Below are 56664 nucleotides of genomic sequence, written 5' to 3'. Positions count from 1 at the left end.
GTACATGGCGCGATGGAAAGGGTGATGAATATGGTAAAAAGCGCCTTTCACCCGCAACGCTTTTTCAAAACTGTCTCGACTCAGGACGGTGCTGACTTTAGCGTTCATAGCAGGCCTCACAACTCAATCTGCATACCGTCCCACGATACTTCGATTCCGTGCGCCGCCAATTTGGCACGCTCCGGCGAGTCTTCGTTCAGGATCGGATTGGTATTGTTGATATGGATAAGGATCTTGCGGCTGGCGGGCAGGCTGTCGAGCAATTCGATCATGCCGCCTTCACCCGACTGGGCTAAATGCCCCATTTGCTGACCGGTTCGGGTACCCACTTCCTGACGAATCATTTCATCGTCGTGCCAGACTGTGCCGTCTACCAATAAAACATCGGCTTGCTGCATCCAGGCCCGGATGCGTTCGTCCGGCTGACCAAGGCCCGGTGCGTAGAGCAGAGATTTATTCGCAACACGATCCCGAATGAAAAGGCCAATGTTGTCGCCCGGGTGCGGGTTATCACGGCGGGGCGAGTATGGCGGCGCATTACTGAGCAACGGAATTGCCGTCAGCTCCAGTGAGGGTGCGCAAGGAATAGTGAAGGGATCTTGTTCCGAAGCATGGACTTCACACCAGTTGAGCCCGCCGTTCCAATGCTGAAGCATCTCGAACAACGGGAAACCGCTGCTCAGATCATCACGAACCTGCGGCGTGCACCATACATCGAGGGGCAGCCCCTCACGAAGAGATAACAAGCCGGTGGTGTGGTCGACCTGGCTGTCCATCAACACGATGGCAGAAATGCCGGTATCGCGTAGAGCTCGGGCCGGCTGCATGGCCGGGAAATCGGCCAATTGCGCTCGAATATCAGGTGAGGCGTTAAACAGTATCCAGTGTTCACCATCGTCACTGATGGCTATGGATGATTGGGTGCGAGCACTGGCATTGAGGCTGCCGTCACGGAACCCGGAACAGTTAGAGCAATTACAGTTCCACTGGGGAAACCCGCCGCCCGCTCCAGAACCCAGAATACGAATGTGCATACGAAACCTCCTGAGCCGGGATCAAACAGCCAGCCAAAGGCTGGCCATCTGTTACTCAGCGGTTAGCAAAGTACATGGTGACTTCGAAACCGATGCGCAGGTCTTCATAAGCTGGTTTGGTCCACATGATGATCACCTCTTGTCATGATTATTAGTGCGTTGCATGTATGTATCCGCACCCTTGGAAAGCCGAAGGGTACGATTTCATGCTAATGACAGAGGACCACTATCCATATGGTACTTTGGAACTGTTTTAGACCGCCTTAAAGTAGCAGCGCTTTGGCCCGCAGGTTCAATTGAGACTCCCCCGCAGGCACCTAACATGAGACAGATACAATAATAATGTCAGGAGAAGTCTTATGGCCGGGCGCTTGTTGCTCATCATCTTGATGGCATTCCCTTTATCAGGGCATACCGCGGAGGTACCTCAGGAAACCAAAGAGGTTATACAGGCGCTGTTTCCTTCGGCAACCGTCATTGAAGACAAGCTGCCCGACTTTCCCGTTTACCCGGTGTACCAATTGCAGGAGCTATTGGGCTACGCCTACGTCTCCACGGACTTCACCAAACTTCAGGGCTTTGCCGGAAAGCCGATCACCATGATGATCGGACTGGACACCAAAGGCCGCTTCACCGGGGTGAAAGTTCTGCACCATCACGAGCCGGTCTTCCTCCACGGCCTGGGCGAAGCGCCACTGACCGAGTTTGTGAACCAATACGAAGGCAGCGCCCTGACCGAACAGATCATCGTGCAGGCTTCCAGCCGTTCGGCGCGCAGCAACACCGGCGATCAGGTGTACTTCGACGGGGTCAGCAAAGCGACTGTTTCGGTGCTGATTATCAACGACACCATTCTTTCCTCTGCGCTTCAGGTGGCTCGAAACAAGCTCGAAGGCTTTACCCAAGCAGCCCCCACACAAGCCCGGCAAGATTTCTATGAGCCACTGAACTGGCAGCAGATGCTGGAGCGGGGTTACATCAACAAAGTCATCATTTCTTCGGACGAGGTCGAAGCGAATCTCGGGCGCCCATTGTCGGACTACCCCATGGATCTCGAACCGGAGCCCGGCGAACCTTTTACCGAACTGTACTATGCCTACATGAACTCACCGATGGTGGGTCGCAACCTACTGGGCGATCAGGCCTACGCATCATTCCTTGAGCGCCTGAACGACCAGGGCAAGGTGATGTTGCTTATGTCCCGAGGGGTTTTCCAGCATGTGAGCCCGGACTTTGTCCCCGGCAGTACCCCCAGCCGGACGGGGCTGAATCAGGGCCAGCTGGCCATCGAGCTACGGGATCTGAACTGGCTGGAAACCGGGCAAACTCTTGCCGCACCCGGAGCCCCCGTCATGGACGCGATGAATCTGTTTCGAGTGGGCGGAAACGCCGGCTTCAACCCCGGCTCCGAGGCCAGCTTTCACTTGGACGTTGCTCTACCACGCAATCACCTGATCACTGATAACGCCCGTTTCACCATGCCCGTTGCGTTTGCCGATGAGCTGTTTGAAACGGTGGAGGTGCAAGCGGATCCGCGCCAAAATCGCGAGCCGGTTTGGGTTGGTCTTTGGAAAGAACGCTGGTGGCAGATCGCTTTGTTAGTGGCCGCTTTGTCGGTACTCACGGTATTTTTTGCCCGCCAGAAAACCCTGACCCGCCACCCGAAACTGGTGCACCGGTTCCGCTGGGGATTCCTGTTCTTCACGGTATTCTTTATTGGCTTTTACGCTCAAGGCCAGCTGTCTGTGGTTAACATTTATACTCTGTTCCTGGCGCTGTGGGACGGTTTTTCCCTAAACGTGTTCCTGCTGGACCCGGTCATTTTCATTCTCTGGATTTACACCTTCGCCACTCTGTTTATCTGGGGGCGCGGTTTGTTTTGCGGCTGGCTATGCCCTTTCGGAGCGCTGCAAGAAATGGCGTCCTGGCTCGGACAAAAACTCGGTTTGCGCCAGGTTAAAATTCCGGAACACTGGCATCGCCGGCTCATCCTGCTGAAATACCCGATTCTGCTGACGCTGGTCGGTACCGCTTTCTATTCATTAACACTCGCAGAACAGTTGGCCGAGGTCGAGCCGTTCAAAACCAGCATTACCCTGCACTTTGTACGGCATTGGCCCTTCGTAGCGTATGCCGTCGCTCTGCTGGTCATCGGCATGTTTGTCCATAAATTCTACTGCCGATACCTGTGCCCGCTAGGCGCCGGGCTTGCTGTATTGGGGCGTTTCCGTCTGTTCAGCTGGCTGGATCGGGTCAAACGATGCGGACAACCGTGCCAGCACTGCAAGAACGAGTGTGGCATCAATGCCATCCGCAAAGACGGTCGGGTGGATTACGATGAGTGTATTCAGTGTCTGGAGTGCGTGGTGATATTACGTGACCAAAACCAGTGCGTGGATGCCATTGTTCGCAATAAACAACAGCAAAAACAGGCAAGGATTCTGGCCACGGATGCTACAACACGCCAGACCTCAGCAGCGCATTGAAACGGCTGCCGGGGTTATTCGGCTACTGGGATGACGATGCGCCCACGAATGGTTCCGTCCATAAACTGGCCAGCAGCCTCGATGGCCTCATCAAGCGGCACTTCGGTGATCATGCTGTCCAGCAGTTCCGGGGAAAGGTCTTGCGCCAGCCGCTCCCAGGCCTCCAGGCGGTCTTTTTTAGGTGCCATGACACTGTCGACACCGCACAAGGTAACGCTCCGGAGAATAAAAGGCGCGACCGTAGCGGGGAAGTCCATGCCAGCAGCCAGCCCGCAAGCCGCGACAACGCCCCGATACTTCATGCCAGCACACACGTTGGCCAGAACCTGACCGCCAGCGACATCAATCGCGCCGGCCCAGGTTTCCCGAGTCAGCGGCTTACCCGGCCCGCTCAATTCCGCCCGGTCCAGAATCTGTTTGGCGCCCAGGGACCTCAGATAGCTTTCCTCTTCCGGCTTGCCGGTTACGGCCGTCACCGAATAGCCCAGTTTGGCCAGAATCGCAACGGCAACGCTGCCGACACCACCGGTTGCGCCGGTCACCAGAATGTCGCCGGAATCCGGTGTGACGCCGTGTTTTTCCAGCGCCAACACGCACAACATCGCGGTATAACCTGCGGTGCCGATGGCCATGGCCTGGCGCGCTGTAAACGATTCCGGCAGTGGAATCAGCCAATCACCTGACAAGCGCGCTTTCTGAGCAAGGCCACCCCAATGTTTCTCACCTACGCCCCAGCCGTTGAGCACTACTTCATCACCGGCTTTAAACTCCGGGTTGGATGATTCGGTGACCACACCGGCCAAATCAATGCCCGGAACCATCGGGTAGGATTTCGCAATCGGAGCAGTGCCAGTAATCGCCAGTGCATCCTTGTAGTTCAGTGTGCTGTAGGCAACATCGACGGTGACGTCACCTTCCGGCAACCAAGCCTCGTCAATGGATTTCAGGGACACTTGCTGGTCGCCCCGGCTGCCTTCCATCAAAATACCTTTGAACATATTGCCTCCAACGATTCTGCATTGTGATTTGAATCAGACTGCTTGCTTTAGCAACCACGCACCAACGCCATAAAACCGTTGGCAAACTGCTCTAGCGGTTGCGAGGACTGCTCGAGCTTGGCGCGCAACACCGCGCCCTCCCAACCAATCCAGAAAAACTGTGCCATCTGCTCCGGTACCAAGTGCTCGGGAACCTCCCCCGCCTGCCGGGCTTCTTCAAGTACCCGGGCTATCCGGGCTTCCCAATCCCGGAATACGTCACTTAGCAGGCCACGAAAACCTTCCGGCAGCGCCGCCATTTCCTGCCCCATATTTCCGATAAGGCAACCGCGCCTGTAATCGAACTTTTCCATGCCAACCTTGGCGTCCTCCACAAAAGCCTGAATTCTGGCTAGTGGTGCCAGGGAGCTGTCCGCTAACGAACGCTCCAGCTTGTTGGCGAAAAACAGACCGTAGGCCTCAATCAGCGCTTTACCAAAGGCTTCTTTGTTGTCGAAGTAATGGTAGAAAGAGCCTTTGGGCACCTTGGCCTGGCGCAGAATTTCATCAAGCCCGGTGTAGGAATAGCCCTTTTCTGTTAACGCCGCCAGCCCCACCCCGATCAACGCCTGCCGGGTGTCCTGATAACCCTCACTCTGGCTTTTAGGGGGGCGCCCACGTTTACGCTTAACTGGAACAGTGTCCACATACCCTCCGACATTTTAGACCGATCGTCTAATTAATATCAGAAATATTACGACCGATCGTCTATTAAATCAACAAAAAAAGGCCCTGGGATGGGGCCGAAAGAGAGGCAAATCTAATCCCGCGCTCCTAAGAGCAACCCGGCAAGCTCCGGGTTAAACAAAGGCACAATCCCTGTGCGGTCACACGAAAACGAGGCCTGTATGAACAGGCCCCCACTGCCGCTTACAGATCAGAAAAATCCGAGAGGGTTAATGTCGTAGCTGGTCAACATGCACTTGGTCTGCTGATAGTGTTCCAGCGCCATCTTATGGGTTTCACGGCCGATACCAGACTTCTTGTAACCACCGAAGGCCGCATGAGCCGGATACGCGTGGTAGCAGTTCATCCACACCCGACCGGCCTGAATGTTGCGCCCCATTCGGTAAGCCAGGTTGGTGTCACGAGTCCAGACGCCAGCACCCAGGCCGAACTCGGTATCGTTGGCAATTGCCAGCGCCTCTTCCTCAGTCTTGAAAGTGGTAACTCCCACCACCGGCCCGAAGATTTCCTCCTGGAACACTCGCATCTTGTTGTCGCCGTGGAACAGAGTCGGCTGAATGTAAAAGCCGTTGTTGAACTCACCTTCAAGATGCTCTCGGTCGCCACCGGTGAGCACCACCGCGCCCTCCTGACGACCAATTTCCATGTACGACATGATCTTGTCGAATTGCTCCTTGGAGGCCTGAGCCCCCACCTGCACATCGGTATCCAGCGGGTTGCCACGCTTGATGGACTTGGTACGTTCAACCACCTTTTGCATAAACTCTTCGAACATATCTTCCTGGACCAAGGCGCGGGACGGACAGGTACAAATCTCACCTTGGTTAAAGAACGCAAGGACCAGGCCTTCGACACATTTGTCGACGAACTCCGGCTCCGCTTTCATTACGTCGGAGAAGTAAATATTCGGGGACTTGCCGCCCAATTCAACGGTCGAAGGAATGATATTTTCCGCCGCGCACTTAAGAATATGGGAGCCCACGGGCGTCGACCCGGTAAACGCAATCTTGGCAATGCGCTTACTGGTAGCCAGCGCCTGACCGGCTTCAATGCCGTAGCCATTCACAATGTTGATCACGCCTGGCGGCAGTAAATCGCCAATAAGTTCCATCAGTACCAGAATACTGGCCGGTGTTTGCTCGGCTGGTTTAAGCACCGTGCAGTTGCCTGCAGCCAAGCACGGGCCCAGCTTCCAGGCGGCCATCAGCAGCGGGAAGTTCCAGGGAATGATTTGGCCGACCACGCCAAGCGGCTCGTGAAAATGGTACGCAACAGTGTTGTGGTCGATCTCCCCCATGTGCCCTTCCTGAGCTCGCAGACACCCGGCAAAGTAACGGAAGTGGTCCGCTGCCAGAGGAATATCAGCGTTCAAGGTTTCACGAATCGCCTTACCATTATCCCAGGTTTCTGCGACCGCGAGCGTTTCAAGATTGGCTTCAATACGGTCAGCGATTTTCAGCAGAATATTGGAGCGCTCGGTGGGTGAGGTCTTACCCCAGGCTGGCGCAGCTTTGTGCGCAGCATCCAGCGCCAATTCAATGTCCTCAGCGCCGGAACGCGCTACTTCGCAGAATACTTCGCCAGTGACAGGGGTGATGTTCTCAAAGTACTGCCCCTTCACCGGCGCTACCCATTCACCACCAATATAATTTTCATAGCGGGATTTGAATGAAACAACTGAGCCTTCTTTACCGGGTTGTGCGTAGATCATGACGTTGACCTCTTTTGTTGTGTTTGTCGCGAAGTAGCAAAGCCGTTCACGCTTACCTGTACAATGTAATAGTGACACTCTGATCCGGGAATGATTCGTTAGAGGGGAACGGCTGGTACCTTGGTAGTAGATGTTCTGAAGCAGTTGGTTTTGGAGGGTAAAAAAAGGGCCGCACGAAGGCAGCCCAAAGAGACACGGAAACTCAGATCAATTGGCCGCAACGCGATCTTTCGGCAGCTTGAAGGTCCAGACCATACCGCCTTGGTTGAAGTTCTTGACCACCTTGGCGACCTCGCCACCCCATAACGGCACAGCACCACCCCAGCCGGAGAGAACAGAGACGTACTGTTCGCCATCCATAGTCCAAGTCACCGGGGTTCCAACAACACCGGAACCGGTATTGAATTTGTAAAGCTCCTCACCGGTTTTGGCGTCAAAAGCTTTCAGGTAGCCTTCCGGGGTACCGGTGAATACCAGATTACCGGCAGTGGTCATGACGCCACCCCATAGAGGTGCAGGGTTCTCATAACGCCAAACTTCTTCTCCGGTCTTCGGGTTCATGGCCCGAAGCACGCCAATATAGTCCTCGTTAGCAGGCTTGATGGTAAAACCTGCCCCCAGGAATGCCGCGCCTTTCTTATAAGAAACCGGCTCGTTCCAGATGTCCATAGACCACTCGTTCGACGGTACGTAGAACAGTTCGGTTTCAGGACTGTAAGCCATGGGCATCCAATTCTTTCCGCCCAGGAAAGCAGGCTGAGCGACGACTGTTTCGCCCTTACCGGCCTCAGCCCCGGATGGATCACCGGGCCGACCATTCTCCGCATAAATTGGTCGGCCTGTATCTGGGTCCAGCCCCTCCGCCCAGGTAATCTTGTCCACAAACGGAAATCCACGGATAAAACCGCCATTCTCGCGATTGAGCACGTAGAAAAAACCATTACGGTCTGCGGTCGCAGCGGCCTTGATGGTCTTCCCGTTTTCTTTCAGGTCAAACGAGATCAGCTCGTTTACGCCATCGTAATCCCAGCCATCGTGGGGCGTGGTCTGGAAGTGCCATTTGATGCTTCCATCGTCAGGATCGATGGCCAAACGAGAGGATGAGAACAGGTTATCTCCCGGACGCAGGTGAGAGTTCCAGGGAGCAGGGTTACCGGTACCAAAGAACAGCGAATCCGTTTCTTCATCGTAGGTGCCACCCAGCCAGGTTGCTGCGCCGCCATTTTTCCACATATCGCCCGGCCAGGTTTGCCCTGCCTTCCCACCGGAAATGCCATTCTCTATTTTTTTGCCATCCCGGTAGACATACCCCATATGACCCTCGACAGTGGGGCGAGTCCACACCAAATCACCGGTATTGGCATCGTAGGCTTCGACCTTGCCGACAATCCCGAATTCACCACCCGACACACCCGTGATCACCTTGCCCTTAACAATCAAAGGCGCCGCGGTAATCGCGTAACCGGCCTGGTAATCTGCCACTTTTTTTATCCACATCGGCTTGCCGGTGTCTTTGTTCAAGGCCACGAGCTTTGCATCCAGTGTGCCGAAGATCACCTTGTCGCCATACAGTGCCACGCCCCGGTTCACCACATCGCAGCAAGGCATGATGCCGTCTGGCAAACGGGCATCGTACTGCCAGATTTCCTCGCCGGTTTTCACATCAATCGCATAAACCCGAGAATAGGAGGCGGTTACATACATTACGCCGTCTTTGATCATGGGCTGAGCTTCCTGCCCCCTCATTTTCTCCCCGCCAAAAGCAAAACCCCACACTGGCTGCAGGTGCTTCACGGTGTCTGTATTCAGGTCAGTCAGCGGGCTGAATCGTTGACCTTGCAATCCCATACCGTAGCTAACGATATCATCGGTGGTCTCGGCATCTCTCAAAATGTCTGCATCAGTGACCGCGTGGGCGCCGCAGGACACGGCCAACGCCAATGCGCTGATCGCAATGCGAATCCCGAATTTGTTCGATCTCATGGTTGCGCTCTCCTAGTCTGTTGTTGTCAGTTGCGAGCCGAACCGGGAAGTTTTCCCGACCCTGAACTGATTTTTCGCAAAGACCGCAAGATCAACAATTACCCCCACGGACAGGTTTTCTCATCACTTGGTAGTACGACCGCCTCTATTCCTGCCCCTCGGCGCGAGCGACCGCTTCCTCGCTCAGAAAACTCCGGTAGTAACCCGGAACGCTGTACGCCAAGTCCATGCCACCGAACAGTTCGTTCAGAGCTCCCTCGGTTACCAATCGGTTCACTATGGCCTCGATCGCATAACCAAGCTGCCGATGGGTATGCTTGATCGCCATTCCCACGTCCCAAACCTGCTTCACAAGACCGGGAAAGCCATTCTGCGCCGCCACAAACCCTTCGTTCTCAGGCTTTGCCAGCTCATGGTCAATCTCCGCCCGCATCCCCATGACCGCACGGACTTCGCCCTGACGCATAGCTTCAAAGGCGGCCCTGACGTTGGGGTAGTGGCGCACCTTGTTACGCATGCGACCTCCCAGAGCCGAACTGAGATAAAAGTCCGGCAGGGTATCAATCTCGACACCGATAGCGTGGTACTGGAACACCGCAACTGTATCCACGACATCGAGCGTTTCCGGGTCATATGCTATCTGCCAGGTTTCCTGCTGATAGGGGCCAAACAGCACCACCTGCTCGTTAATATATTCTCCGGTGGAATCCTGCATGTAGGCATATTGTTTGTCGTAGGGCACGCGCATCATCACATCGGCCAGGCGCTGCTTATCCAGATAATGCCCCTTCCATACGTTGTTCCGAAGATCATCCCCCAGCTCTTCGTCCGGGATGATCCAGTGCACACGAAACTCCACCCCCATTTCCCTGGCGATCAGTTTGCCGAGCTCAACATCAATACCGCGGGGCTCGCCCTCCTCCTCATAGGAGTAGGGCGGAAAATCCCGATACACCCCAACTTTCAGGTAACCAGACTCCAGAATAATGTCGTAAGTACGATCGGACGGCCGGTTCAGCAGTTCATCGCCATCGTCGACCTCCTGCCCCGAAGCGGTCAGCGACAACATAAAAGTGATCACAAACGTAAGGATTATTTTCATTATTGGTTTCCCCCAACGACCAAGAGCCGGCGCAGGGCCGGCTCTGTTCAGAGCGATTCGATAGTCATGGTGTTACTCAGGCTTAGGCAGAGACTCAACATAGGTCCGAATGGCCCACATTGCGCTCTGATCCATACTTTTCTTCCAGGACGGCATGCCCCGATCCGTGCCGTTACGCACTCGGGTGATGTAATACTCATCGTCCCACTCAGTGAGCTCCCGCAAATCAGGGGTCAACCCGCCGGACATGGCACGAATACCGTGGCAACTGGCACAGTTACCTGCGTAAGCACTCTCACCGATCTTCACGGCTTCGTCCTGAAACTCGCCCAGCTCGTTGCCTTCACGGAAGGGATTTTCCATATAAATTTCGTCACCGAGAGCCGGCAGGTTGCCAGTATTTACCGGCTGCGGTGTCACGTTGCCATGAGCCATGGCCAAACCAGCAGCACCTGCCAGCACGGCGGCAATAAACGATGTGATTAAACGCGGCATTGTCATTGTTACTACCTCTGTTTGGTTGCCCCTACGTTGGCTATTGGATTTGTCGTTTACCAACTCGCTGCCAAACAGTTTATGAACCTGCGCCGTTATTACGTATGCCACTTTGGGATTTTCGAGCTAGTTCCTTGGTAGTAAGCGATCCGAGCAAGAGCGAGATCAAAAGACCCCATATTTCCGGACATAAGCCCGCCTGCTGATTTGATCGAAAGATAATCGAGGCCTCCATTTACTCACAAACGTGAAATTTCCCGGCAGACCGTCGTATTTTTTCCACTTGGAGGCACTGAATAGACTGACTCGTTGCTTAAGCTGGTTCCATTTCACAGGAATAGTCCTTTAGTACCGGCATATTCCTACTTTATGAATATTTCCGGGACGATTTCCCTCTCATAAGCTGGGAACAAAACAAGATCCGGGAGAAACCCATGAACGGCTTAAACCGACACAGCCTGATAAAAGCCTTCTCAATCGGCACTCTGGCGGGTGCACTGGCAGTCGCTACCCCTGCCTCTGCTCTGGACATTCGCATCGGTTATATCCAGTTCGTTCCGGATCAAGGACCGGTGCTTTCCAATGTCATACCGGAACCGGAAAATGCCGGCGCCATCGGCGCGGAACTGGCAGTAAAAGACAACAATACAACCGGAAAATTTCTGGGCCATAACTACACTCTGGAGACCCGTGTGGTTGACTCCGAAGAGTCTGCCCTGCTCGCCTTTACCGAACTTCAGAACACCGACATAGATCTGTTCGTTACCCGCGTTCCTCGAACGGTTCTTGGCAACATCAGCGAACACGCTGACGACGACACGCTGCTGTTCAATGCGGGAGCAAAGGACGACAGCCTCAGAACCCACGCCTGCCATGCCAATCTGTTACACACTATGCCCAGCCACGCCATGCTGGCCGATGCCCTCGGCCAGTGGTTAAGGCAACGACGCTGGCAAGAGGTCTTCCTCATTACCGGCCCAACAGAAGGAGATCAGGCCTGGGCCGCTGCCTTTCGCCGTGCCAGCCTGCGCTATGGCCTGGACATTGTGAAAGACAAACCCTGGACCTTCGATGCCGACCTGCGCCGGACCGCGTCAAAGGAGCTGCCTTTATTCACGCAAGCTAGCGACTACGATGCCGTCGTCGTGGCCGATGTCCGGGGCGACTTTGGCGAATACATTCCCTTCAACACTTGGCTGCCACGCCCGGTTGTCGGCACTCAGGGCATGATGCCAGTTGCGTGGCACAGGGTGGTTGAAAGCTGGGGCGCGGCCCAATTACAGAGCCGCTTTACCGAACTCTCCGGACGTGACATGACCAACGAAGACTACGCGGCCTGGGCCGCTGTTCGCGCCATTGGCACCGCAGTGACCGCCATCAGCAGTTCAGAAGTCCAAGCCATCAGAACCCTACTGTTCAGCGATAACTTCGATCTTGCCGGCTTCAAAGGCCGAAAACTCAGCTTCCGGGACTGGAACGGACAGCTGCGCCAGCCCATCCCTCTGGTACACCCACGGGGGTTAGTAGCCCAAGCGCCATTCGAGGGTTACCTGCACCCCACCAGCGAACTGGACACCCTTGGTTACGACAGACCAGAAAGCAAATGCCGGATCAACAACTGACCGCACCGGCGGCAGCGATCACAACAACAAGGAGTTACCCATGAGAACCGCGTTTACTCAAACAATACTGGCAGCCATGATCGGACTATCAACACCCGCTCTGGCCAGTCTGGCTTACGTTTCCAACGAGAAAGACAACACCCTTTCAATCATTGATACCGAAACTCTTGAGGTCGTAGACACTATCGATGTCGGGCAGCGGCCCCGCGGCATACTGTTGTCCAAGGACTCCAGCAAACTCTATATCTGCGCCAGTGATGATGACACGGTGCAAGTCTTCGATCTGGCTACCCGTAAGATCATCGATACCTTGCCCTCCGGAGAAGACCCTGAGCAATTCTCATTGCACCCCAACAACAAGCATCTTTACATCGCCAATGAAGATGATGCCATCGTGACGGTCGTGGATGTTGAGACCAAAGATGTTCTAGCGCAGATTGATGTTGGCATCGAACCCGAAGGCATGGCGGTTAGCCCAAATGGCAAATGGGCCGTAAACACCTCCGAGACCTCCAGCATGCTGCACTGGATCAACACCAAAACCTTTGAGATTGAGAAAAACATCGTCATTGGCCAGCGCCCGCGTCATGTGGAATTCAGCAAAGACAGCAAGATCGCCTGGGCCTCGGCTGAAATCGGCGGGACGGTTCACATCATAGATGTGGATAAACTGGAACAAACCCATGAGTTGTCGTTCAAGGTTCCCGGGGTCAGCCCGGATCGCGTTCAGCCGGTTGGCATTGAGCTCACGTCCAACGGCCAGTACGCCTTCGTCGCTCTGGGGCCTTCGAATCACGTTGCGGTAGTGGATGCCCAAACCTACGAGGTTCTGGATTATCTGCTGGTCGGCAGCCGAGTATGGCAACTGGATCTGGACAAGGATGAGAAACGCCTCTACACCACCAACGGTGTCTCAGGTGATGTTTCAGTCATCGATGTCGATGCACTGAAAGTCATCAAATCCATCAAAGTAGGCCGCTACCCCTGGGGTGTGGTGGTCGATCCGAACTCATGACTGTCGAGGCCATTAACCTTAGCTTTCGCTACGGCGACAAGACGGTGCTCGATGAGGTCAGTTTCACACTGACCTCTGGCCGCTTTCACGCCCTGTTAGGCCCCAATGGCGCAGGAAAATCGACACTTTTTGGACTGCTCACCCGGCTTTTGGCTCTGCACCAAGGGGATATACGACTGGCCGGGCAATCCCTGCAGAAACAGCCGGCCGAGGCCATGCGCCAGATTGGCGTCGTGTTCCAGCAGAATGCTCTGGACTTAGACCTGACCGTGAGCCAGAACCTGCACTATCATGCCGCGCTGCACGGCCTGTCCCGCAAGGAAGCACGTACGCAAGCAGCGCTTGAACTGGAACGTGTCGGCCTGCAAGACCGGGCCAACGACACCGTGCGCACACTCAATGGCGGCCATCGCCGGCGGGTGGAAATTGCCCGCGCACTGCTGCACCAGCCTTCTTTGCTGTTACTCGACGAGCCCACCGTCGGTCTGGATGTCGCCAGCCGCAAAGCCATTAATAACCATGTCCGAACCCTCTGTGAACAGGATGGCCTGACGATACTCTGGGCCACTCATCTAATAGAAGAGGTCCGCGAGGAAGATCAGGTGCTGATCTTGCATCAGGGCCGACTGCTGGCCAATGGCCTTGGCCAAACCATCTGCAAAGCCGAGGGTACCTCGAATCTGGCTGAAACCTTCCACGCCCTGACAGGAGCCGGATAATCATGAAAGCTGCTCATTATTGGCACTGCTTTATCGGCATTCAGACCCGAGAATGGCTGCGGTTCTGGCAACAACGCACTCGTTTCACCAGTGCTCTGGTGCGACCGTTGCTATGGCTGGTTGTGTTCGCCGCCGGCTTCCGAGCGGTGCTGGGCATTTCCATCATTCCGCCCTACCAGACCTACATTACCTACGAAACCTATATCGCCCCTGGTCTCTGCGGCATGATCATTCTGTTCAATAGCATGCAAGGGGCCTTGTCCATGGTCTACGACCGGGAGTTGGGCAGCATGCGGGTATTGTTGATGAGCCCTATGCCACGGCCTTTCCTGCTGGTCACCAAGCTACTGGCCATGGGAGTCGTGTCGATCGGACAGGTTTATGTGTTCCTGTTGCTGGCACTTCTGGTGGATGTCGAGCCTCCGCCGTGGGGCTATCTGACCGTGTTACCCGCACTGATTCTCAGCAGCCTGATGCTCGGTGCCTTTGGATTGCTGATCGCCACTTGGGTTAAGCAGCTGGAGAACTTCGCCGGGGTAATGAACTTTGTCATTTTCCCGATGTTCTTTATGTCCTCGGCATTATATCCGCTGTGGCGTATGAGCGAAGCCAGCCCTTGGCTTTACTGGGTCTGCCAGTTCAATCCGTTTACCCACGCCGTAGAAGCCATCCGGTTCTCGCTCTATTTGGAATGGAACCCCATGGCTTTCGGTATCACAACCGGTGTCACTGTCGTTCTGACGTTACTGGCGACCGCAGGTTTCCGGCCCCATCGCACCAAAATACTGGGCACCAAATCAACTTGATCGGACAATGACCCAAACTTGTTCAACTCTGGGCTATCGGAGACAGCCTCCTACCTGCGCAACGCCAAAGCCGAAGGCCTCAAAAGCATAGTACTTTAGTGCCAGTTTTTTGGTGCGATGGTCGCATTCAACCCGAGACGCGGATGGCGTGTAATGACACCATCACAATAATAAACAGTGAATCGAAACCCTCTCCGGTGATTCTCTGTAACGGAGGCCGCCATGCTGAACAAGCTCGATGCCGCACTCTCTTCCGAAAACCGTTATCATAATTCGGAAGCCATCCCTCATAATGAAAACAAACAGGTAGAACCGCCCATGGAGCCGGCTTACAAGATTCTGATTGCCGACGACCACCCGCTCTTCCGGGAAGCCATCAGCAGTGTGATCGCGTCTGGCTTTGAAGGCAGCGATATCCTTGAAACCGCGGATCTGGACAGCGCTCTCGAAATCACCCGAGAGAATGACGATCTGGACTTGATCCTGCTAGACCTGAACATGCCAGGCATGCACGGGTTGAATGGGCTGATCACACTGCGCAACGAGGCGCCCACCATTCCGGTGGTGATTGTCTCTGCGGAAGAAGACAAGCAAGTGGTGCTTCAGGCGATCACTTATGGCGCGGTCGGTTTTATTACCAAATCGTCTCCCCGTCCCCAGATGACGGAAGCCATCCAACAGATATTGAATGGCAATGTCTATCTACCCTCAGACATCATTCGTACCGGCAAGGAAAGCACGCAGCGGCGCACCCGCAGCGAGGAGAACTTGATTTCGCCGGAACTGCTGAACTCCCTCACTCGCCGCCAACTGCTAGTCCTGGAGCGCATGGCCAAGGGCGAATCCAACAAGCAGATTGCCTACAACCTCAACATCGCAGAAACCACCGTAAAAGCACATGTATCTGCAATTCTGAGAAAGCTCGGCGTTCATAACCGGGTACAGGCCATTCTGTCGGCAGGCGATGTGGACTTCAGCCAGTACCTCAAACGCTGAAGACGGCCAGCCGTACCCGCCGGCGTTTGACCTCAACGGCGAATAACATGGTTGAGTACACTCCGCAGCTTCAAGGGCTTTACCGGTTTGTTCATCAACAGATAACCCAGCTCACGAATGTGCTGTTTCAGTTCATTGCTGTAGTTCGCAGTTATCATCAACACCGGCGCAGGTTGTGAGCGCTGGCCATTAATCACGGCAACGGCATCCACGCCGTTATCATCGTTATCCAAATGATAATCCGCCAGCACCAAGTCTACCGGAGCACTGGCGACATCCACCTGTGTTTCCAGATCGTCGGCGGATACCGCGGTAATGACCTGGCAGCCCCAGCCTTCGAGCAGGGTTTTCATGCCTTGGCAGATAGCCAGATCGTTATCGATCACCCAAACTCTGGCGCCGACCAGGCCACTGTCGTGCACCACTGGCTGAGGCCTTGGCGAAGCTGGCAGCCTGTGCCGGCGTTCACCAACAGGCACCCGAACCGTGAACACCGAGCCCTTGCCTTCCACCGACGACACCGAGACCTCGTGGCCTAGCATACGGGCAATCTTGTCCACGATAGCCAAGCCAAGCCCCAAGCCTTTGTCGGCTGTGGCGCCATTGGGACGAATCCGTTTGAACTCCTGAAAGATCTCGGTGAGTTTGTCGGCTGGAATGCCCGGGCCAGAGTCCCACACCTGCAGCAGCACATGGTCAACCTGACGACGACAACCCAACAGAATCCTGCCTTGCCCGGTATAACGAATGGCATTGGTCAGGAAATTCCGGAGGATGCGTGCCAGCAATTGAGAATCGGATCGCACCACCGCGGAGCTGGGCACAAAATCCAGCTGCAGCTTCTCAGCTGAAGCCATTTGCCGGAATTCGCGGGCGATATTATTGAGCAGATCACGAAGATCAAAAGCGGTGACATCCGGTGTAATCACCCCGGCATCCAACTTCGAGATATCCACCAGCGTGCCCAACAGATTCTCGACATCGTCCAGAGAGGTGCTGACCGAGCGCACCAGTCCTTCGGCCTTCGGCCCGAAACTGTGCTCCAATAAAGCACTGGTGAACAACCGGGCGGCATTCAGCGGTTGCAGCAGATCATGGCTAACCGCAGCCAGAAATTTGGTTTTGGACAGATTCGCCTGTTCGGCTTCTTGCTTGGCTTCCCGCAGCCGTGCTTCCACCGCGGAACGCTCGGCAATTTCCTCTCGAAGTTGCTGGTTCAAGCCGGTCAGTGCCGCAGTGCGCTCTCGAACCCGGTGATCCAGATCATCGTAAGCCTGCTCCAAAGCAATCGCTGTCTTACGCCGATCAGTAATATCTCGAATCAAGACAAAGAAACCGGTCACCGCTCCGGTATCATCACGATTTGGCACATAAGATCGCAACATAAAGCGTTGCTCACCGTGCTCGCCCGCTTCCTCAAATTCAAAGTTCACGCTGCGCCCGTCCAGCACTTCCAGAATCTGAGGCAGCAGACGCTGGTAAAACTCGTCAGAATGCACTTCCTCTAGGCGCTTACCCAAAGGCGACACGCCATTGCGACCGTACCAGGCCAGATAGACCTTGTTGCAAAATTGAACCCTGAGATCTGCACCGACATAGGCAATCAACGCCGGCACATGGTCGGTGACCACCCGTATCCAGCGTTCGCTTTCCTCCAGAGCCTTGATGCGTCGGGTCATTTCACTATTCTTAACATCGGTGATGTCAGAATACAGCACCACCAACCCACCTTCCCGGGTGGCCCGTTCGGTCATCTGCACCCAGCGGCCGTTCGAGAGCAGGAAGAGCACGCCTTCAGCATCCTCCTGACGATGCTCCTCCACAACCAAACCGGAACTCTCAGCCAGAGCCTTCACCGCGTCTATATGAGTGCCCGCTTTCGGCACCGGCACACCGGCATGGCGCCAGTAACTCCGGAAACGGCTGTTGGTCTGAATCAGGCGGTGATCACAATCAAACAGTACGAAGCCATCTGCAATATTTTCAATGGCATCGCTCAAGCGCTGCCTTGATGTCTCATCCTCTTCCCGAGCACGGCTAAGTGCTTTATTGCTCGCCTTAAGTTCATCCATGGCTAGATTCAGGGCTTCCGTGCGCTCTCGCACCTGCTCCGCAAGAATCACCGAGTGTTCGAAGGCCGCATAGGGCGCTGGCTTATGCCCCGCACCAGATTCCACACGAACAATCAGAGCATCTCGGATACTTCGAAGCCGCTGATTCTCCGCTTCCAGCTCGGCAATCCGGCGGTCTTTATCATCCGAGAGGGACTCCCCGCTCGCACTAGCCAGAGAATTCAGGCTGACCAATGACCACCCCCGTAAACGTCTGGTTTATATGCATTCCGTTGAATTGTTCTCCGTAGGAGTTAAAACCGACCACTTTATGTTCCCGGAGAAACGCTGAAACGGCATCCAACTGCCCGGTCAGTTCGGCCTCCAGACGCCGCAAAAAGCAGTCACAGGCTAGCGTCACCAAGGGCTTACCAACTACTCGCTCGGAGGCATCAAGCTGTGCCCGCACACTCTCAAGCAACGAACCTGGAGTCATAGCGGTCATCACAATGCCAGTCTCAACCGCGCAGTAAAACGTGAGGCTGCCATCCGGGTTCACCCGCTGTACCGAACGAACGAAGTAATTACCCCCAACCCGGACCCCCAAGGGCTGCAGCGCAAACACCTTGCGGTCAAGTTGATCAACGTCAACGCCGACGGTGCGGGCGTATACCTCAGCCGCAGGCTCTGCGTTCAACTCAAAGACAGTACGAGTCTCTGGACAAGCTCGGGTTACCACCAGCTTCTCCGCCTGCTCCTGCATGTGGTGCGTCGAAAACACTCGAAAATCCAGCGGTGTATTTACCAGCATCACCGTTGCTGCGCTGCTGTGAAACCGCCCATCAAAGAACACATGGGTGCCATCCAAGCGCTCATCGTCTCCGGCAGAACCACCAAATTGGGGTATAGAACCCAAAGCCGCATTCAGGGTTGCCAGGACCAGCTCTTCGCGACTCGAAAGGCCGTCAAGCATAGTAATCGCAAAGGTATTGCCTTTTACGGGCGCCAAACGGGCTTCACGACAAGTATTAAGCAACCGGTCAATCACGCTCTGCGCGTTCTGCAGCGTGAAGCCGTCAAATTCATCAATCAGCGCGCAATCGATAGCAAAATAGCGGGCATCAAACCCCAGCGCGCTGATGCAACCTCGGTCATACCCCTGCTCGGTGATCTCTCCCGCAGACGTACAGCCATAGACACGCGCATCCGGGAACGCCGTTTGAATGGCCGGTCCAAGACGTTCCAGATCAAATTCAACAGAGCAAAAGAACAGCACGCACCCGAGGTTTTCATGCTGAAGCTGCTCGGCAAGATGCGCAGCGGCAAGCTCTGGTTCCCGTATGCTGACGCTGGCGGTTCGGATCGCCGGTTCCTGATTGTCTGCGTGCATTGAAAGGGCCCTTGGGCAACGGGGAGATTGCTCCGATTCTACGCCGATGCCAGAACAGGGAAATTCGACTTCAGTGCTTTTTATTGGTTCGCCAAAACGGTGATAAACCATTGATTATTAACCCAAAAAACCAATGACCGGTGACGCAGCCTGGTTTCGGCACAAGAAAACCGGCACTTTAGTCGGAAAAACAGGCGGGTGCCGGTGCCAGAACTGGCACCGGCCCGGCAGATCAGAAGGTTACAATCGCGCCCACAGCCAGGGTGTCAGTATCGACGACGGTGACATCCGATGACTTGGTTTTCTGCTCAAACAGGTTGTATTCCGCCACCAGTTTGAAGTTGCTATTGACGTCGTGGAATACTGCAAACGAGGTGTTCTCGGTGTCAAAATCGCCCTGCTCAGAATCCGTTTCGCCATAAGACACCACAAACCGGTTCGCGCCCAGAGTGTATGAACCCTGCAGCAAGTAACCATCCGCATCGTCTTCTGACGCCAGATCGGCATCGCTGATCAACACCGGCACATCCCCTTCCGATTTAAAACCGGACGCAGTCACTGAGAAACCCGCTACCGCTGCTTTTAAACCATAACCGATGCCCCGGCTGTCAATTTCCGTTGTTGCACTCTCTGAGCTCTGGTGACGACCATTTAACCAACCGGTCAGAACTAATCCATCAACATCAACACTGTAGGTAACCTCTGCTTCAAAACGAGGAAGCGATTGTTCAGAGCCCGCACCGGTTGTATTGGCCGGTTCAAAGATACCCGCAGCCACCTTCAAGCCACCCATGTCCGGTGATCGATAGGTAATCTGTGCGGAAGGGTTTGGGTAGGGATAACCGGTGCGGATATTACCGAAAGAGACCCCCGTCGCCGCGCCGGGAGAACCAAACCCCATCAGTAATTCATCAAGGAAAATATTGGAACGAGCATACAGCCCGAAATCCTTACCGATCAGCACCTGACCAAAGTCACCATCAACCGTCGCATATAGCTGCCGCACATCAATACTGGTGTCAGTGGGCGACTGCAGGCTGTCATTAATGGTGCTCCAGAAAGAAGAACGGCCACCAAGCGTCAGATCCCCTACTTCCTTACTGAAGTTGAAGCCGATGGTGTTGGGCAAAAAACCCATTTTGACGTCGGAATTCCGAACATCACCAACCTTGTCATCACGATTCACATAAAAGGCATTGAAATAACCATCAACGGAAAAAGCGGTTCCATCCTGATTGTAGATCTCAACGGCTGCCTGAGCCCCCGCGCTCCCACCCATCACTGCGGCTACCGCAAGTACCAACCCTGACTTTCTCATTTTATTGTTCATACATCCCCCGGTTATTGTTTGAAATCTGGGATCAGGAGCCGCCGCACGGAACAGCAGCTCCAGGCACAATTGCGTGCCAGAGGACCATAGTCAGTGAATAGAAAGTTAGAGAATATTGTTCGTGAGAGCAGGTTGCCTGCTCATTTGGGAGGCATGAAATATGGAACTTTCGACTTACGACTCGCCCGAAAGTTGCTCCAATTCAGACAGACAATCGTCTAAAAACTCATCAGGCGCCGCCAAAACAGCTTCATCGGCCACCACACCAAACTGCACCTGATCGGCGTAACTGACAACGCTCACACCCAAGCCGATATCGCCGGCCTGGGGCACCCAGAACATCTGCTCTTTAATGGCGCAACCGCCCAGGTACCGAGTTTCCGGCGTGCCTCGCACATTGGAAACCACCGCAGACGCTTTGCGGAAAAACAGCTCAGCCAGCGGCTTTCTACCGACTTCCGGCAACAGCGGAGCACACGCCGTCAGGCCCCAGGCAAGGCCCGGCTGAATACTTTTTTTCAGTTTTCGGGTTTCATGCTTCACGCGGAACAAGCGCTCCAAGGCGCTTTCCCCATCAACGGGCAGCGGCACGAAGACCGTGCCGAAGCAATTGCCAAGTTCACCGGCTTCCGGTTTTATACCTTTCGGCATCTGAACGCGAATATCCACAGGCACCGCTGCGTGCATCACGGCGTCGTTGAGCTGCTCCGGGGTCATACCGAGTTTGGGGCGAACAGCGGCAGCCACGCAGGCCAACAACACATCGTTGATGGTCGTATGGGTGGCTTTGGCGATCTTTCGGAAGCGCTCAAGTTCAACCGGCGCCGACCAACTGCAGCTTCGGCGCCCAAGCAGAGGTTGCTTAAGAGCAGACGGAGTGTCTTCTTCCTCGATCAGAAACTCACTGATCTTGTGCACTAGACGTGCGCCACTCTGTACCGCTTTGCCCATCTGTTTTTGCGCCGAGCCTGTGCCAGCACCGGGTATACCGGCAGCACCCAGCTGAGCCAGCATAGAGCCCAACCACTGCTGAGCCGTTTCCGTCCATTGGCCAAGCTTTGGCACTTCCGGCGCGCCGTATAAAGCGGGGTACTGTCTCGGAGACGACGGACACAACTGGTCGAAGACGCCCAAAAGTGACAGGCCATCGGCGTAACAATGATGAATTCTCAATAGCAGCGCCGCGCCACCTTCTGCGTTTGGCGCCAGCCAAAACTTCCAAAGGGGACGATACAACGGCAAAGGATCGTTCAAGCGTGCGGAAACCCAGTGTTTTAACTGAATGGGGTCAAACCGATCCTGCACAACATCTAAGTGGCGAGCATAGTTAAAGGTGGGATCTTCCTGCCAATACCAGGCAGGCGCACGCCAGACGGGGCGATAACGAAAACGCTCCCAAGCAATCCAATACACGCTTAGAAATTCCCGGAAACGTGCGACCGTAAGGTCTTCAACCCGAAGCATAACGGTAATGGTCATCGGGTTATCCGGCTGTTCCAAAGCCAGCCAGGCCGAATCCGAAGGCAGCATAAGATGCGATTGCTCTTGGCTCAAACCTGTAGTTCCCCAGTGAATGTCTTATTATAGTGAGTTCCACATTGTGCCAGAGTCAGGGTACCGTCTCCATATTCTAACCACCTCACACAATTACAAAAAATTACGTTACTCTATGGTTTCACTCTATACTGGACATATCGCTTAGTGCGATTGTTATACAAACGACAGTCGAGCACGCAATTGGCCTAAAATCTTCCTTTATGTGGGCAACCGTGCCACTCCACACATAGAACAATCGCGATACAACTGGAACACAGGCTACGAACAACCAAACAATAAGTAGCTGTGCCGGGAGAAACAGACAATGAAAGCCAGTCACATACGCAAATTGATTAAACCGATCGACATCGCCTATTCCGAGATGTTCTCCGGGCGGGTTTATCGGGTCGGCAAAGGCGCGGTGTCCACTCGCAACCATAGCAGTGCTGCTGAGCACACGGTTATTGGTGTGCACGGCTTTCTAGAAAATCATTGTTACTTCACTCAGACCTACGACGCACCAACAACCGAACTGATTCTGCTGACGTGCAGCAACTACCACATTCCGGTTAACGGCGTGACGCCTGAAAAGGCCGAATGGGAAGTCCCCATCAAGTATCTGGAAGGCACCATCGAGTATGATGCCTGCATTCTGAACCAGGCGTTGCAGAACTTGCCCACTACCCGCAACATTCGCATCCACGGCCATTCCCGCGGCGGTGCGGTCATTCTGGAAGCGATTCGCCAATGGCCCGAGCTGTACGAAGATGTTGAAGTTGTTCTGGAAGCCCCGGTTCTGCCGCAGGGCAAGCTGCACGCGTTGGTCACAACCCTGCTCGAGCCTGTCAGTCACGGCATGTGGCCTTGGATCATCCGGTTGATCAACAGCGCCCCGCAATCGGCCTACGGCCAGACCTTTTTTGGCAAGATGAATCCGCGAAAACGCCAACTCCTGAGCAAACTGTTCTGTGCCACAAAGGATCACCTGACCATTGTGCGTAACATCGAAGACATTATGGAATGGATGGATCGTACGGATTGCTCGGTGTATCAGCACATTCGCTACGGCACCTTCCTGATTCCCGCAACCGACCGTGTTCTCGACCGCACCGCCATGCTGGCCAGCGCCAGAACCAGCCCGACCACCATGCGAATTGTCGAAACCGAGGCACCTAGCCATTTCGTCACGCTCGACAGCACTGAGTGGTTACCTGACTTCGAACCACTGCCGAAGGCTGCTCAGGCCTGATTAAAGCCCGCACGCGGCGGGTGCGCCCGCCGCGCAGCTTCGCTAAACTGAGTGTTTTTCAGTTCAGCTTAGTGGAGCCTTGGCATGTATCGTGAACGCCTGATCGCAACGGAAGTGCATACGGAAAATGCACACAGGCTTAAACGTCTACTGCTCGAATACCACGATTTTCGCCAGCTCAAATCAAACCATCCACTGCAGGATGACACTCTCAAGCTTGCGGATTGGCAGGCCGCACGCCTGAAAATGACCCATCAAGACCTCTACCACCATCCGGGGTACCACACGGGGCTGGAATTCCTGCTATCTGACCTTTACGCACCCGCCGGCATGACTCGCCGCGACGACAACGTTGACCGGATTTTCCCGAAGATGGTGAAGTGGCTGCCCGACCACCTGCTTGGTACCTTTTCCGGGCTAGTAGAACTGAACTTGGTCACCCAAAGCCTCGACCTCGAGCTGGCCGAGTGGTTTCATGAAAACGACCGGGATACCGAACAAATCACCGCCGAAGATTGGTGTGAAGGCTACCGCGCCAGCGGCCAGTTAGAGATTCGCAAGCGCCAATTGGAACTGGTCTCGACCACGGGCCAGCAGATGGATCGCTACGTGCGTAATCGCAGCTTAGGGTGGTTACTGTCGATGACCCGAGGTGCCGCTGAAAGAGCAGAACTGGCCGACCTGCACGGGTTTATACACCGCGGCTATACGGCCTTCCGAAAAATGGACAAAGTAGACGTGTTGATAGAGCGCCTGATCAGCCGGGAAAAGCGGGTAATGGAAAACGTACTGGCAGGCCACCCGGAGCCCTTCTCGCTATCGGGTGACCTGTAATTTAGCTTAAGCCTTAGTGATCTGATCCAGCTGAGCGTGTATTTCCTGCTCGATGCGGGACTTAAAGGGCCGGAGCATCAAACCCAATTCCAAGTGAATGTGCAGGTCGGATTCAGCAATGTTGAGCTGGCCTTTCACGCCACTGCGCTTGAACTTAAGCTGATCGCCTTCCCACAAGTAATTCACATCAAACTTCTGCGATAGATCTTTGGCCAAGGTTTCAGCCGCATCGCGAGCGTGTTCTTTGTCCAGTTCATGGGCACGGTGGATATCAATAACAGACATGAATCAGTTTTCTCAGCTATTTGGAAACGGTTTTACAGTGTAAGCCGGTAATAAACTTGTAGCCAACACCTCAACAGTTAGAATACAGCATTCAGATTCTGACAGGACAATCTCCCATGAGCGAGCAGCAAACGCCAGGCACCCCCGGCGACAGCCAGGACGAAGTGACCCATTTCGGCTTCCGCAACGTGCCGAAGAGCCAAAAAGCAAGCCAGGTGGCTGAGGTTTTCCACAGCGTCGCAGGCAAGTACGACCTCATGAACGACTTGATGTCGATGGGCATCCATCGCTTGTGGAAGCGTTTCACCATTGAATTGAGTGGTGTTCGCCCCGGCCACCAGGTACTGGATATTGCCGGCGGCACCGGCGACCTCACCATGAAGTTTTCCGATCTGGTGGGACCATCGGGCAAAGTGGTTCTGGCCGACATCAATGCGTCCATGTTGCAGGTTGGCCGCAGCCGCCTGACCGATCGTGGCTACGCCGGCAACATCGAGTACGTTCAGGCAGATGCCGAACACCTGCCGTTCCCGGATAACAGTTTCAATGCGGTCTCCATCGCCTTCGGCCTGCGCAACGTCACCGACAAGGATCAGGCCTTGCGCGATATGACCCGCACCCTGAAGCCCGGTGGCAAACTGATGGTTCTGGAGTTCTCCAAACCCACCAACCCGCTGCTGAGCAAGGCCTACGATACCTACTCGTTCAGTGCTCTGCCGCTGATGGGCCAGTTGTTTGCCGGTGACAGCGAAAGCTACAAGTACTTGGCGGAATCCATCCGCATGCACCCGGATCAGGACACTCTGAAGGGCATGATGGAAGAGGCCGGCCTGGTAAACTGCAAGTACTACAACATGACCGGCGGCATCGTCGCACTGCACGTGGGAATCAAGCCCTGATGTTCCCCGGCCCTACGCTTTTGTCTGCGGCCAGCGCCATTGTCGAAACGGCCTTGAACCGGGCCTTGGCACTGGACCCCAGCGGTCGTGTTGCTTTACTGAAAGCCTTGGCCGGCCCCGTACAATTCAACATCACGGCCCCGTTCGCCACAAGCTGGACCTTAGGCCGGGTCGGTGAACAGGTGCAGGTGCGTAGCCAACCGGACGACGAAGCCGTGCTATGCATTGCAGGTAAGCCGGTTGCCTTCGCAGCCCTCGCACTGGGCGACGATCGGGTATTTGCCGATGAACGGCTGCAAGTGACTGGAGACACGGCCTTGGCACATCAGCTACAGCGCGCTCTGGGTCAGCTCGAACCCGACTGGGAAGCTGCCATCGCGCGACACATCGGTGACGTGCCCGCGCACTTACTGGGTAAAAGCATCCGCAGCGCGGTGCAGTGGAGCCGGAACGCGTTCAACACCATGAACGCCAACGTTGAAGAATACCTCCACGAAGAAAGCCGTGCCTTGCCCGGGCGCCGCGAACTGGAAGCCACTTTTCAAGACATCGATGAGCTTAACCTGCGCGCCGAACGTCTTGAGGCCCGTCTGAACCAACTGGAATTGTCCGGTAGCCATACCGATACGGAGAACCTGTGACACGCCTGCAACGCCTGTTCCGAATTGCCTGGGTATTTTGCCGCTATCGGCTGGACACCTTTTTACCTTTGGCGGAACTGCCGACGCCTTTGAAGATCTTCTTCTTGCTGGCCCCCTGGCACCTGTTTCCTCAGCCCAAACTGAGCCGTGGCGATCGATTGCGCTTGGCGCTCGAAGAACTGGGGCCGGTGTTCGTCAAATTCGGCCAAATTCTTTCTACCCGTCGGGATTTGCTGCCGGACGACATGGCTGCATCGCTGAAACAGCTGCAGGACCGTGTCCCCCCTTTCCCCAGCGATCAAGCCCGAGAAATCATTGAAAGCTCTCTGGGCGCGCCCGTGTCGGAACTCTTTGCTGAATTCGGGGCAGACCCCATGGCCTCGGCCTCTGTGGCGCAGGTTCACCCCGCAACCTTGCGGAATGGCCAGCAAGTCGTGGTCAAAGTTCTGCGCCCGGGCATCGAGAAAGTCATTCGCCAGGACTTGGCCCTGATGTACCTGATGGCAGGGTTGCTGGAGAAATATTGGTCCGAGGGCAAGCGCCTGCACCCGGTCGAGGTGGTTGCCGATTACGACGCCACCATCCACGACGAGCTGGATCTGCAACGAGAAGCTGCCAACGCCAGCCAGTTACGCCGCAACTTCGAGAATTCGCCGCTGATCTACATCCCGTTTATTGATTGGGATTTCACCAGCAAATCCGTACTGGTGATGGAGCGCATCCACGGCATCCCGATTGCCGATGTCGAATCACTAAAAGCCGCTGGCGTGAATATGAAAGTTCTGGCCGAAAAAGGCGTGGAGATCTTCTTCACCCAGGTGTTCCGTGACAGTTTCTTTCATGCGGACATGCACCCGGGCAATATCTTCGTCGACGTGTCCAATCCTGCCGACCCGCAATACATCGCCATCGACTTCGGCATTGTCGGTACTCTGGCTCCGGACGATCAAAGCTATCTGGCCCGCAACCTGCTCGCGTTCTTCCGCCGCGATTACCGCCAGGTTGCCCAGCTGCATATTCAATCTGGCTGGGTACCACCAGAAACCCGTATTAACGAATTCGAGGCGGCTATCCGCACCGTGTGCGAGCCTATTTTCGAGAAACCACTCAAAGACATCTCGTTCGGGCATTTCCTCTTGCGCCTGTTCCAGACCGCCCGGCGTTTCGATATGGAGGTTCAGCCACAGCTGGTTCTGCTGCAAAAGACCCTACTCAACGTAGAAGGGCTAGGCCGCCAACTGTACCCAGATCTCGACTTATGGAGCACCGCCCAGCCGTTCCTTGAAAACTGGATGCGTAAGCGGATTGGCCCGTCCGGCCTGATCAAGACCCTGCAGACTCACTTACCGTCCTGGCTGGAGCAGTCTCCGGAAATGCCGCAACTGGTTCACGATGCCCTGCTGCAACTGCGTAGCGCCGGCCCGACTGAACAACAGAATCAGGACACTTTGGCCCTGCTACGTGAACAGCAGCGAAAAACCGACCGCCGTTGGCGCCGCGGCATCATCGCACTGGCACTGGTCGGCGTTGCCATAGCCGGAACTCAGCCGGGAGCCACGGAATGGGCCCAGAACGTACCGCTGTGGTCGTGGGCATTGTTCGCAACCGCCGGCGCGCTTGTACTTCGGGGCAGCCGTTAATCATGACCATCGCCAGCAACCACTGAGTCAATCATGGATACCCAGACCCATTTTTCTCCCTGTGGACGCTACCGTTATGCCCTCAGCAAGGTCTGGGACGCAGACAAGCCGAGCGTGATGATTGTCGGGCTGAACCCATCGAAAACCGACGACAACCCCACCATTACCCGCTGCACCAATTTCGCTCAAAGCTGGGGCTTTGGCGGCGTTCACGTCACCAACCTGTTTGCCTTTCGCGCCGCTACGCCCGATGAACTGATAACGGCATCCGAACCGATTGGCAAAGAAAACGATGAGTGGCTGACTCGGTGCGCACAGAAATCAGGACTGACGGTTGCTGCCTGGGGTAATTATGGCCCTCACCTGAAACGCTCAGATCAGGTAAAACGACTGCTTCCGGACCTTCACTACATCCAGATGAACAAGTCGGGCGAACCCGCTCATCCCTTGTACTTGAAGGCCAGTCTTATGCCTGTAAAACTACCCGTGCAACATCGATGATGCGGACTGACTCTCGTGTCCTTTGCTCTAGCACCTACCCTGTTCAGGATTCATCGAAATGAAAGATTTAGCAGATAATCTCGGTCCCTCCAGCTGGTTGGACGACATCCTCTGGACCGAAGACGGCCTGGTACCCGCCATTGCCCAAGACGCCGAAACCGGCGACATTCTGATGATGGCCTGGATGAACCGGGAATCCCTTCAGCTCACCGTTGAGGAAGGTCAGGCGGTTTACTGGTCACGTTCCCGTGGCAAGCTCTGGCGCAAGGGCGAAAGTTCAGGGCACCAGCAGGTACTCAAAGACATCCGCCTGGACTGCGATGCCGATGTCGTTTTGCTGAAAGTGGAGCAAAAAGGCGGCATTGCCTGTCATACTGGCCGTAGAAGCTGTTTTTACCGGACCCTGAAAGATGGCGAGTGGGTCAGTACCGAGCCGGTATTGAAGGACCCAGACGCGATTTATGGCAGCCATTAAGGAGCAAAACACTGTGAGTGATGTACTGGAACGTTTGGCAGAGGTACTCGAGGCCCGCAAAGACGCCGCCCCTGACACTTCCTATGTAGCCAGCCTGCACGCCAAGGGCCTGAACAAGATTTTGGAGAAGGTGGGCGAAGAGTGCACCGAAACCCTGTTGGCCGCGAAAGACGCGGAACACTCCGGGGACACCCAGGACGTGATCTACGAAACCGCTGACCTGTGGTTTCACACCATGGTGATGCTGTCTCGCCTTGGATTAAGCCCGAAAGACGTGACCGACGAACTGGCTCGCCGCTTCGATCTATCCGGCTTGGAAGAAAAAGCGTCACGACAATCATAAAGAAGTACCCCTAAGGAGTATTTCCGCCCCTGGTTGTCATTGGCGTACAATATGAATAACAGAAACCATTGAACGAGGACCCCCTCATGGGTATCAGTATCTGGCAACTTCTTATCGTACTCGGCATCGTTATTTTGCTGTTTGGAACCAAGAAACTCCGGAACATCGGCACCGATCTCGGTGGCGCTATTCGTGGCTTCAAGAAATCCATGAGTGACGAAGACGAAAAACCGAGCGAAGCAGACACCTTGGAAGGCCAAAAGGCCGAACAAGCTCAGGCTGACGCGAAAACTCAGGAAAAGCAAAAGAGCTGAGCACCACCTGAATGTTCGATATTGGCTTTGTTGAGCTTCTCATCTGCGGCATCATCGCACTGCTCGTCCTCGGTCCGGAGCGGCTACCTTCGGCTGCCCGGACGGCTGGCCGATGGGTCGGCGGTGCCCGCCGTATGGTCAGGCAATTCACCTCAGAGCTGGACCGCGAACTGAAAGCGGAAGAACTGCGGGAACAACTGCGTAAAGCCGGTGACGTGGGCCTGGAGGATGTCGAGAAGACCGTAAAGGGCGCGCTGGACGAGGCTAAAAAATACGAACACATGATTTTGCCGGAAAATAGTCCGGGGAAAGCCAAACCCACGCAGCCTGAAAGTGCCAGCTCGAACGACCAGCCAAGCAGTAACCCGGACCAAAACTCAGGGAATTCGTCGGAAAACCGTTCATGAGTTCAACACCCGAAGGCCATCAGGCTCCAGAAATGCCTCTGATCGAGCATTTGCTTGAGCTGCGCAACCGATTGCTGAAAATGGTACTGGCAGTCATTATCTGCTTTGCCGTGATTTACCCCTTTGCCAACGACCTTTATCTGCTTCTGTCGCAGCCTTTGCGGGACCTGCTGCCCGAAGGCCAGATGATGATCGCCACAGACATCACCTCGCCCTTTTTTGCACCTCTGAAGCTGGCCTTGGTATTAGCAGTTTTTGCTGCCATCCCCATCATTCTTTATCAGCTCTGGAGTTTTGTGGCGCCGGGGCTTTATGCGCACGAAAAACGGCTGGCGTTCCCGTTGCTGTTTACCTCGGTCATCCTGTTTTATGGCGGTGCCACCTTCGCCTACTTTGTGGTATTCCCGCTGGTTTTCGGCTTTTTTACCGCCATCGGGCCGGAAGGCATCATCGAATTACCTGATATTGCCAGCTATCTAAACTTCATCCTGAAGATGTTCTTCGCCTTCGGCGTGGCCTTTGAAATCCCCATTGCCACCGTATTGCTGATTCTTACTGGCGCGACCACACCCAACGATCTGGCAGCCAAGCGCCCTTACGTCGTGGTGGCCTGCTTCATCATCGGCATGCTGCTGACACCGCCCGACATCATTTCACAGACCCTGTTAGCGGTCCCCATGTGGATCTTGTTCGAGTTCGGCATCTTGTTCGGTCGCCTGGCCTACAAAGAACGACAAGACACCGACGAGGAAGAACTGGGCAGCCAATGAACCTGGCCTTACTGTTTGATGAAGACTTCATCGATACCGACCGCGCACTGCTGCGCGGTCGGCGCTTAGAGCACCTGAAAACCGTACTTAAATCTGCGACCGGCCACCGCATCGCTGTGGGCCGCGTGAACGGCACTATGGGCTATGGCGAAGTACTCCGCCTCACCGACACCGAAGCCGAGCTACAGGTCTCCCTGGGGCAGACCGCACCCACTCCGCTGCCTCTGACCCTGATTCTCGCCATGCCCCGCCCCAAGATGCTCCGACGCACCCTGCAAACCTGTGCCTCGCTAGGGGTTAAAGACATCTGGCTGATCAATAGCTATAAGGTGGAGAAAAGCTTCTGGCAAACGCCCTGGCTGTCGGAGGAGAACCTGCAGGAAAACCTGACACTTGGGCTGGAGCAATCCAAAGACACCCTGATGCCAAAGGTGCACATTCGCAAACTGTTCAAACCCTTCGTCGAAGATGAGCTACCGGCACTCCTGAGCGGAAAACGGGCATTGGTTGCCCACCCGGGCACAGCGATTCCCTGCCCGACGCACCTGAATGAACCGGCAGCGTTGTGCATCGGTCCAGAAGGTGGTTTTACCGATTACGAAGTCAGAAAACTGGAGGAAGCGGGCTGCCAAAGTGTGCACCTTGGCCCCCGTATTCTTAGGGTGGAAACAGCGGTTCCGGTGCTGGTCAGCCGCCTGTTCGATGCCTGCCTTTAAGCGTTTCGTTTTTGCCAAAGCTTAATAACAGGCGTAAGCACGGCCACTAATACGCCTCCCGCGATTAACCCGAACAGTCCATCACCCAAGGTCGGGATCAAAACAGCACCAAGGCCGCCTACCTCGGCCGCGAATCCTCGAATGGCCTCGTAAACCGGCGTTATACCGTGTGTGAGAATACCGCCGCCCACCAAAAACATGGCAATGGTGCCAACAATGGTCAGGGTCCTCATCATGTAGGGTGCCAACCAAAGTATGCCGTCACCGATACGCTGAAGTACCGCCGAGTCTCGTTGACTCAGATACAGTCCTCCATCGTCAATTTTCACGATACCCGCCACCAAACCGTATACCACCACGGTCACCATCACCGCGACGACCGAAAGCACGGCAAACTGCATCCCAAGACTTTTCTCGGCCACGATCCCTAAGGTGATCGCAATAATTTCGGCGGAAAGGATGAAATCGGTTCGAATAGCACCTTTGATCTTTTCCCGCTCGACTTCTTTCAGATTCACGTCAGGATTTTTCAGGGCTTTTCGAAGGTTTTCTTTGTGTGCCTGCTCCTCCTTGCCGTGCAAGAATTTGTGGGCGACTTTTTCAAAGCCTTCAAAGCATAAAAAAGCACCACCAAGCATCAAAAGCGGAATAACCAACCACGGAAGGAAAAAACTGATCGCTACTGCAGCGGGCACAAGGATGCATTTATTCAGCATCGAGCCTTTGGCAACCGCCCAAACCACAGGCAATTCCCGAGCGGGTTTCACGCCAGCGACTTGCTGAGCGTTGAGCGCCAGGTCATCCCCCAAGACACCAGCTGTTTTCTTGCTGGCAACCTTGGTCATCAAGGCCACATCATCCAACATCGTCGCGATGTCATCGAGAAGGGTAAGAAGGCTGGCGCCTGCCATAAACAATTCCTTTGTCTGTTGGGGTCGAATTCGATCAGAAAAGTTTACGGAATAGTCTGTGGCAGCGCTACCCGTCGATCCCCATAGCTTCCGCAGCGATACGGTTTTTTAGCGGCGCCAGCTTATCGAACCAACGCATACCGGCATTACGCAGCCAACGGATGGGCAACTCATCCCGGGCAAAGAGCTGTTTGAAGCCTTCCATCGCCGCCATCATCGTGAGGTTCTCCCCTTTACGGCGACGCTGGTACCGAGCCAGCACAAGTTCGTCGTTCGGGGTCAGGCCAAGCTCCCTGGCGCGCTCCAGTTCTTCCAGCAGAACCCGAACATCGCCGTAGCCGAGGTTCGCACCCTGTCCCGCCAGCGGGTGAATGGTGTGAGCTGCATCGCCAACCAAAGCCAGGCCATCGGTTACATAATCTTTGGCGTGGCGTTGGCGCAGCGGAAAGGTAAATCGTTTGGACACCTCCAATACCTCACCCAGCTCCCCCTCAATCGCCGCTTCGAGCTCTTTTCTAAAACTGTCTGCTTCGAGCGCCATCAGTCGGCGGGCCTCGTCGGTATCCTGCGACCAAACTAACGAGCAGAAATGCTCATCGCCGGTTTCGTTAGTCAAAGGCAAGAAGGCCAGTGGCCCGGTTGGGGTAAAACTTTGCCAAGCCGTGAAGCGATGCGACTGGCCAGTGCGAACCGTGCCGACAATGGCTTGCTGATCGTAATCCCACTCCCGGGTGGCCAACCCACTCCACTGGCGCAGGCGGGACATAGCGCCATCGGCACCCACCACCAAATCGGCCGCCAGCAGGCGACCGTCTTCCAGTTGAACACCTTCACCGCGAACCCAACCTTGCACCCGCACGCCGTCAAGCAAGGTAACGCTGCTCTCGGCCAAGCATTCGAACAAAGCGCGGACAATGTTCCGGTTTTCCACAATCGTTCCTAGCGAACGGGCATGGAGTTCGGCGGCATCGAAGTGAATTCGACCGGTGCCGTCGCCGTCCCAGACAATCATTTCACGGTAGCCGCAATGGCGACCAGCCTGCACCCGAGACCAGGCATCCAAGCTTTTCAATAAGCGCTCGCTGGCCAGCGAAATCGCGCTGACTCTTGGCTCAAAACTTTCAACGTCAGCCGCCGCACTCGGGCTCTTTAGCAAGCTTTCAATCGGGGCCCCTTCAACCAGCCCTACCTGCCAACCCTGTCGGGCTAATCCCAGCGCCAAGGCTGAGCCAATCATGCCGCCACCGACCACCAGAATGTCGAAACGCTGTGTTCCAGACTCATGGCTCATAACGGGCACTCTCCTCGGTGGCTTTGACGGATGGCATCACTGGCTTGCGACCTCCGGTACCCATCGCTTTACGGGCAAACCAGCGCTTGGCGGCAGGCACCAGATCCAACCCCACCAAACCCGCATCACGGGCAAGCGCCAAAGGTGGCAGGGATTGTCCGAATACCCGAATCAGTGAATCCGAGAACTGCACGGTTTGCTGCCAATCCTGACGATGACGGCGCTGATACTCGCCCAGCACCGACAGCGAGCCGATCGATACACCTTCATCCGTCGCCACGCGAAACTGCTCTACCAAAGCCATCAATCCCCGCAATGCGAGGTTAAAGCCCTGCCCCGCAACTGGGTGCAACGCATGGGTCGCGTTCCCCACCAGAACCACGCCCGGGCGAACCGCTTCGTCCACGGTGGTCAGTGTCAAGGGATAGTGATTGCATTGGCCAATGCGGGTGATGCGCCCCAAACGCCAGCCGAAGCGCTCTTGCAGGGAGCGGCACTTGTCTTCGTCCGTCTGCTCAAGCAATGCTTCCAGAGCGTTGTCGTCCAAGGTCCAGACCAGCGCAGAATCGTGTCCGGCGCGCGCCGGTGAGCCTTGGGGCAGCATGGCCATGGGGCCGGATTTGGTGAAGCGCTCAAAGGCGGTGAACTGGTGAGCCTCGCTGGTGGTTACGTTTGCAATCAAGGCATTCTGGCCGTAGTCCACTGTGCGCGGCTGAAAGCCCAGCTTTTCCCGCAACCCGGAACGGCCGCCATCGGCCACCACCAAGCACTGGCCGGTCAACTGCTGGTCTTCACCATCTTTACGGATACTGACCCGCACGCCCTGGCTGAGCGGCATCATATCGACCACCTCAGCCGGCGCTTCCCAGCGGACGTTGGCCGCCAGCAGAGCGCGCATCAGGCAAAGCCCCATCCAGCGGTTGTCCGCCACATAACCCAAGGCTTCCTGATGATGGTCTTTGGCATGCAGGCGGGTTGCGCCGAACCGACCACGGTCTGAGACATGAATGTGCTGAATCGGTGTGGCATGCTCAGACAAGGCCGACCAAAGCCCCAGCTCTTCAAAAATAACCCGGGAACCCCACGCCAGCGCGGTCGAACGAGCGTCGTAACTGGGCTGGTAGTCTTCCGGCAAGGCGTCCGGTGACAGCGGGAAGCTTTCGACCACCGTCACCCGAAGTTCCGGTATCACGCGAGCCACGGCCAGCGCCAAGGTCGCGCCAGCCAGGCCCCCGCCGGCAATAATCAGATCGGTATCCATTCGGGCTTCGGTCACAGGGTCAGTCCGCCATCAGGGCTTCAATGTCGGCAACGGATTTCGGTACGCCGTCAGTCAATACGCGGCAACCGTCTTTGGTAACCACCACATCGTCCTCGATTCGAATACCAATACCGCGCCATTTTTCATCAACATCGGTGTTGTCCGGCGAGATGTACAGGCCTGGCTCAACCGTCAGCGCCATGCCCGGCTCCAGCTCACGCCAGGCATCACCCACTTTGTAATCACCCACATCGTGAACATCCAATCCCAGCCAATGGCCGGTCCGATGCATGAAAAACGGCTTGTAGGCTTCCTCTGCTATCGCGTCTTCCAAGGAGCCTGACAATAGGCCCAGATCAATCAGCCCTTGGGTCAATACCTTCAGCGCCGCTTCGTGGGAATGGTTCCAGTGGTTGCCGGGGCGAACTGCGTCGATGGCGGCGTACTGAGCCGCCAGCACCACCTCATAGAGCGCCTTCTGCTCCGGGCTGAACTTCCCGCTGACCGGGAAGGTGCGGGTAATATCCGATGCGTAGCATTCCAGCTCACAGCCAGCATCAATCAAGACCAAGTCACCGTCTTTCAAGGGCGCGCTGTTCTCGATGTAATGCAAAATACAGCCGTTAGCTCCGCCACCGACAATGGACGGGTAAGCCGTTGAGCGCGCGCCGTGGTCCATGAAGGTGCGAATCAGTTCGGCTTCAAGGTTGTACTCATAACCGCCCTTACGAGCACGCCTCATAGCGTTGCAATGCGCCTCGGCACTGATTTCGGCAGCTTTCGCCATCACCTTCACTTCACCGGCGCTTTTGTACAGGCGCAAGTCGTGCAGCAGGTGCTCAAGGGCCACAAACTCACCGGGAGGGTGAGCGCCGGCCCGCACTTTACTGCGGATCACTTTGACCCAGTCCATCACCCGAGTATCAAAAGCATCGTCTTTGCCCAGCGGGTAATAGACCCGGCTTCGGCCTTCAATCATGCCCGGCAAGATGTCATCGATATCGGCAATCGGGAAGGCGTCATCTAGTCCGTAACGCTCGATGGCCCCTTCGGGACCGACCAGAAAACCGTCCCAAAGCTCCTTTTCAGGGTTTCGCTCTTTACAGAACAGCACGGCTTCTCCGTGCTCGCGCCCTGGAATCAAAGCCAGCACCGCTTCCGGTTCGCCAAAGCCGGTCAGGTACTGAAAATCGCTGTCCTGACGGAACGGATGCAACACGTCCCGATTTCGGACCCGCTCCGGTGCTGCCGGCAAGATCGCAATGCTGTCCGGTGCCATCAGCCCCATCAGTTTGCGACGACGCTCAGCGAACTCTTTGGTCGAAATCGTTACAGCCATGATATCTCCTGATCAGTGCAAAGTCGGCGCGTTGCCCGCGGGTTTCTCAGGCTCGTTAAATTCGGTGAAGACGGTCAGCGCACCCAGCCGAACATACTCAGTGATCTCCAGCAGCTGCTGTTCACTTTCTTCATCCGACTCTTCTTCGTCGGACAGCTGGCTGATGGCGACCAGATCTTCAATCAGCTCACGGATTTCATCCGGAGCCTGGCCCAGAGACGCACCGGCAGCCAGAGCCATGCCTTCAAGAAAGCCGCGAACCCAAGACACTAAGGCTTCCAAGCGCTGCTCAATGGCGTAATCGTCGTCCGGCAACAATGGCTGAAAGCTCATATCCGAAGACTGCAACTGCGCCAGCGTTTTCGCGTAAGCGCCGTTCATGAAAGGCGCGAGCTCTTCGGATTCTTCCAACGCCTGCTCAGCCAGCCCCATGTGGTCACAGACCATGGCCAGCCAATCCGGCTCCGGGATGCGGGTGCCTGCCGCCAATTGACCACACAGTACGCCGTGCAACTCGGACGGATGACTGAAGGCTTTATGGGCAGTGAACACATTGGCCCATTGCTCGAACTCTGCAGCTCGGGCGGCAGCGGTGGTATCGGTTTCAGACATGAAACAGCAGCTTCCTGTATCGGGGGAGCTCACCTGCCAGACAGGTAACTCCGATCATATTTAGGGCTATATCCTAGCATTCCGCGGCAGTTGTGGCACTGCCAGCGCACCCCTGGGGTTGCTTTTCTGTCAGCTCAAGACAAAAATGTTATAACATATCGAAAAATCACAAAAGGCTACCGATGAAACTTAAATACCCCCTAACGCTCACAGGGATATTGGCACTTGGACTTCATACCGCCCCGCTCTTCGCGCAACAAAATCTGCAAGCGCACCAGCATGGACTTGCCGAGCTTCAGGTTGCCATCTCCGGCGAGCAAATCAATGTGCTATTGCTGTCGCCAGCCTACAATCTGGTTGGCTTCGAGCACTCGCCACACTCTGCAGAACAGCATCGATCGGTCGATTCCGCGGTTGACTGGCTCAAGCATAACCCCCTCGTAAACATCGCAAACCAACAATGCTCACCAGAGCAATCAAACGTGCATACCGGCTGGCAAGATAAACACGCCCACCAACACACGGATGATCATCATGAGCACAACCATGGGAACACCAGGCACAGCGACACGGAGGTTACCCAGCGCCTCCACTGCCCCGGGCTGCAAGATGCGTCCGAACTGGACACCGGGTTATTCGAACGCTTCCCCGGCCTGGAACAGCTCAATGTGCAATGGGTCAGCCCCAACGGCCAGAACGGCGCCCGCCTGACTCCCGGCAACCATCGCTTCCAACTCAGCCGATAGGTCAGTCGGCATAGGGTTCTACAGAGCTGGCCTTGATCGAGTAAGAGGATGCTCCAATCGCGTTCTCGGTTTTTTCGATGGTCAGCTGCCCCTCAATCCAGACCGGATCGTATAGCGCTTGCAAGGTGAACCCTTCCGGGTATTTCACATGAATGATCTGATTGGGCGGTGGGGGTGGCACGTGGATACAGGCCCCGTAATATGGCACCAGAAAGAATTCGAGGATGCGCATGTCTTTGGTGGTTTTCAGCGGGACTACGAAACCGGGAATCCGGCCTTCAACGTTGGCCATTTCAGGCACCACTCGGCCGGTCATTATTTCATCCGGGAGCAAGGCCGGGCCATCTCCGTCGTGCTCCACCTCCGGCAGGCTTTCGAGCAAAGCGAGGTCCTCAGCCGGCATCAATTCAAGCCAGTCGATTTCTCTGGGCTTTGCCTCCACCAACCCGGAAACCAAAACCAGGACCACCAGTCCAAGGCTCGCAATCATTGCGCGAGCATTTAACGTCAACAACATGAAACGCAACTCCACTTGGGGTATACCAGACGATTGCGGCCATCATACAACGGAACCGATACAGCGGACATGAACATCGAGACAGCACAACAACCTTCTGGCTCAAGCGCCATTGAAACCCGTCAACTCCGGTTTCGCTGGGCCAAGCAACAGACTCCCCTGCATTTTCCTGACATCCAACTGAACCGGGGCGAGCATCTTTTTTTGCGCGGCCCCAGTGGCACCGGAAAAAGCACTCTGCTAAGCATGCTCGCAGGCATGATGTTGCCAGAAACAGGCACCGTGAACATGCTTGGCACCAACCTGAGCAAATTGAAGGGCGGTGCCCGTGATCAATTCCGAGCCGACCACATGGGCGTTATTTTTCAACAGTTCAATCTGGTGCCCTATTTGAGCGCGCTCGCCAATGTCACCTTGCCCTGCCGACTATCCGCCCGTCGACGACAGCAAACCCAAAACCACCCGGAAACAGTAGCTACCTCTCTGCTGCAACAACTCTCAATCCCTGAACCGCTCTGGCACCGACAAGTCACCGACATGTCCATCGGCCAACAGCAACGCGTTGCCGCGGCGCGCGCCTTGATCGGATCCCCGGAAGTCATTCTGGCGGATGAGCCAACCTCGGCCCTGGACACAGACAATCGAAACCGTTTCATCGAATTGCTCCTGACTCTGGCCCACCAGCACCGCTGCTCTGTCGTGTTCGTCAGTCATGACCGGAGTCTGGCGAAGCACTTCCATCAACAACTGTCATTGGGAGGTGAACAATGAACAATCTTCGCCTTACCCTGTCATTGGCGGGAGCCAGCCTCTGGTATCGCCGCCGGGTACTTGCTCTGGTATGCCTGACCCTCACGCTCAGCGTCACGCTCCTGCTGGGCATTCAGTACCTTCGTACTGAAATTCGTCAATCGTTTACCAGTACCATCTCCGGCACCGATTTGATTGTCGGTGCCCGCAGTGGGCAGCTGAACCTGTTGCTGTATACGGTGTTTCACATTGGCGATGCCACCAACAACATTCGCTGGTCCAGCTTTAACAAAATCAACAGCGATCCGCGGGTGGACTGGGCTGTCCCCATTTCATTGGGAGACAGCTATCAGGGCTACCGGGTGGTGAGCACCAACGAACAGTTTCTAAAAAAGTTTCAGTATGGCAACGACCAAAAGCTGAAACTTGCGCAAGGGCATTGGTTCTCCGACTTGTTTGACGTCACACTCGGGGCCGACGTCGCCCGCAAACTTCAACACAGCCCGGGTGATCAGATCGTTCTTTCTCATGGTGGAGGACGCACCAGCTTCTCCAATCACACCGACCTGCCTTTCCGGGTGTCTGGCATTCTGGAAACCACCGGCACGCCGATCGACCAAGCGGTCTATATCAGCCTCGAGGCCATGGAAGCAATGCACGTGGGCTGGGAATCCGGCGTTGCCATCCCGGGCCGCACCTTGTCGGCAAGTGCGGCTGAGGCTCGCTCGTTCACACCCGACGCCATCACAGCAATGCTGGTCGGTTTGAAAACCCCGATTATGACCTTCCAGTTGCAGCGTGAACTTAGCCAGTTTCCCGACGAACCTTTATCGGCCATTTTACCCGGGGTCGCGCTGAGCGAACTATGGCGCATGATGGGCCAATTTGAGCAGGCACTTTTGGGCATCAGCGTGTTTGTAGTGGCCACCAGCCTGATCGGCTTGATTGCTGTCTTATTAACGATTCAGTCTCAGCGGCACCGGGAAGTGGCCATTTTGCGAGCGGTGGGCGCCTCGCCAGGCCTGATTGCGGCGCTCTACAGTGTGGAATGCATTGTCCTTGCGACCACCTCCTGCGGTTTGAGCATACTCATGGGCGCCGGAGCCATATCAGCCCTCAGCCCTTGGCTACTGGAGCATTACGGCATTCACATCGGATTGCGGGCCCTGAATTCTGATGAGTGGCTACTGATTGGCATGGTTCCAGTGGTGGCCTTCGCCATTTCACTGGTACCGTCCTGGCACCACTGGAGGAAAAGCCGAAAAATGTCATTTGGCAGCAGTCAGATTTAACCTGACACTAAAGGTGACACACTTCACGGAGCCCGCGCCATGACAATGCGGTAAATTGACCGTTGTGGTGCGGGCACTTATAGTTACTGCAATCCAAATTACTCACACTGAGCACGTCATGGAACAGTCCGAAGTACAGGTATTAGCGGACAAGCTGGACAAACTGATCGAGCGCCTCGAAAAGCTCGAAAAGGACAACGTTTTGCTGCGTGAAGCGCAAGACGATTGGAATAGAGAACGAGCCCAGCTTATGCAAAAAAACGATCTTGCCAAAAACAAGATTGAAGCCATGATTGGCCGCCTTCGGGCACTGGAGCACCACTGATGTCACAGTCGTCAACCACCGTCGCAGTTAAAATCCTCGACAAAGAATATTTGGTTGCCTGTCCGCAAGAAGAGCAAGAAGCGCTGCTGCGCGCCGCCCGGCATCTGGACAACAAAATGCGGGAAATCCGCTCCACCGGCAAGGTATTCGGCACTGAGCGCATTGCCGTGATGGCCGCCCTGAATATCACGCACTCTTTGCTGGAGCGAGACACCATGTCTGAAGCCACCAGTAGCCTTCTAAAAGCGATGGACGACCGCCTGGACGAGGCTTTGGGCACCCCATCCGACAGCTGATCATAGATTGATTCAGGAATTGGGCTTGCAATCGGGGTCGGCCTTGGCCCTATAATAGTTCAACTTCCTGGGCTGTTCGCTGGTCGGGTACGTCCTCGAGCCGATGCGCTTTACCCAGGTGACCACTTCAGGGCATTGTGAGCATGTCCCCCGCGGGGGAAAGCCTAATATGTCACAGCGGTCACCGACCTTGAACTTTGGGTTCAAGGGCCACATCCGATAACGGCAGCCCGGGAAGCTTTATTTTGAACACCCTTTCCAGAAGCGATCTCCGCAAAGCATTGCGCAGCCGGCGCAACAATCTCTCTTTCGAACAACAGCAACAAGCCTCAGAACATCTCGCACTTAATCTGCTTAAGCACCCGGATTTGTACCGCGCCAAGCACATTGCCATTTATCTGGCCAATGACGGCGAAATCGATCCACACTTGTTTATTGATCTCGGGAAACGCAAGGGCATCCAGTTCTATTTACCGGTTCTACACCCGGTTTATCCCGGCAAGTTGGTGTTTAGTCCGTATCGAAACGGCATGGAACTCGTCCCTAATCGTTTTGGCATTCCCGAACCCCCGTTCCCGGAAGCTCGGCGCAGGCCAGCCTGGTCGTTGGATGCAGTTCTGTTTCCACTGGTGGGCTTTGATGGGCAAGGCGGCAGGCTAGGTATGGGCGGCGGGTTCTATGACCGCACGTTTGCATTCAGCAGAATACGGCCGGCTATGGCACCGAAGTTGATCGGGCTTGCTCATGAGTTTCAGAAGGTGTCGTCGTTACCAATTGAGCCGTGGGATGTGCCTCTCCACGGGGTGGTAACAGATAAGCAGTGTTATCGGTTCAAGCGATAATCGGCTGACGGGACGAAGCTGGTTACGGGCACGTCTCTGGCCGAGCGTTTGTCTTCAGACGCTTGAATGGTTGTGGTCACACCGGTAATTACCAGGCCGACAGCAAAGATAAACACGATAGTGCGGATGATGTCTGGCTTGTTACCCATGGGGCACGTTCCCGTTATTCTTCTAAGTAAATGGTCGGAAAATCAGTTGGCTATTCTTGATATCAAGAATTAGACGAAAGACTAACATCTAATTTTAATTTTACAATTTTTGACGGGTTACGATTACGTAAGGGTTTGTCCTGCTGGCCTTCCGCCCGAAGCAAGGGCTGTAGGGGCTTTGCGAAACACGCTCCGTCGGCACGTCCATGTGACGCTTGAGCTCCGCCATCCATGGCTCCGCACAGTTTCTCAAAGCCCCTACAGCCCTCCCTTCTACAGCATACTTAGCCCCCGCGCACCGGAAGCCATCTATCTGCGAAAATGGATTACTCCGACTTGCCGTTACCAGCTCCCAAGAACAGCTTGTACGCCTCATTGTCCGTCATGTTTTCGTAACGGAAACCAACTTTTTCCAGCATTTCTTCAAAGGCTTGGATTTCGTCAGCGTTCACCTGTGCGCCAAGCAGTACCCGGCTGTAAGCCGCTCCGTGGTTGCGGTAGTGGAACAGGGAGATGTTCCAGCGGGTGCCAAGGGACATGAGGAATTTCAGCAGCGCGCCCGGGCGTTCGGGGAATTCGAACTGATAGACCACTTCGTTGGTAATCGATGGTGCGTGGCCGCCGACGAGGTGGCGGATGTGCTGTTTCGCCATATCGCTGTCGGTGAGGTCGGTTACGGAGTAGCCAATTTCTCTCAGGTCTTGTAGCAACTCTTCTCGGCCAAGCCCGCCAGCCTGAATCTGGATGCCCACAAAGATGACCGCCTGCTGGTCATCCGCGTAGCGGTAGTTGAACTCGGTGATGCTGCGCTTGTGCAAAGCCTTGATGAAGGTCTTAAACGCGCCGGGTTGTTCCGGGATGGTCACGGCCAGAACCGCTTCGCGCTTTTCACCAATTTCCGTGCGCTCGGAGATGTAGCGCAGACGATCAAAGTTCATGTTCGCACCGCTGAGTACTCCGGCGAGATTTTCGCCTTCCAGCTGCTCACGCTCGATGTACTTCTTGATACCGGCCACAGACAAAGCGCCCGCCGGTTCTGCGATGGAACGGGTGTCTTCAAATACATCCTTGATAGCCGCGCAGATTTCGTCGGTACTGACGGTGATTACTTCATCAACCGCGTCTTTGCAGATGTTCCAGGGCTCTTCACCAATCTGCTTAACCGCGACGCCGTCGGCGAAGATGCCAACTTCGTCCAACACGACTCGCTCACCTGCAGCCAGCGCAGCTTGCAGACAATTGGAATCTTCCGGCTCTACACCGATGATTTTGATATCCGGGCGCAGGTACTTGATGTAGGCGGCCATGCCGGCGATCAAACCGCCACCGCCAACCGGAATAAACACGGCGTGCAACGGCTGTGAAAATTGCCACATCATTTCCATAGCCACCGTGCCCTGCCCCGCAATCACATCCGGGTCATCGTAAGGCGGGATATAGGTATAACCATGCTTGGCAATCAATTCTTGGGCGTGCGCAGCCGCTTCGTCAAAGGCATCGCCCTTGAGAACCACTTTAGCGCCCCGCTCGCGGACAGACTTCACTTTAATGTCGGGCGTGGTCTGCGGCATCACAATGATCGCCTTGATACCCAACTTCTTTGCCGACATGGCTACGCCTTGGGCGTGGTTACCCGCGGAAGCACAAATTACGCCCTTGGCTTTTTGCTCTTCCGAAAGCTGTGCAATCCGGTTGTATGCGCCACGAATCTTGAAGGAAAACACCGGCTGAAGGTCTTCACGCTTGAGCATAATATTGTTGCCAAAACGTGCAGACAGACTTCGGGCTTCAGTTAGCGGTGTTTCGATAGCGATGTCATAGACCCGCGCATCGAGGATCTTCTTGATGTAACGTTGCGGCATGATGGTTCCGGTTGCTGATGTTCGGCTTGAAAAAACGTACAGTTTAGGAACTTTGCACGGCTGCCGTCTATAAGCAGAACGACTGCAGGCGTATAATGCGGATAAATTCATCCGATCTCACCGGGAGCGCCACATGACTCAGGACGAACTCAAAAAAACCGTGGCAAAAGCCGCTATGGACCACATTGCCCCACACCTGAACCGCAAGAGCGTTATCGGGGTCGGTACCGGCAGCACCGCCAACTTCTTTATCGACTTTCTGGCTGACTACAAAAACGAGTTTGACGGCGCAGTCGCCAGCTCCGAAGCCACCGCCGAGCGCCTGAAAAATCACGGTATTCCGGTGTACGACCTGAACGCGATTGACGAACTGGAGTTTTACGTAGACGGCGCCGATGAAACCAACGAACGGCTGGAACTCATTAAAGGCGGTGGCGCTGCCCTCACCCGTGAAAAGATCGTAGCCGCCGTGGCGAAAACCTTCATCTGCATTGCCGATGAGTCCAAAAAAGTGGATATTCTGGGCGCCTTCCCCCTGCCCGTAGAAGTCATCCCCATGGCCCGCAGCCACGTTGGCCGTGAAATTGTAAAACTCGGCGGTGACCCGGTGTATCGCGACGGTGTAACCACTGACAACGGCAACATCATCATCGATATCCACAACATGGACATCTCCCGCCCGATTCAGGTCGAAGAGAGAATCAACAACATTGTGGGCGTGGTCACCAATGGCCTGTTCGCGCGCCGACCTGCCGACCTGCTATTGCTGGGCACCAGCGAGGGCGTGCAGAGCATTCCTCGCCAGAAAAGCTGATCCCTCTGTAAAAACTTCCTAAAAGCCGGCTGACCCGCCGGTTTTTTTTATGCCTCACAAAACACAAACCAAGCGCTTGCTTGGTGTCGAAATTTGAGCGACACTCGGTTGATTCGAAGAATAAAAGGAAAGCCTCGATGTCCGACTATTTCAGCGAAACCCACGAACAGGTACGCCTGACAGCCCGCAAATTCATCGAAACCCACGTCCGCCCCTATATCGACGAATGGGAAGAAGCCGGCGAATTTCCCCGAGAAATCTACAAAAAAGCTGGCGAAGCAGGCCTTCTCGGCATCGGATTTCCGGAAGCGCTGGGCGGCATTGGTGAAGGCGACATTTTCCTGAAGGTAGCCGTCTCCGAAGAACTGATGCGCTCCACTTCCGGTGGCTTCGTGGCCAGTATCGGCTCCCTCGACATCGGCCTGCCGCCGGTTGCCAAGTGGGCAAAAAAAGAAATCCGTGAATTGGTCGTTCCCCCGGTACTGCGCGGTGAAAAAATCGCCGCCCTCGCCGTCACCGAACCGGGCGGCGGTTCCGACGTTGCCAACCTCAAAACCCGTGCGGTTCGCGACGGCGACCATTACATCGTCAACGGCAGCAAAACCTTCATCACCAGCGGCACCCGAGCCGACCACTACACCGTTGCCGTCCGCACTGGAGGCGAAGGCCACGCTGGCATCAGCCTGCTGCTCATCGACCGCGACATGCCCGGTTTCTCCAACGGCAACAAACTCCGCAAAATGGGCTGGTGGGCCAGCGACACCGCCGAACTCTTCTTCGAAGATTGCCGAGTCCCTGCCGACCGCCTGATCGGCGCCGAAAACGCCGGCTTCATCGCCATCATGAGCAACTTCCTGGCCGAACGCCTGAGCCTGTCCATCATGGCGTACATGACCGCCCAACTGGCCTACGAAGTAGCGCTGGACTACACCAAACAACGCCAAGCCTTCGGCCGCCCCGTCTCCGGCTTCCAGGTAACCCGCCACAAACTCGTCGACATGGCCACCCAAATCGACATTGCCCGGGAATACACCTACCGCTGCGCGGCACTCATGCAAGCCGGAAAAAACCCGATCAAACAAGTGGCCATGGCGAAGAACTTCTCGGTGGACGTCTGCGAAAAAGTCACCCGCGAAGCCGTACAACTGTTCGGCGGCATGGGCTACATGCGTGAATCCGTGGTGGACAGGCTGTACCGTGACGCCAAGATCCTCTCCATCGGCGGGGGCACCACCGAAATCATGAAAGAACTGATCGCAAAACAGATCCGGCTGTAGATAAAAACTTCCAGAGAATTCGGGCCCTTGCGGCGGAAGTCCTCCCAAAACCGTTGAGGGCCATGGATGGCCCGAATCGAGCGCACAGGGATGTGCTTGTAGCGTGTTTTGGGAGGACTTCCGCCGCAAGGGCTTCCGCCTAGGTAAACCCGCCACCAACGTTTAGTTTCGAATGCCTGTAGAGTCCCGTATAATTACGCCCACTTTTCGAACACCGTTAAACGAACCTAACGTATCAGGAAGGAACTCTCATGCAATTCGACAACATCCCAGCGGGCAAAAACCCGCCAGAAGACATCTACGTAGCCATCGAAATCCCGGCTAACAGCTCCCCAGTCAAGTACGAACTCGACAAAGACATGGGCGCTCTGCTGGTAGACCGCTTCATGGCCACCCCCATGTTCTACCCCGCCAACTACGGCTTCATCCCTCACACCCTGGCTGACGACGGCGACCCGCTGGACGTACTGGTTGTGACCCCTTACCCAATCCAGGCCGGCTCTGTTATCCGCTGCCGTCCGGTTGGCGTACTGAACATGGAAGACGAAGCCGGTGGTGACGCCAAGCTGGTTGCCGTACCTCACGACAAGCTGACCACCATTTACCACGACGTTAAAGAAATTGACGACCTGCCAGGCCTACTGCGCGACCAGATTCGCCACTTCTTCGAGAACTACAAAACTCTCGAGCCCGGCAAGTGGGTAAAAGTACAAGGCTGGGGCAACGCTGCCGAAGCCAAACAAGCTATCGTAGACTCGGTTAACGCCTACAAAGGCTAATCGTGTTTCGAGCATAAAAAAACCGGGCCTCTCCAAGAGCGGCCCGGTTTTTTTTTATTCTACAAACGTCCAAACGGGCATCAGCCCCGCGACAACAAATCCCGCATATCGCTGATCGCCGCGTTAGCCCGCGACAAATACGCCGCCATCGTCAACGAGTGGTTGGCCAACAAACCAAAACCGCTGCCATTCAGAATCACCGGACTCCACATAGACTCCTGAGTACCCTCCAGCTCGATGATGATCTGCTGAACACTCGCCATGGCATTCTTATCCTGCAGCACCTTCCGGAAGTCCACTTCCATCGCCCGGAAGATATGCAACAAGGCCCAGGCCGTGCCACGCGCCTCATAGAACACATCGTCGATCTTGGTCCAATCTGTCTTTACATCTTCACCACTGACCGCCTCAGACAACGGATCATTCTCATCAGTGTTCGACATGGATTCAGAGACCGAGGCTTTACCCACGCTTTCGCTCAGTGTTCTGGACAGGCTACCCAGCCGAGTTTCCAAGTCCGCCAGCCAGTTGTTTAAGTTGTCTGCCCGCGCGAAAAACTGGGCATTGCTTTGTTCTGGGTCCGACAAACGGTTCAGGTAACGCTTCAGCGCATTGATACCACGACGGTATTCGTTTTCGGTAGAAGGAATCGCCCAGCTCTCGCTGTCAAAGTGAAGCTGCGGCTCGGCAATGATCAGATCAGGGTCTTCCGCAGACTGGCTCTGAGACCGGCTGATGTCTTTACGAAGAGAGCGAGACAAATCCCGCAACTGAACCAACACGCCGTATTCCCAGTTCGGCATGTTGTCCATCCAAAGACCAGGAGGGAAGATATCATTCGAAATATAGCCGCCCGGCTTATCCAAAAGCGTCTCCGCCAAACGAATCATCGTGGCTGTCGTGGCAAACCCGGCTACCGGTTCACGATTCATCTCGCTAGCCAAGGTGCGAGTATGTTCCCGTACCGAAAAGCTGTCCGGCTCACTGCTCCAGATGATCCCCAACACAATGGTAATCAGCAGGTACACCACCAGCAGCGCCAAGATAAACTTTCCGATTACGCCGCTGCCACCGGTGTAATCCTGAACATCTTCTTTCTTGTCCTTGAAGTACTGTCTGATTTTACCCGGCATATAACGTTTACTCTCCAGTTGATTTCTCATCGGCCGCGAAGGGGCGTCCCAGATGGTAGCCCATGGCGCCATCGATACCCAATTTACAGAGTACCGAGTATTCCTCACTTCTTTCTACACCCGTCGCGAAAACTTTCACTCCCCGACTTCGTGCAATACCGACAACCGCCTCGAGCCAGAACCGATTATCCTCGTGGCTATCCAGGCCATGAACGAAACTGTTATCAACCCGCAAAGCGCTCAACGGCAAGTTTCGCAGATAATTGAACGGCACGCCCCCAACTCCAAACCGATCCACCAGAACCGGGATGCCCAGTTTAACCAAAGTTCGAATCAGCTGACTCGCCTGAGCCCGGTGGTGATGCAGCGTCATTTCCGAAATACCAACCCACAAACGGCCGTTCAAGGAACCGGCGGCACCGAGCATGGCCACAACATCTTCCCGAAAACTTGCATCCGCTACCGAGGCGGAGCCCAGTGAAATCGCAAGATGCTCCTTGGGATTGCCTTCAAGACGCTCCAACACACTGGCAACCAGAACCCGATCAATATCAGCGATAAGGCCTAGGCGTTCTGCCATGGGCACGAACGCCCCCGCTTTCAGTACACCCTCTGGCGTACAAATTCGGGAAAACACCTGAAAATACTGCAGCTCTTGATCGGGGCCGCTCACCATTGGCTGTAGCCAAAGCGACAACTTCTGGTCCCGAATGGCATCGTTGATAATGTCACGCCAAGTGTCCATCGTGTGGTAATTGTTGGCATTGGCATCTTTAATCCAGCAACACGATTCCTCGCGCTGCTGAGCGGTCCGTAACGCTGTATCCGCAGCCGCCAGCAAGTCACGGACATCCGCCTCAGGGGATGCAATGGCAAGCCCCGCATGAACATTGGTTTCAACCGGCGATGCGAAATCCGAATAAAGCCCGTCCAACGTCTCGGTTAACCCCTCACACCACACTTTAACGTCCACGGGTGCTGCGCCAGGTAGATACACTGCAAATTCAGCACCCGTTCTACGACCTGCAAACGCCCCGCCATGCTTCTTCACAAAGGTGTTGATGACCTTGCCGACTTGCTTTAACAACTGGTCGCCTTCTTCGCGACCATGGCTATGGTTGTACTCGCCAAAACGGCTCAGCTGAAGCAGCATTAGCACCCCCGGTGCGGACTTCTCCTCGGATTCAACCTCGACCTTCAGGCGCTGATCAAACGCGCTGCGGCTTGCCAGGCCCGTCACCGCGTCTTCGTTATTTACTTTGCGCAAATGCTGGATCAACTTCCCCTGGCCCGCAAACAATTGCCCAAGATCATCCGCCATCTGATTCATGGCTTCCGTCACCTGATTCAGCTCACGAGTCGAACGCACCATCACCCGTTTCCTGAAATCCCTCCGGCTGAGCGCTCGGGCCTGCTTCTCCAATTCTTTCAGTGGTCGAAGCAAGCGTCGTAACAAAAACCATAACGCCAACATTCCGACACCACCGATCAATACCACGGCAGCCAGCAACCCCACGGTAATTCGCCAAAGATCGTCATAGGCTCGGCCCAGGTTACTGACCACCTGCACGGTACCCAACTGGGCCCAGCCTCGAACAACTTGCGCCTTGCCCTCGGGCTTTGGCAGTGCCGCTACCCGCACAAACCAATCCGGTGCCATTACTGTGCGCAGGGGCATTACCCTGCCCGCCAGCATAATGCCTTCATGGCCGACAAACTTCACCGACAGGTAACTGCCACTATCGAACACGGCGTCGATCAGCGATGAGGCGGCAACAATATCGGAAGCGTCAACCGCCTTAGAGAGCGCTACACCTGTCGCGGTTGCCGCGTCTTGCGCATGTTCCAAATGCTGCGAGGAAACATAATCCCGGAACGTGCTGAAACTCACCGAGAAAATGGCCAACAAAATCAGCACCAACAAACTGCCGGTGAAGACCAACAGCAACGCTCGAAGACTCAGCATGCCATGTTGCCGTCGGCTGCTCGTAACCTGCTCCTCTGCCATAAAGATCCAAGACCTCGGGCCAGATTTAAAGACGCATCAAACTCTGTGACCACCTTCAAGAGTTGACAAAGATTTACAAAGTGCTGTCTACGTCGACAACATTAAACACTATAGACTCTACCCAAGGACTATGAAGCCTCCGCATAACCTGACTAAGAAATAAGTTCATCCTGCCGGATAGAACAACCAATAACAGAAAGGCCCGAGCACAATGAGCGACGAAAGCCAGAAGGAAAAACTCAGACAACATTTCGCCCGCCGTGTAACCACACAAGCGCGCGTCGTTCTGGATACCTGGCAAAAACTTCACGACGATTCGGAGCAAGCACATTCTCACAGAGATGCGTTAGAAGCCGCCGCCGACAAGCTGGTTCGGTATGCGCGCCGCTTCGAAATGGAAAGCCACGCACGCGCCGGTGACGGTATTCTTGAAAGGCTGGCCCAATGGCGCTCTGATACCCCACTAAGTGCTGATCACCAACAGGCTCTGGAAGAGTCGCTGGAAGCTCTTCGACACTGCACCCAACGGCGCAGTGACGAAGGCAATGATGCGCCACACCCGTTCCGCCGGACGCCCGTATACCTCGCGCTTGCTGACGAAGAATCCGCGGCCAAGATGATCAAACAGCTCGAATTTTTCGGTTTTCGTGCCTCGGCCTACAAGACGCCCAATGACTTGATGACGGCGTGCGCATTGAGCAAACCCGAAACTATCCTTATCGACGTCAACTTTGGTGGCGGAGCCTCTTCCGGGATAGCCACGATCGAGCACCTACAGGAACAGCACGACACGCCCGTTCCCATTATTTTCATGAGTGACGAAGACGGCTCGATCGAAACCCGATTGCGAGCATCCCGGTGCGGTGGCGAAGAGTTTTTCTATCCGGCGGTCGATCCTGGCCAGCTGATCGAGAAAATTGAAACCTACACTCACGGCAATACGGTCGAGCCGTACCGGGTACTGGTGCTCGACGACTCCCGGGCTCAGGCCAAATTCATGGAAACGGTGTTAAAAAAAGCCGGAATGAATGCCCACATCATCACCGACCCCATGCAGATCATTACGGCACTGGAGGAGTTCTCCCCGGAAATCATACTGCTCGACATGTACATGCCCGGCTGCACGGGCATGGAGATTGCCCGTGTCATTCGCCAGCAGGACAGATTCCACAGCGTACCGATCATTTACTTGTCGGCAGAGGACGACGTCGGCAAACAATTGCACGCCATGAGTCTGGGTGGCGATGATTTTCTGACCAAACCGGTTGATCCCAAACACCTGATCGCCACGCTGCACAACCGGGGGCGCCGTGCCCGTTCGCTGCTGGCACTGATGATTCGCGATAGCCTGACCGGGCTCTTCAATCACACCCACACCCTCTACTTGCTGGAACAGGAAATCGTAAGGGCACGCCAGAAAGACCAGCCGCTTTGCTTCGCCATGATTGATCTGGACTACTTCAAGAAAGTGAACGATACCTTTGGCCACCCCATTGGTGACCGAATTCTTAGAAGCCTGTCCATGTTCCTGAAACAGCGGCTGCGCAAATCCGACCACATCGGGCGATACGGTGGAGAAGAATTCGCCTTGATTCTGCCAAACACGCGCCCCGGCGATGCCCGCAACGTGGTCAATGAAATCCGGGAACGATTTGCCGAACTCGTGCAAGAGGCCGGCGACCGCCAATTCAAAGTCACCTTCAGTTGCGGGCTGGCCGCATGGCAAGGAGACAGCTCCCAATCCCTGTGCGAGCGAGCCGACCAAGCCCTGTACGTATCTAAAGCCAACGGTCGAAACTGCGTCACACTGGCCGAAGATTGAATTCTCCGGACCGGGCATTCCGCCCGGTCCATGAAACCAATGTCGAATACCCGCCCTGTTCGCCATCATCGACAATGCTTGTCATCAACGAAATGTCATCGCACCTAAGGCAATTGCTGTGTAATCTTTTTTCAGGATCAAAAGACTCATTCGAAGATTGTTAAAAAGTGTTGATCTGAATCGAATAAGTACGCACCATTTAGCCAAACTGCCGTTATCTTCGGCGATCCTGTAAAAAACAATCAAGGCAAAATTCATCATGTCGACCATACTTGTGCTACATGGCCCCAACCTCAATATGCTCGGCACACGTGAGCCCGAGGTTTATGGCCATGAGACTCTGGCTGACATTGACGACCGCTTGCGGCATCAAGCGGCCGAGCAAGGCCATCATCTGCTGCACCTGCAATCTAATGCAGAGTATGAGCTGATAGATCGAATACACGAAGCCCGGGCTGAAGGGGTGGACTTCATCATTATCAACCCCGCCGCCTTCACCCACACCAGTGTCGCCCTGCGGGACGCTCTGCTGGCATCAGGCATCCCGTTTATTGAAGTGCACCTGTCAAACGTGCACGCGCGGGAACCGTTCCGGCACCACTCGTATTTTTCAGATATCGCCCAAGGCGTTATCTGTGGTTTAGGCAGCCAAGGTTACGATCTTGCTTTACAGGCTGCTCTGCAAAAAATTCACTGATAGACCAGAGACAACGGGACTGGAATAGTTATGGATATTCGCAAAATCAAAAAACTGATCGAACTGCTCGAAGAATCTGACGTCGAGGAGCTGGAAATTCACGAGGGGGATGACTCTGTCCGCATTTCCCGCCGTCGTGAGCAAGCCGCCGGCCAATTCGTGAGCCATTATGCAGCGCCTGCACCCCAAGCGGCTCCGGCACCTGCCAGCGCACCTGCGCCCGAAGAAGCACCGGCGGCTTCGGCTGCCACTAATGGTCACGCGCTGAAATCGCCCATGGTTGGCACCTTCTACCGATCACCCTCACCTTCTGCACCGGCCTTTGTAGAAGTGGGCCAATCGGTCAAGGCTGGCGACGTTATCTGCATTGTTGAGGCAATGAAGATGATGAACCAGATTGAAGCAGACAAGTCTGGCACCATCACCGAAATTCTGGTCGAAAATGGCCAGCCGGTGGAGTTTGACCAACCTCTGGTCGTCATTTCCTGAATCTGGTGATTGCTAACCATGGCTATGTTAGAAAAAGTTCTGATCGCAAACCGCGGTGAAATCGCCCTTCGTATACTGCGAGCCTGCAAAGAGCTCGGCATTAAAACGGTGGCGGTTCACTCTCAGGTCGACCGAGACCTGATGCATGTTCGCCTGGCGAACGAAACCGTCTGCATTGGCCCCAATAGCGCGACCGAGAGCTACCTGAACATCCCGGCGATCATCAGTGCTGCCGAAGTGACGGATTCCGTAGGCATCCACCCCGGCTATGGCTTTCTGGCAGAAAACGCAGACTTCGCCGAACAGGTCGAGAAAAGCGGATTCCGCTTCATCGGACCCAGTGCTGAAACGATCCGCCTGATGGGCAACAAAGTTTCAGCCATTGAGGCCATGAAAAAAGCCGGCGTACCAACCGTCCCCGGCTCGGACGGGCCTCTGACCGACGACGATGAACGAACGTTGCAAGTTGCCCGAAAAATTGGCTACCCGGTCATGATCAAAGCCGCCTCCGGCGGTGGTGGTCGCGGCATGCAGGTCGTTCATTCCGAGGCTGCCCTCCTGAAAGCTGTCCAGATCACCCAGACGGAAGCCAAAAATGCCTTTGGCGACCCGACCGTTTATCTGGAAAAGTTTCTGGAAAAGCCTCGTCATGTGGAAGTTCAGATTCTGGCAGACATGCACGGCAACGTGATTCATCTGGGTGATCGCGACTGCTCTTTACAGCGCCGCAACCAGAAAGTCATCGAAGAAGCGCCAGCCCCGAACCTCAATCCGGAAACCCGGGAGCGCACACTCAAAGCCTGTGTCGATGCCTGTAAAGAAATCGGCTATGTGGGTGCCGGCACTTTTGAGTTCCTGTACCAGGACGGCGAATTCTACTTCATCGAAATGAACACCCGCGTTCAGGTAGAGCACCCGATCACCGAAATGGTGACAGGCGTGGATATCGTCCGCGAACAGCTGCGTATAGCCAGCGGCTTGCCTTTGCAATACAGCCAGGACGAAATCAAGATCACTGGCCACGCCATGGAGTGCCGGATCAACGCAGAAGATCCACAAACCTTTGTCCCCAGCCCGGGCAAGATCAAGCATTTCCATGCCCCTGGCGGCAACGGCATTCGTGTCGATTCCCACCTGTACAGCGGCTACACAGTGCCTCCGTACTACGACTCGTTGGTGGCAAAACTGATCACCTGGGGTAGCGATCGGGATATCGCGCGCAGGCGGATGAAGAACGCACTGGATGAAATGCTGGTTGAAGGCATCAAGACCAATCAGCCGCTCCATAGAAAACTGGTGCGCGATGCAGGTTTTAAACAGGTAGACTTCACCATTCACTACCTCGAAAAACTGATACAGGATTAACCATGCCCTGGATACAACTCCAGATTCCAGCTGATCCCGATACTGCGGATCAGCTGGAAGACCTGCTAATGGAAATGGGTTCGGATGCCGTTTCCATGGAAGACGCCGCCGACCAACCCCTCTACGAACCGGATCCGGGCACAACGCCCTTATGGAGCCAAACCACCGTAACCGGGCTGTTTCAATCAGACCGGAATATCGACCAACTGTGCTCAGATATCCGGGATGCCTGGCACCAACAAACTCAGCAAACTCTCGCAGAGATTGATGTCACGCTGGTCGAAGACAAGGATTGGGAGCGAGCTTGGATGGACGACTTTCATCCGCTGCGCTTTGGTGAGCGGCTCTGGATTGTTCCCAGCTGGCACGAAGCGCCAGACCCGGACGCAGCCAACCTGCTTCTAGACCCGGGCCTCGCGTTCGGCACGGGCACGCACCCCACGACCGCCCTTTGCCTGCAGTGGCTTGACGGTCAGGATGTTGAAGGCAAACAAGTGATCGACTACGGCTGTGGCTCTGGCATTCTAGGCCTTGCAGCCCTGCTTCTCGGCGCCAACCACGTGATTGGCGTGGACACCGACCCTCAAGCGCTGGAAGCCAGCAGGGAAAATGCCCGGCGCAATGGCGTTGAAGACGACCGACTTGATCTGTACCTGCCCGGCAGTGATCCCGACACTCAGGCGGATGTCATGCTCGCCAACATTCTGGCCCAACCATTGATTGGTCTGGCACCCCGATTGGCCGCACTGACTCGCACTGGCGGCAGCCTCGTCCTCTCAGGCATTCTATCGAACCAGGCCAGAGAAGTGATGGAAGCCTATGAACCTTGGTTCATCATGGACGAACCCGAACAGAAAGAAGAGTGGATACGCCTCACAGGACGGCGCAAGGGCGAATGACGAATCAAACGTTTACGTCTAAACTGCGTGGTTCCTAGTAATCACGCAGTGACTAAGCGTTCAGGATAACAGCATGACCCAGAGCAGCCTGCAAACACAGTGCCCAGAGTGCGGAACCCGTTTTCGGGTAACTGACGAACAGCTCAGTGTCGCCGGAGGCAAAGTCCGTTGCGGCAACTGCATGGCCATTTTTAACGCCAACGAACACAAAATAGCACCTGCCAGCGGTAGTGCGACTCCCGCCGCCAATACCCATCCTGAACCCCCGTCATCTGGAGATTCCACCAGCGATAACACCCGCAGCAGCGTGATTGAAGACGACTTCGTGTTTGTCGACAACCCCGAGGAAGATGCGGAAGAAGGACTTTACGCGGGCAACAAACTGACTTTTTCCGACGATGAGCTGAGCGAAAGCTTCCTCTCTGTCGATGGCCGTAAGAACGAAAGCTTTTCGGAAGACGACCAGGAAGCAATCAACGCGAATGATGACGAGAGCTGGGCTGAAGCCATGCTTTCCGATGATCATCCCACGCCTGCCGCGGACCAACTCGAAAAGCCTGAGCCTGAGCCTGAGCCTGAGCCTGAGCCTGAGCCTGAGCCTGAGCCTGAGCCTGAGCCTGAGCCTGAAACAGCATCAGCCAGCGCCATTTCTGCCGTCCAGCACGACGAGCAAACAGACAGCGATGAGCCGTTGAACAACGATGCGGATCATGTAGGTGACCCCCTCATCAGCCGAACCCGCCCGGGACAGGGCACAGACACCTTGTACCGGGACTTACGCCGAGACCCTGTGTCGGTCGGTGGTGGAGGCAATCGTCTGCGAACGGCCCTATGGAGCCTTGTTACACTAGCGCTGCTCGGGCTACTGATCGCACAGGCCACCTGGTTCCAATTTGATCGACTATCGGCTATCCCTCAGCTGCGCCCCTTTTACGAGAAAGGCTGTGCACTGGCCGGCTGCAAACTCCAGCCGCTGGTGAATGTCGATGCCATACAAAGCCGGAAACTCGTGGTCCGGACAGACCCGGACAACCGCAGCCAGTTGATCGTTGATGCGGTTATCATCAATCGCGCCAACTTCGAGCAGCCATTCCCGTCCATTGCCCTGACATTTTCCAACCTGAATGGCGATGTGGTGGCCCAAAGCGTTTTCAGCCCTAAAGAGTATCTTGCCGGCGACGGAGAGGCCTTGGAAAACATGCCTACGGATACTCCGGTAAAGATTGCCATCCGGATTCGCGACCCCGGACGGGATGCGGTCAACTACAACCTGCTTTTCCGTCCGTAGATACCGAAAGCCGCGACAAGGGCCTACAGCCGGTAGAGCAAAAGTCAACCAGACAGGGCGAAAAATAATCAACTTTTTCGCCCATTTATCCCTTCAATCAAACTGCCCCCGGCGGTATCATTACCGCCCTTCGGGAAACAGTCGATCAGATTTTGAGCAACGACTAATAACCGAACCTTGCTAAACCCGCTGTGACACGGACTCAGATCATGCTGCCAACGGCAAAAATCGGGCCGTACACCCTGCCCAACCCCTTGATAGTTGCACCCATGGCCGGTGTAACAGATCGCCCGTTTCGGCTGTTGTGCCGAAGAATGGGCGCAGGTTTGGCTGTATCAGAAATGGTCATAGCGGATAGCAAGCTCTGGCATACGCGCAAATCACGTACCCGGATGAACCATCAGGGCGAACCAGAACCCCGGTCAGTGCAAATTGCCGGCGGTGACCCAGACATGCTGGCGGATGCCGCGCGGCAAAACGCCGAGTTTGGCGCCCAGATCATCGACATCAACATGGGGTGTCCAGCCAAGAAAGTCTGCAATAAGGCCGCTGGCTCGGCCCTAATGAAAGACGAAAAGCTGGTTCAGGAAATTCTGGAAGCGGTGGTAGGCGCCGTCGATATTCCGGTGACACTGAAAATGCGCACAGGTTGGGATCGCGACAACCGCAACGCCAAAACAATTGCAAAAATGGCAGAAGACGCAGGCATTCAGGCCCTCGCTGTACACGGCCGCACAAGAGCCGATAAATACCTGGGCGATGCCGAATACGACACCATAGCCGAAGTGAAGGCCAGCGTTGGTATTCCGGTGTTTGCCAATGGCGA

At 55.3% G+C, this 56664-nt stretch carries 58 protein-coding genes and 1 other RNA gene (2 of these 59 only partly in view); 35 read left to right on the top strand and 24 right to left on the bottom strand.

The genetic code is table 11. The annotated features are described in order from the left end of the window. The 3 genes in view from pqqC to pqqA are tightly spaced (at most 55 nt apart) and all read right to left on the bottom strand, a layout consistent with a single transcriptional unit that may run on beyond the window. On the bottom strand, positions 1-108 hold the start of the coding sequence (gene pqqC / locus ACNQ6O_RS02170; RefSeq protein ID WP_114334580.1) for a pyrroloquinoline-quinone synthase PqqC. Its footprint begins 648 nt before the window's first position; 108 of the gene's 756 nt are visible here — the first part of the coding sequence; the start codon lies at positions 106-108; its stop codon lies off the left edge, out of view. A gap of 8 nt (positions 109-116) precedes the next feature. Further along, positions 117-1034: a pyrroloquinoline quinone biosynthesis protein PqqB gene (gene pqqB / locus ACNQ6O_RS02165; protein ID WP_418051603.1), complete on the bottom strand. Its 918-nt coding sequence runs from the start codon at positions 1032-1034 to the stop codon at positions 117-119. A 55-nt stretch (positions 1035-1089) separates the two neighbouring features. Then, positions 1090-1161: a pyrroloquinoline quinone precursor peptide PqqA gene (gene pqqA, locus ACNQ6O_RS02160; RefSeq protein WP_007153157.1), complete on the bottom strand. Its 72-nt coding sequence runs from the start codon at positions 1159-1161 to the stop codon at positions 1090-1092. Between the two features lie 232 nt (positions 1162-1393). On the opposite strand from pqqA, the gene ACNQ6O_RS02155 reads away from it, so the two are divergent. Then, positions 1394-3520, top strand: coding sequence for a 4Fe-4S binding protein (locus ACNQ6O_RS02155; RefSeq protein WP_418051602.1), 2127 nt, complete (start codon positions 1394-1396; stop codon positions 3518-3520). Positions 3521-3534: 14 nt separating this feature from the next. Here the strand turns inward: ACNQ6O_RS02155 and ACNQ6O_RS02150 are convergent, their stop codons facing one another. The 6 genes from ACNQ6O_RS02150 to pedF form a co-directional block, all read right to left on the bottom strand. Continuing rightward, on the bottom strand, positions 3535-4518 hold the full coding sequence (locus ACNQ6O_RS02150; protein WP_418051601.1) for an MDR family oxidoreductase: 984 nt from the start codon (positions 4516-4518) through the stop codon (positions 3535-3537). A gap of 47 nt (positions 4519-4565) precedes the next feature. Continuing rightward, positions 4566-5204, bottom strand: a complete 639-nt coding sequence (locus tag ACNQ6O_RS02145; RefSeq protein WP_418051600.1) for a TetR/AcrR family transcriptional regulator — start codon at positions 5202-5204, stop codon at positions 4566-4568. 230 nt (positions 5205-5434) lie between these two features. Beyond that, a complete protein-coding gene (locus ACNQ6O_RS02140) occupies positions 5435-6955 on the bottom strand; it encodes an aldehyde dehydrogenase family protein (RefSeq protein WP_418051599.1) in 1521 nt (506 codons plus the stop codon). Positions 6956-7162: 207 nt separating this feature from the next. Further along, complete coding sequence (locus ACNQ6O_RS02135) at positions 7163-8938, bottom strand: PQQ-dependent methanol/ethanol family dehydrogenase (protein ID WP_418051598.1); 1776 nt, start codon at positions 8936-8938, stop codon at positions 7163-7165. 145 nt (positions 8939-9083) lie between these two features. Beyond that, on the bottom strand, positions 9084-10040 hold the full coding sequence (locus ACNQ6O_RS02130; protein WP_418051597.1) for a substrate-binding periplasmic protein: 957 nt from the start codon (positions 10038-10040) through the stop codon (positions 9084-9086). 72 nt (positions 10041-10112) lie between these two features. Next, positions 10113-10541 carry a cytochrome c-550 PedF gene (gene pedF / locus ACNQ6O_RS02125; RefSeq protein ID WP_418051596.1) on the bottom strand — a complete coding sequence of 143 codons (429 nt, stop codon included), beginning with the start codon at positions 10539-10541 and terminating at the stop codon, positions 10113-10115. 428 nt (positions 10542-10969) lie between these two features. Between pedF and ACNQ6O_RS02120 the strand changes: the two genes are divergently transcribed. The 5 genes from ACNQ6O_RS02120 to ACNQ6O_RS02100 all read left to right on the top strand — a co-directional run bounded on the left by ACNQ6O_RS02120 (position 10970) and on the right by ACNQ6O_RS02100 (position 15693). Further along, complete coding sequence (locus ACNQ6O_RS02120; protein WP_418051595.1) at positions 10970-12157, top strand: ABC transporter substrate-binding protein; 1188 nt, start codon at positions 10970-10972, stop codon at positions 12155-12157. A gap of 40 nt (positions 12158-12197) precedes the next feature. Continuing rightward, entirely contained in the window at positions 12198-13172 is a 975-nt protein-coding gene (locus ACNQ6O_RS02115) for a YVTN family beta-propeller repeat protein (protein ID WP_418051594.1), read from the top strand. Further along, on the top strand, positions 13169-13891 hold the full coding sequence (locus ACNQ6O_RS02110; RefSeq protein ID WP_418051593.1) for an ABC transporter ATP-binding protein: 723 nt from the start codon (positions 13169-13171) through the stop codon (positions 13889-13891). The genes ACNQ6O_RS02115 and ACNQ6O_RS02110 overlap by 4 nt, the downstream gene beginning before the upstream one ends. A gap of 2 nt (positions 13892-13893) precedes the next feature. Continuing rightward, positions 13894-14697, top strand: coding sequence for an ABC transporter permease (locus tag ACNQ6O_RS02105; RefSeq protein ID WP_418051592.1), 804 nt, complete (start codon positions 13894-13896; stop codon positions 14695-14697). Between the two features lie 318 nt (positions 14698-15015). Then, positions 15016-15693, top strand: coding sequence for a response regulator (locus ACNQ6O_RS02100; protein ID WP_417522352.1), 678 nt, complete (start codon positions 15016-15018; stop codon positions 15691-15693). Positions 15694-15725: 32 nt separating this feature from the next. On the opposite strand, the gene ACNQ6O_RS02095 is transcribed toward ACNQ6O_RS02100, so the two are convergent. The 4 genes from ACNQ6O_RS02095 to ACNQ6O_RS02080 form a co-directional block, all read right to left on the bottom strand. Next, positions 15726-17999, bottom strand: coding sequence for a NahK/ErcS family hybrid sensor histidine kinase/response regulator (locus ACNQ6O_RS02095; protein ID WP_418051591.1), 2274 nt, complete (start codon positions 17997-17999; stop codon positions 15726-15728). Further along, complete coding sequence (gene nosP / locus ACNQ6O_RS02090) at positions 17974-19134, bottom strand: nitric oxide-sensing protein NosP (RefSeq protein ID WP_418051590.1); 1161 nt, start codon at positions 19132-19134, stop codon at positions 17974-17976. The genes ACNQ6O_RS02095 and nosP overlap by 26 nt, the downstream gene beginning before the upstream one ends. A 232-nt stretch (positions 19135-19366) precedes the next feature. Beyond that, the gene (locus ACNQ6O_RS02085; RefSeq protein WP_418051589.1) at positions 19367-20464 is read right to left on the bottom strand and encodes a porin; all 1098 of its coding nucleotides are present in this window, start codon (positions 20462-20464) and stop codon (positions 19367-19369) included. Between the two features lie 174 nt (positions 20465-20638). Next, positions 20639-22018: a WS/DGAT domain-containing protein gene (locus ACNQ6O_RS02080; RefSeq protein ID WP_418051588.1), complete on the bottom strand. Its 1380-nt coding sequence runs from the start codon at positions 22016-22018 to the stop codon at positions 20639-20641. A gap of 307 nt (positions 22019-22325) precedes the next feature. Here ACNQ6O_RS02080 and ACNQ6O_RS02075 point away from each other — a divergent pair, with 307 nt between their 5' ends. Next, complete coding sequence (locus tag ACNQ6O_RS02075) at positions 22326-23249, top strand: alpha/beta hydrolase (RefSeq protein WP_418051587.1); 924 nt, start codon at positions 22326-22328, stop codon at positions 23247-23249. Between the two features lie 84 nt (positions 23250-23333). After that, positions 23334-24083 (top strand): FFLEELY motif protein, encoded by a 750-nt coding sequence (locus ACNQ6O_RS02070; protein ID WP_418051586.1) that lies wholly within the window; start codon positions 23334-23336, stop codon positions 24081-24083. A gap of 6 nt (positions 24084-24089) precedes the next feature. Here the strand turns inward: ACNQ6O_RS02070 and ACNQ6O_RS02065 are convergent, their stop codons facing one another. After that, positions 24090-24368, bottom strand: coding sequence for a polyhydroxyalkanoic acid system family protein (locus tag ACNQ6O_RS02065; protein ID WP_133007361.1), 279 nt, complete (start codon positions 24366-24368; stop codon positions 24090-24092). Positions 24369-24484: 116 nt separating this feature from the next. Here ACNQ6O_RS02065 and ubiE point away from each other — a divergent pair, with 116 nt between their 5' ends. The 10 genes from ubiE to ACNQ6O_RS02015 all read left to right on the top strand — a co-directional run bounded on the left by ubiE (position 24485) and on the right by ACNQ6O_RS02015 (position 31074). Beyond that, complete coding sequence (gene ubiE / locus ACNQ6O_RS02060) at positions 24485-25267, top strand: bifunctional demethylmenaquinone methyltransferase/2-methoxy-6-polyprenyl-1,4-benzoquinol methylase UbiE (protein ID WP_418051585.1); 783 nt, start codon at positions 24485-24487, stop codon at positions 25265-25267. Then, on the top strand, positions 25267-25908 hold the full coding sequence (locus ACNQ6O_RS02055) for a ubiquinone biosynthesis accessory factor UbiJ (RefSeq protein ID WP_418051584.1): 642 nt from the start codon (positions 25267-25269) through the stop codon (positions 25906-25908). The genes ubiE and ACNQ6O_RS02055 overlap by 1 nt, the downstream gene beginning before the upstream one ends. Beyond that, positions 25905-27548, top strand: coding sequence for a ubiquinone biosynthesis regulatory protein kinase UbiB (gene ubiB, locus ACNQ6O_RS02050; RefSeq protein ID WP_418051583.1), 1644 nt, complete (start codon positions 25905-25907; stop codon positions 27546-27548). The genes ACNQ6O_RS02055 and ubiB overlap by 4 nt, the downstream gene beginning before the upstream one ends. A gap of 33 nt (positions 27549-27581) precedes the next feature. After that, the gene (locus ACNQ6O_RS02045; protein WP_418051582.1) at positions 27582-28049 is read left to right on the top strand and encodes a DUF1643 domain-containing protein; all 468 of its coding nucleotides are present in this window, start codon (positions 27582-27584) and stop codon (positions 28047-28049) included. 58 nt (positions 28050-28107) lie between these two features. Continuing rightward, on the top strand, positions 28108-28524 hold the full coding sequence (gene hisI, locus ACNQ6O_RS02040; protein ID WP_418051581.1) for a phosphoribosyl-AMP cyclohydrolase: 417 nt from the start codon (positions 28108-28110) through the stop codon (positions 28522-28524). A gap of 13 nt (positions 28525-28537) precedes the next feature. Continuing rightward, on the top strand, positions 28538-28867 hold the full coding sequence (locus tag ACNQ6O_RS02035; protein ID WP_114334747.1) for a phosphoribosyl-ATP diphosphatase: 330 nt from the start codon (positions 28538-28540) through the stop codon (positions 28865-28867). Between the two features lie 86 nt (positions 28868-28953). Beyond that, the gene (gene tatA / locus ACNQ6O_RS02030) at positions 28954-29181 is read left to right on the top strand and encodes a Sec-independent protein translocase subunit TatA (protein WP_418051580.1); all 228 of its coding nucleotides are present in this window, start codon (positions 28954-28956) and stop codon (positions 29179-29181) included. A gap of 11 nt (positions 29182-29192) precedes the next feature. Then, a complete protein-coding gene (gene tatB, locus ACNQ6O_RS02025) occupies positions 29193-29588 on the top strand; it encodes a Sec-independent protein translocase protein TatB (protein ID WP_418051579.1) in 396 nt (131 codons plus the stop codon). Beyond that, entirely contained in the window at positions 29585-30358 is a 774-nt protein-coding gene (gene tatC, locus ACNQ6O_RS02020; protein WP_418051578.1) for a twin-arginine translocase subunit TatC, read from the top strand. Before tatB ends, tatC begins: the two co-directional genes overlap by 4 nt. Then, positions 30355-31074, top strand: a complete 720-nt coding sequence (locus ACNQ6O_RS02015) for a 16S rRNA (uracil(1498)-N(3))-methyltransferase (RefSeq protein WP_418051577.1) — start codon at positions 30355-30357, stop codon at positions 31072-31074. The genes tatC and ACNQ6O_RS02015 overlap by 4 nt, the downstream gene beginning before the upstream one ends. Here the strand turns inward: ACNQ6O_RS02015 and ACNQ6O_RS02010 are convergent. The 5 genes from ACNQ6O_RS02010 to ACNQ6O_RS01990 form a co-directional block, all read right to left on the bottom strand. Next, positions 31071-31985: a DUF808 domain-containing protein gene (locus ACNQ6O_RS02010; RefSeq protein ID WP_418051576.1), complete on the bottom strand. Its 915-nt coding sequence runs from the start codon at positions 31983-31985 to the stop codon at positions 31071-31073. The genes ACNQ6O_RS02015 and ACNQ6O_RS02010 overlap by 4 nt on opposite strands. A 67-nt stretch (positions 31986-32052) precedes the next feature. Continuing rightward, positions 32053-33276 carry an FAD-dependent oxidoreductase gene (locus ACNQ6O_RS02005; protein ID WP_418051575.1) on the bottom strand — a complete coding sequence of 408 codons (1224 nt, stop codon included), beginning with the start codon at positions 33274-33276 and terminating at the stop codon, positions 32053-32055. Continuing rightward, positions 33266-34537, bottom strand: a complete 1272-nt coding sequence (gene ubiH / locus ACNQ6O_RS02000) for a 2-octaprenyl-6-methoxyphenyl hydroxylase (RefSeq protein ID WP_418052258.1) — start codon at positions 34535-34537, stop codon at positions 33266-33268. The genes ACNQ6O_RS02005 and ubiH overlap by 11 nt, the downstream gene beginning before the upstream one ends. Before the next feature lie 19 nt (positions 34538-34556). Continuing rightward, a complete protein-coding gene (gene pepP, locus ACNQ6O_RS01995) occupies positions 34557-35876 on the bottom strand; it encodes a Xaa-Pro aminopeptidase (protein ID WP_418051574.1) in 1320 nt (439 codons plus the stop codon). A 12-nt stretch (positions 35877-35888) separates the two neighbouring features. Then, positions 35889-36488: a UPF0149 family protein gene (locus ACNQ6O_RS01990; protein ID WP_418051573.1), complete on the bottom strand. Its 600-nt coding sequence runs from the start codon at positions 36486-36488 to the stop codon at positions 35889-35891. A gap of 182 nt (positions 36489-36670) precedes the next feature. Here ACNQ6O_RS01990 and ACNQ6O_RS01985 point away from each other — a divergent pair, with 182 nt between their 5' ends. Further along, on the top strand, positions 36671-37234 hold the full coding sequence (locus tag ACNQ6O_RS01985; protein ID WP_418051572.1) for a DUF2796 domain-containing protein: 564 nt from the start codon (positions 36671-36673) through the stop codon (positions 37232-37234). Position 37235: 1 nt separating this feature from the next. On the opposite strand, the gene ACNQ6O_RS01980 is transcribed toward ACNQ6O_RS01985, so the two are convergent. After that, complete coding sequence (locus ACNQ6O_RS01980) at positions 37236-37751, bottom strand: DUF3299 domain-containing protein (RefSeq protein WP_418051571.1); 516 nt, start codon at positions 37749-37751, stop codon at positions 37236-37238. 69 nt (positions 37752-37820) lie between these two features. On the opposite strand from ACNQ6O_RS01980, the gene ACNQ6O_RS01975 reads away from it, so the two are divergent. The 6 genes from ACNQ6O_RS01975 to ACNQ6O_RS01950 all read left to right on the top strand — a co-directional run bounded on the left by ACNQ6O_RS01975 (position 37821) and on the right by ACNQ6O_RS01950 (position 41256). Beyond that, positions 37821-38522 (top strand): ABC transporter ATP-binding protein, encoded by a 702-nt coding sequence (locus ACNQ6O_RS01975; RefSeq protein WP_418051570.1) that lies wholly within the window; start codon positions 37821-37823, stop codon positions 38520-38522. Beyond that, entirely contained in the window at positions 38519-39793 is a 1275-nt protein-coding gene (locus ACNQ6O_RS01970) for an ABC transporter permease (RefSeq protein WP_418051569.1), read from the top strand. The genes ACNQ6O_RS01975 and ACNQ6O_RS01970 overlap by 4 nt, the downstream gene beginning before the upstream one ends. A 118-nt stretch (positions 39794-39911) precedes the next feature. After that, the gene (locus ACNQ6O_RS01965; protein ID WP_418051568.1) at positions 39912-40118 is read left to right on the top strand and encodes a TIGR02449 family protein; all 207 of its coding nucleotides are present in this window, start codon (positions 39912-39914) and stop codon (positions 40116-40118) included. Continuing rightward, a complete protein-coding gene (locus tag ACNQ6O_RS01960) occupies positions 40118-40414 on the top strand; it encodes a cell division protein ZapA (protein WP_418051567.1) in 297 nt (98 codons plus the stop codon). The genes ACNQ6O_RS01965 and ACNQ6O_RS01960 overlap by 1 nt, the downstream gene beginning before the upstream one ends. Before the next feature lie 61 nt (positions 40415-40475). Then, positions 40476-40655, top strand: a non-coding RNA gene (gene ssrS, locus ACNQ6O_RS01955) — 6S RNA. A gap of 4 nt (positions 40656-40659) precedes the next feature. Further along, positions 40660-41256 carry a 5-formyltetrahydrofolate cyclo-ligase gene (locus ACNQ6O_RS01950; protein ID WP_418051566.1) on the top strand — a complete coding sequence of 199 codons (597 nt, stop codon included), beginning with the start codon at positions 40660-40662 and terminating at the stop codon, positions 41254-41256. Here the strand turns inward: ACNQ6O_RS01950 and ACNQ6O_RS01945 are convergent. Beyond that, positions 41238-41405 carry a hypothetical protein gene (locus tag ACNQ6O_RS01945; RefSeq protein ID WP_418051565.1) on the bottom strand — a complete coding sequence of 56 codons (168 nt, stop codon included), beginning with the start codon at positions 41403-41405 and terminating at the stop codon, positions 41238-41240. The genes ACNQ6O_RS01950 and ACNQ6O_RS01945 overlap by 19 nt on opposite strands. Before the next feature lie 326 nt (positions 41406-41731). Continuing rightward, a complete protein-coding gene (gene ilvA, locus ACNQ6O_RS01940) occupies positions 41732-43309 on the bottom strand; it encodes a threonine ammonia-lyase, biosynthetic (protein ID WP_418052257.1) in 1578 nt (525 codons plus the stop codon). Positions 43310-43400: 91 nt separating this feature from the next. On the opposite strand from ilvA, the gene rpiA reads away from it, so the two are divergent. From rpiA to ppa, 3 genes are all read left to right on the top strand, one after another. After that, entirely contained in the window at positions 43401-44081 is a 681-nt protein-coding gene (gene rpiA, locus ACNQ6O_RS01935; RefSeq protein ID WP_418051564.1) for a ribose-5-phosphate isomerase RpiA, read from the top strand. A gap of 137 nt (positions 44082-44218) precedes the next feature. Continuing rightward, complete coding sequence (locus ACNQ6O_RS01930; protein ID WP_418051563.1) at positions 44219-45358, top strand: acyl-CoA dehydrogenase family protein; 1140 nt, start codon at positions 44219-44221, stop codon at positions 45356-45358. Between the two features lie 251 nt (positions 45359-45609). Next, the gene (gene ppa / locus ACNQ6O_RS01925; RefSeq protein ID WP_418051562.1) at positions 45610-46137 is read left to right on the top strand and encodes an inorganic diphosphatase; all 528 of its coding nucleotides are present in this window, start codon (positions 45610-45612) and stop codon (positions 46135-46137) included. 80 nt (positions 46138-46217) lie between these two features. Here ppa and ACNQ6O_RS01920 read toward each other — a convergent pair whose 3' ends face one another. Both ACNQ6O_RS01920 and ACNQ6O_RS01915 read right to left on the bottom strand, forming a co-directional pair. Further along, positions 46218-47270, bottom strand: a complete 1053-nt coding sequence (locus ACNQ6O_RS01920) for a DUF2333 family protein (RefSeq protein WP_418051561.1) — start codon at positions 47268-47270, stop codon at positions 46218-46220. Between the two features lie 7 nt (positions 47271-47277). Next, entirely contained in the window at positions 47278-49236 is a 1959-nt protein-coding gene (locus ACNQ6O_RS01915; protein ID WP_418051560.1) for an EAL domain-containing protein, read from the bottom strand. A gap of 253 nt (positions 49237-49489) precedes the next feature. Here ACNQ6O_RS01915 and ACNQ6O_RS01910 point away from each other — a divergent pair, with 253 nt between their 5' ends. The 7 genes from ACNQ6O_RS01910 to dusB form a co-directional block, all read left to right on the top strand. Next, entirely contained in the window at positions 49490-51100 is a 1611-nt protein-coding gene (locus tag ACNQ6O_RS01910) for a diguanylate cyclase (RefSeq protein WP_418051559.1), read from the top strand. 259 nt (positions 51101-51359) lie between these two features. Continuing rightward, positions 51360-51797: a type II 3-dehydroquinate dehydratase gene (gene aroQ, locus ACNQ6O_RS01905; protein WP_418051558.1), complete on the top strand. Its 438-nt coding sequence runs from the start codon at positions 51360-51362 to the stop codon at positions 51795-51797. Positions 51798-51827: 30 nt separating this feature from the next. Then, on the top strand, positions 51828-52286 hold the full coding sequence (gene accB / locus ACNQ6O_RS01900; protein ID WP_418051557.1) for an acetyl-CoA carboxylase biotin carboxyl carrier protein: 459 nt from the start codon (positions 51828-51830) through the stop codon (positions 52284-52286). An 18-nt stretch (positions 52287-52304) separates the two neighbouring features. Continuing rightward, positions 52305-53651 carry an acetyl-CoA carboxylase biotin carboxylase subunit gene (gene accC, locus ACNQ6O_RS01895; RefSeq protein WP_418051556.1) on the top strand — a complete coding sequence of 449 codons (1347 nt, stop codon included), beginning with the start codon at positions 52305-52307 and terminating at the stop codon, positions 53649-53651. Positions 53652-53653: 2 nt separating this feature from the next. Further along, positions 53654-54550: a 50S ribosomal protein L11 methyltransferase gene (gene prmA, locus ACNQ6O_RS01890; RefSeq protein ID WP_418051555.1), complete on the top strand. Its 897-nt coding sequence runs from the start codon at positions 53654-53656 to the stop codon at positions 54548-54550. A 73-nt stretch (positions 54551-54623) separates the two neighbouring features. Further along, positions 54624-55838, top strand: a complete 1215-nt coding sequence (locus ACNQ6O_RS01885; protein WP_418051554.1) for a DUF3426 domain-containing protein — start codon at positions 54624-54626, stop codon at positions 55836-55838. Between the two features lie 209 nt (positions 55839-56047). After that, positions 56048-56664 carry the 5' portion of a tRNA dihydrouridine synthase DusB gene (gene dusB, locus ACNQ6O_RS01880; RefSeq protein WP_418051553.1) on the top strand. Its footprint extends 382 nt past the window's final position, so only the first 617 of its 999 coding nucleotides appear in the window; it begins with the start codon at positions 56048-56050; the stop codon falls past the right edge of the window.

Origin of the sequence: Marinobacter sp. SBS5 (assembly GCF_048285575.1) — a bacterium.
Lineage (GTDB): Bacteria > Pseudomonadota > Gammaproteobacteria > Pseudomonadales > Oleiphilaceae > Marinobacter.
This window is presented reverse-complemented; position numbering and strand designations above follow the sequence as displayed.

Coding starts and splice junctions, on each gene's coding strand:
- ACNQ6O_RS02110 (WP_418051593.1), top strand. CDS start 13,169: ATGACTGTCGAGGCCATTAACCTTAGCTTTCGCTACGGCGACAAGACG.
- accB (WP_418051557.1), top strand. CDS start 51,828: ATGGATATTCGCAAAATCAAAAAACTGATCGAACTGCTCGAAGAATCT.
- ACNQ6O_RS02055 (WP_418051584.1), top strand. CDS start 25,267: ATGTTCCCCGGCCCTACGCTTTTGTCTGCGGCCAGCGCCATTGTCGAA.
- ACNQ6O_RS01985 (WP_418051572.1), top strand. CDS start 36,671: ATGAAACTTAAATACCCCCTAACGCTCACAGGGATATTGGCACTTGGA.
- ACNQ6O_RS02115 (WP_418051594.1), top strand. CDS start 12,198: ATGAGAACCGCGTTTACTCAAACAATACTGGCAGCCATGATCGGACTA.
- ubiH (WP_418052258.1), bottom strand. CDS start 34,537: ATGGATACCGATCTGATTATTGCCGGCGGGGGCCTGGCTGGCGCGACC.
- accC (WP_418051556.1), top strand. CDS start 52,305: ATGGCTATGTTAGAAAAAGTTCTGATCGCAAACCGCGGTGAAATCGCC.
- ACNQ6O_RS01975 (WP_418051570.1), top strand. CDS start 37,821: ATGAACATCGAGACAGCACAACAACCTTCTGGCTCAAGCGCCATTGAA.
- ACNQ6O_RS02135 (WP_418051598.1), bottom strand. CDS start 8,938: ATGAGATCGAACAAATTCGGGATTCGCATTGCGATCAGCGCATTGGCG.
- tatC (WP_418051578.1), top strand. CDS start 29,585: ATGAGTTCAACACCCGAAGGCCATCAGGCTCCAGAAATGCCTCTGATC.
- prmA (WP_418051555.1), top strand. CDS start 53,654: ATGCCCTGGATACAACTCCAGATTCCAGCTGATCCCGATACTGCGGAT.
- ppa (WP_418051562.1), top strand. CDS start 45,610: ATGCAATTCGACAACATCCCAGCGGGCAAAAACCCGCCAGAAGACATC.
- ACNQ6O_RS01965 (WP_418051568.1), top strand. CDS start 39,912: ATGGAACAGTCCGAAGTACAGGTATTAGCGGACAAGCTGGACAAACTG.
- ACNQ6O_RS02155 (WP_418051602.1), top strand. CDS start 1,394: ATGGCCGGGCGCTTGTTGCTCATCATCTTGATGGCATTCCCTTTATCA.
- ACNQ6O_RS01945 (WP_418051565.1), bottom strand. CDS start 41,405: ATGGGTAACAAGCCAGACATCATCCGCACTATCGTGTTTATCTTTGCT.
- ACNQ6O_RS02045 (WP_418051582.1), top strand. CDS start 27,582: ATGGATACCCAGACCCATTTTTCTCCCTGTGGACGCTACCGTTATGCC.
- rpiA (WP_418051564.1), top strand. CDS start 43,401: ATGACTCAGGACGAACTCAAAAAAACCGTGGCAAAAGCCGCTATGGAC.
- ACNQ6O_RS01930 (WP_418051563.1), top strand. CDS start 44,219: ATGTCCGACTATTTCAGCGAAACCCACGAACAGGTACGCCTGACAGCC.
- ACNQ6O_RS02010 (WP_418051576.1), bottom strand. CDS start 31,985: ATGGCAGGCGCCAGCCTTCTTACCCTTCTCGATGACATCGCGACGATG.
- ACNQ6O_RS02070 (WP_418051586.1), top strand. CDS start 23,334: ATGTATCGTGAACGCCTGATCGCAACGGAAGTGCATACGGAAAATGCA.
- ACNQ6O_RS02120 (WP_418051595.1), top strand. CDS start 10,970: ATGAACGGCTTAAACCGACACAGCCTGATAAAAGCCTTCTCAATCGGC.
- ACNQ6O_RS01885 (WP_418051554.1), top strand. CDS start 54,624: ATGACCCAGAGCAGCCTGCAAACACAGTGCCCAGAGTGCGGAACCCGT.
- pqqB (WP_418051603.1), bottom strand. CDS start 1,034: ATGCACATTCGTATTCTGGGTTCTGGAGCGGGCGGCGGGTTTCCCCAG.
- ACNQ6O_RS02085 (WP_418051589.1), bottom strand. CDS start 20,464: ATGAACAATAAAATGAGAAAGTCAGGGTTGGTACTTGCGGTAGCCGCA.
- ACNQ6O_RS02075 (WP_418051587.1), top strand. CDS start 22,326: ATGAAAGCCAGTCACATACGCAAATTGATTAAACCGATCGACATCGCC.
- ACNQ6O_RS02105 (WP_418051592.1), top strand. CDS start 13,894: ATGAAAGCTGCTCATTATTGGCACTGCTTTATCGGCATTCAGACCCGA.
- ACNQ6O_RS01910 (WP_418051559.1), top strand. CDS start 49,490: ATGAGCGACGAAAGCCAGAAGGAAAAACTCAGACAACATTTCGCCCGC.
- ACNQ6O_RS01915 (WP_418051560.1), bottom strand. CDS start 49,236: ATGCTGAGTCTTCGAGCGTTGCTGTTGGTCTTCACCGGCAGTTTGTTG.
- ACNQ6O_RS01980 (WP_418051571.1), bottom strand. CDS start 37,751: ATGTTGTTGACGTTAAATGCTCGCGCAATGATTGCGAGCCTTGGACTG.
- pepP (WP_418051574.1), bottom strand. CDS start 35,876: ATGGCTGTAACGATTTCGACCAAAGAGTTCGCTGAGCGTCGTCGCAAA.
- aroQ (WP_418051558.1), top strand. CDS start 51,360: ATGTCGACCATACTTGTGCTACATGGCCCCAACCTCAATATGCTCGGC.
- ACNQ6O_RS02130 (WP_418051597.1), bottom strand. CDS start 10,040: ATGAAAATAATCCTTACGTTTGTGATCACTTTTATGTTGTCGCTGACC.
- ACNQ6O_RS01960 (WP_418051567.1), top strand. CDS start 40,118: ATGTCACAGTCGTCAACCACCGTCGCAGTTAAAATCCTCGACAAAGAA.
- ACNQ6O_RS02015 (WP_418051577.1), top strand. CDS start 30,355: ATGAACCTGGCCTTACTGTTTGATGAAGACTTCATCGATACCGACCGC.
- ACNQ6O_RS01990 (WP_418051573.1), bottom strand. CDS start 36,488: ATGTCTGAAACCGATACCACCGCTGCCGCCCGAGCTGCAGAGTTCGAG.
- tatA (WP_418051580.1), top strand. CDS start 28,954: ATGGGTATCAGTATCTGGCAACTTCTTATCGTACTCGGCATCGTTATT.
- ACNQ6O_RS01970 (WP_418051569.1), top strand. CDS start 38,519: ATGAACAATCTTCGCCTTACCCTGTCATTGGCGGGAGCCAGCCTCTGG.
- ACNQ6O_RS02065 (WP_133007361.1), bottom strand. CDS start 24,368: ATGTCTGTTATTGATATCCACCGTGCCCATGAACTGGACAAAGAACAC.
- ACNQ6O_RS02140 (WP_418051599.1), bottom strand. CDS start 6,955: ATGATCTACGCACAACCCGGTAAAGAAGGCTCAGTTGTTTCATTCAAA.
- ACNQ6O_RS02100 (WP_417522352.1), top strand. CDS start 15,016: ATGGAGCCGGCTTACAAGATTCTGATTGCCGACGACCACCCGCTCTTC.
- ubiE (WP_418051585.1), top strand. CDS start 24,485: ATGAGCGAGCAGCAAACGCCAGGCACCCCCGGCGACAGCCAGGACGAA.
- ACNQ6O_RS02150 (WP_418051601.1), bottom strand. CDS start 4,518: ATGTTCAAAGGTATTTTGATGGAAGGCAGCCGGGGCGACCAGCAAGTG.
- pedF (WP_418051596.1), bottom strand. CDS start 10,541: ATGACAATGCCGCGTTTAATCACATCGTTTATTGCCGCCGTGCTGGCA.
- ACNQ6O_RS02005 (WP_418051575.1), bottom strand. CDS start 33,276: ATGAGCCATGAGTCTGGAACACAGCGTTTCGACATTCTGGTGGTCGGT.
- nosP (WP_418051590.1), bottom strand. CDS start 19,134: ATGCACGCAGACAATCAGGAACCGGCGATCCGAACCGCCAGCGTCAGC.
- hisI (WP_418051581.1), top strand. CDS start 28,108: ATGAAAGATTTAGCAGATAATCTCGGTCCCTCCAGCTGGTTGGACGAC.
- ACNQ6O_RS01920 (WP_418051561.1), bottom strand. CDS start 47,270: ATGCCGGGTAAAATCAGACAGTACTTCAAGGACAAGAAAGAAGATGTT.
- tatB (WP_418051579.1), top strand. CDS start 29,193: ATGTTCGATATTGGCTTTGTTGAGCTTCTCATCTGCGGCATCATCGCA.